Annotated in this window: 62 protein-coding genes and 1 other annotated feature (2 of these 63 running past the window's edge); of the genes, 51 read left to right on the top strand and 11 right to left on the bottom strand. The window is 50.3% G+C overall.

Going from position 1 to position 56,415, the window contains the following annotated elements; translation table 11 throughout:
• Positions 1 to 356: the 5' portion of a hypothetical protein gene (locus tag JG50_RS0101000; protein ID WP_232330886.1), read on the bottom strand. 91 nt of this gene lie to the left of the window's left edge; only the first 356 of its 447 coding nucleotides appear in the window; its start codon is at positions 354 to 356; its stop codon lies off the left edge, out of view.
• Between the two features lie 232 nt (positions 357 to 588).
• On the opposite strand from JG50_RS0101000, the gene hemL reads away from it, so the two are divergent.
• The 7 genes from hemL (at position 589) to JG50_RS0100960 (ending at position 11,912) form a co-directional block, all read left to right on the top strand.
• Positions 589 to 1,881 carry a glutamate-1-semialdehyde 2,1-aminomutase gene (hemL, locus tag JG50_RS0100995; RefSeq protein ID WP_033099234.1) on the top strand — a complete coding sequence of 431 codons (1,293 nt, stop codon included), beginning with the start codon at positions 589 to 591 and terminating at the stop codon, positions 1,879 to 1,881.
• Between the two features lie 228 nt (positions 1,882 to 2,109).
• Positions 2,110 to 3,342, top strand: coding sequence for a LysM peptidoglycan-binding domain-containing protein (locus JG50_RS0100990; RefSeq protein WP_033099233.1), 1,233 nt, complete (start codon positions 2,110 to 2,112; stop codon positions 3,340 to 3,342).
• A 15-nt stretch (positions 3,343 to 3,357) separates the two neighbouring features.
• Positions 3,358 to 4,440: a phosphotransferase gene (locus tag JG50_RS0100985; protein ID WP_033099232.1), complete on the top strand. Its 1,083-nt coding sequence runs from the start codon at positions 3,358 to 3,360 to the stop codon at positions 4,438 to 4,440.
• A gap of 639 nt (positions 4,441 to 5,079) precedes the next feature.
• Positions 5,080 to 5,314 (top strand) — a binding site (T-box leader).
• 45 nt (positions 5,315 to 5,359) lie between these two features.
• The gene (locus JG50_RS0100975; RefSeq protein ID WP_033099230.1) at positions 5,360 to 8,014 is read left to right on the top strand and encodes a valine--tRNA ligase; all 2,655 of its coding nucleotides are present in this window, start codon (positions 5,360 to 5,362) and stop codon (positions 8,012 to 8,014) included.
• A gap of 136 nt (positions 8,015 to 8,150) precedes the next feature.
• Positions 8,151 to 9,476 (top strand): bifunctional folylpolyglutamate synthase/dihydrofolate synthase, encoded by a 1,326-nt coding sequence (locus JG50_RS0100970; protein ID WP_033099229.1) that lies wholly within the window; start codon positions 8,151 to 8,153, stop codon positions 9,474 to 9,476.
• Between the two features lie 42 nt (positions 9,477 to 9,518).
• Positions 9,519 to 10,901: a UDP-N-acetylmuramate--L-alanine ligase gene (murC, locus tag JG50_RS0100965; RefSeq protein WP_033099228.1), complete on the top strand. Its 1,383-nt coding sequence runs from the start codon at positions 9,519 to 9,521 to the stop codon at positions 10,899 to 10,901.
• A 363-nt stretch (positions 10,902 to 11,264) separates the two neighbouring features.
• Positions 11,265 to 11,912 carry an SCO family protein gene (locus JG50_RS0100960; protein ID WP_033099227.1) on the top strand — a complete coding sequence of 216 codons (648 nt, stop codon included), beginning with the start codon at positions 11,265 to 11,267 and terminating at the stop codon, positions 11,910 to 11,912.
• A gap of 159 nt (positions 11,913 to 12,071) precedes the next feature.
• Here the strand turns inward: JG50_RS0100960 and JG50_RS0100955 are convergent, their stop codons facing one another.
• Both JG50_RS0100955 and JG50_RS0100950 read right to left on the bottom strand, forming a co-directional pair.
• Positions 12,072 to 13,304, bottom strand: coding sequence for an ABC transporter permease (locus JG50_RS0100955; protein ID WP_033099226.1), 1,233 nt, complete (start codon positions 13,302 to 13,304; stop codon positions 12,072 to 12,074).
• On the bottom strand, positions 13,301 to 14,029 hold the full coding sequence (locus JG50_RS0100950; protein ID WP_033099225.1) for an ABC transporter ATP-binding protein: 729 nt from the start codon (positions 14,027 to 14,029) through the stop codon (positions 13,301 to 13,303). Before JG50_RS0100950 ends, JG50_RS0100955 begins: the two co-directional genes overlap by 4 nt.
• Before the next feature lie 134 nt (positions 14,030 to 14,163).
• Between JG50_RS0100950 and JG50_RS19630 the strand changes: the two genes are divergently transcribed.
• The 18 genes from JG50_RS19630 (at position 14,164) to obgE (ending at position 28,018) form a co-directional block, all read left to right on the top strand.
• A complete protein-coding gene (locus JG50_RS19630) occupies positions 14,164 to 14,364 on the top strand; it encodes a hypothetical protein (protein WP_152568449.1) in 201 nt (66 codons plus the stop codon).
• Positions 14,351 to 15,196, top strand: a complete 846-nt coding sequence (locus JG50_RS0100945) for a type IV pilus twitching motility protein PilT (protein WP_160173776.1) — start codon at positions 14,351 to 14,353, stop codon at positions 15,194 to 15,196. Before JG50_RS19630 ends, JG50_RS0100945 begins: the two co-directional genes overlap by 14 nt.
• A complete protein-coding gene (locus tag JG50_RS0100940; protein WP_033099224.1) occupies positions 15,189 to 15,857 on the top strand; it encodes a prepilin peptidase in 669 nt (222 codons plus the stop codon). Before JG50_RS0100945 ends, JG50_RS0100940 begins: the two co-directional genes overlap by 8 nt.
• A gap of 102 nt (positions 15,858 to 15,959) precedes the next feature.
• On the top strand, positions 15,960 to 17,249 hold the full coding sequence (locus JG50_RS0100935) for an SPOR domain-containing protein (RefSeq protein WP_033099223.1): 1,290 nt from the start codon (positions 15,960 to 15,962) through the stop codon (positions 17,247 to 17,249).
• A gap of 223 nt (positions 17,250 to 17,472) precedes the next feature.
• Positions 17,473 to 18,060, top strand: coding sequence for a Maf family protein (locus tag JG50_RS0100930; protein ID WP_033099222.1), 588 nt, complete (start codon positions 17,473 to 17,475; stop codon positions 18,058 to 18,060).
• Between the two features lie 109 nt (positions 18,061 to 18,169).
• Positions 18,170 to 18,853 carry a RadC family protein gene (gene radC, locus JG50_RS0100925; protein WP_033099360.1) on the top strand — a complete coding sequence of 228 codons (684 nt, stop codon included), beginning with the start codon at positions 18,170 to 18,172 and terminating at the stop codon, positions 18,851 to 18,853.
• A 52-nt stretch (positions 18,854 to 18,905) separates the two neighbouring features.
• Complete coding sequence (locus JG50_RS0100920; protein ID WP_033099221.1) at positions 18,906 to 19,949, top strand: rod shape-determining protein; 1,044 nt, start codon at positions 18,906 to 18,908, stop codon at positions 19,947 to 19,949.
• A gap of 16 nt (positions 19,950 to 19,965) precedes the next feature.
• On the top strand, positions 19,966 to 20,793 hold the full coding sequence (mreC, locus tag JG50_RS0100915) for a rod shape-determining protein MreC (RefSeq protein ID WP_033099220.1): 828 nt from the start codon (positions 19,966 to 19,968) through the stop codon (positions 20,791 to 20,793).
• Positions 20,794 to 20,820: 27 nt separating this feature from the next.
• Positions 20,821 to 21,351, top strand: coding sequence for a rod shape-determining protein MreD (mreD, locus tag JG50_RS18530; RefSeq protein ID WP_052153863.1), 531 nt, complete (start codon positions 20,821 to 20,823; stop codon positions 21,349 to 21,351).
• Positions 21,352 to 21,439: 88 nt separating this feature from the next.
• Complete coding sequence (locus tag JG50_RS0100905; RefSeq protein WP_033099219.1) at positions 21,440 to 22,117, top strand: septum site-determining protein MinC; 678 nt, start codon at positions 21,440 to 21,442, stop codon at positions 22,115 to 22,117.
• Between the two features lie 50 nt (positions 22,118 to 22,167).
• Positions 22,168 to 22,962: a septum site-determining protein MinD gene (gene minD, locus JG50_RS0100900; RefSeq protein WP_033099218.1), complete on the top strand. Its 795-nt coding sequence runs from the start codon at positions 22,168 to 22,170 to the stop codon at positions 22,960 to 22,962.
• A 139-nt stretch (positions 22,963 to 23,101) separates the two neighbouring features.
• Positions 23,102 to 23,875, top strand: a complete 774-nt coding sequence (locus JG50_RS0100895) for a M23 family metallopeptidase (RefSeq protein ID WP_052153862.1) — start codon at positions 23,102 to 23,104, stop codon at positions 23,873 to 23,875.
• Entirely contained in the window at positions 23,868 to 24,731 is an 864-nt protein-coding gene (locus JG50_RS0100890) for a M50 family metallopeptidase (RefSeq protein WP_052153861.1), read from the top strand. Before JG50_RS0100895 ends, JG50_RS0100890 begins: the two co-directional genes overlap by 8 nt.
• Before the next feature lie 156 nt (positions 24,732 to 24,887).
• The gene (gene rplU / locus JG50_RS0100885; protein ID WP_033099217.1) at positions 24,888 to 25,199 is read left to right on the top strand and encodes a 50S ribosomal protein L21; all 312 of its coding nucleotides are present in this window, start codon (positions 24,888 to 24,890) and stop codon (positions 25,197 to 25,199) included.
• Positions 25,199 to 25,537, top strand: coding sequence for a ribosomal-processing cysteine protease Prp (locus JG50_RS0100880; protein ID WP_033099216.1), 339 nt, complete (start codon positions 25,199 to 25,201; stop codon positions 25,535 to 25,537). Before rplU ends, JG50_RS0100880 begins: the two co-directional genes overlap by 1 nt.
• Before the next feature lie 22 nt (positions 25,538 to 25,559).
• Positions 25,560 to 25,868, top strand: coding sequence for a 50S ribosomal protein L27 (rpmA, locus tag JG50_RS0100875; RefSeq protein ID WP_033099215.1), 309 nt, complete (start codon positions 25,560 to 25,562; stop codon positions 25,866 to 25,868).
• A gap of 107 nt (positions 25,869 to 25,975) precedes the next feature.
• Positions 25,976 to 26,710: a Spo0B domain-containing protein gene (locus JG50_RS0100870; RefSeq protein ID WP_033099214.1), complete on the top strand. Its 735-nt coding sequence runs from the start codon at positions 25,976 to 25,978 to the stop codon at positions 26,708 to 26,710.
• A gap of 15 nt (positions 26,711 to 26,725) precedes the next feature.
• Positions 26,726 to 28,018, top strand: a complete 1,293-nt coding sequence (obgE, locus tag JG50_RS0100865) for a GTPase ObgE (RefSeq protein ID WP_033099213.1) — start codon at positions 26,726 to 26,728, stop codon at positions 28,016 to 28,018.
• Between the two features lie 53 nt (positions 28,019 to 28,071).
• On the opposite strand, the gene JG50_RS0100860 is transcribed toward obgE, so the two are convergent.
• The gene (locus JG50_RS0100860) at positions 28,072 to 28,542 is read right to left on the bottom strand and encodes a low molecular weight protein-tyrosine-phosphatase (RefSeq protein WP_033099212.1); all 471 of its coding nucleotides are present in this window, start codon (positions 28,540 to 28,542) and stop codon (positions 28,072 to 28,074) included.
• A 290-nt stretch (positions 28,543 to 28,832) separates the two neighbouring features.
• Here JG50_RS0100860 and JG50_RS0100855 point away from each other — a divergent pair, with 290 nt between their 5' ends.
• The 5 genes from JG50_RS0100855 (at position 28,833) to ilvE (ending at position 33,426) form a co-directional block, all read left to right on the top strand.
• Positions 28,833 to 29,276, top strand: a complete 444-nt coding sequence (locus JG50_RS0100855) for an ACT domain-containing protein (RefSeq protein WP_033099211.1) — start codon at positions 28,833 to 28,835, stop codon at positions 29,274 to 29,276.
• A 29-nt stretch (positions 29,277 to 29,305) separates the two neighbouring features.
• Positions 29,306 to 30,373 carry a threonine synthase gene (gene thrC / locus JG50_RS0100850; protein WP_033099210.1) on the top strand — a complete coding sequence of 356 codons (1,068 nt, stop codon included), beginning with the start codon at positions 29,306 to 29,308 and terminating at the stop codon, positions 30,371 to 30,373.
• Positions 30,340 to 31,311 (top strand): homoserine kinase, encoded by a 972-nt coding sequence (gene thrB / locus JG50_RS0100845; protein ID WP_081943632.1) that lies wholly within the window; start codon positions 30,340 to 30,342, stop codon positions 31,309 to 31,311. Before thrC ends, thrB begins: the two co-directional genes overlap by 34 nt.
• A gap of 11 nt (positions 31,312 to 31,322) precedes the next feature.
• The gene (pheA, locus tag JG50_RS0100840) at positions 31,323 to 32,192 is read left to right on the top strand and encodes a prephenate dehydratase (protein ID WP_033099209.1); all 870 of its coding nucleotides are present in this window, start codon (positions 31,323 to 31,325) and stop codon (positions 32,190 to 32,192) included.
• A 325-nt stretch (positions 32,193 to 32,517) separates the two neighbouring features.
• Positions 32,518 to 33,426, top strand: a complete 909-nt coding sequence (gene ilvE, locus JG50_RS0100835) for a branched-chain-amino-acid transaminase (protein WP_033099208.1) — start codon at positions 32,518 to 32,520, stop codon at positions 33,424 to 33,426.
• A gap of 57 nt (positions 33,427 to 33,483) precedes the next feature.
• On the opposite strand, the gene JG50_RS0100830 is transcribed toward ilvE, so the two are convergent.
• From JG50_RS0100830 to JG50_RS0100820, 3 genes are read right to left on the bottom strand one after another with little or no spacing between them, the layout of a single operon-like run.
• A complete protein-coding gene (locus JG50_RS0100830) occupies positions 33,484 to 34,467 on the bottom strand; it encodes an ABC transporter permease (protein WP_033099207.1) in 984 nt (327 codons plus the stop codon).
• Positions 34,448 to 35,386, bottom strand: coding sequence for an ABC transporter ATP-binding protein (locus tag JG50_RS0100825; RefSeq protein WP_033099206.1), 939 nt, complete (start codon positions 35,384 to 35,386; stop codon positions 34,448 to 34,450). The genes JG50_RS0100830 and JG50_RS0100825 overlap by 20 nt, the downstream gene beginning before the upstream one ends.
• Positions 35,370 to 36,188, bottom strand: coding sequence for a GDSL-type esterase/lipase family protein (locus JG50_RS0100820; RefSeq protein WP_052153860.1), 819 nt, complete (start codon positions 36,186 to 36,188; stop codon positions 35,370 to 35,372). Before JG50_RS0100820 ends, JG50_RS0100825 begins: the two co-directional genes overlap by 17 nt.
• Positions 36,189 to 36,342: 154 nt before the next feature.
• Between JG50_RS0100820 and JG50_RS0100815 the strand changes: the two genes are divergently transcribed.
• The 8 genes from JG50_RS0100815 (at position 36,343) to JG50_RS19875 (ending at position 42,520) form a co-directional block, all read left to right on the top strand.
• Positions 36,343 to 36,996, top strand: a complete 654-nt coding sequence (locus JG50_RS0100815; protein WP_033099205.1) for a LysM peptidoglycan-binding domain-containing protein — start codon at positions 36,343 to 36,345, stop codon at positions 36,994 to 36,996.
• Positions 36,997 to 37,014: 18 nt separating this feature from the next.
• Entirely contained in the window at positions 37,015 to 37,959 is a 945-nt protein-coding gene (locus JG50_RS0100810) for a phosphotransferase (protein WP_081943631.1), read from the top strand.
• A gap of 70 nt (positions 37,960 to 38,029) precedes the next feature.
• Positions 38,030 to 38,884 carry a nitrilase-related carbon-nitrogen hydrolase gene (locus JG50_RS0100805; protein ID WP_033099203.1) on the top strand — a complete coding sequence of 285 codons (855 nt, stop codon included), beginning with the start codon at positions 38,030 to 38,032 and terminating at the stop codon, positions 38,882 to 38,884.
• A complete protein-coding gene (locus JG50_RS0100800) occupies positions 38,884 to 39,735 on the top strand; it encodes an NAD+ synthase (protein WP_081943630.1) in 852 nt (283 codons plus the stop codon). The genes JG50_RS0100805 and JG50_RS0100800 overlap by 1 nt, the downstream gene beginning before the upstream one ends.
• 24 nt (positions 39,736 to 39,759) lie before the next feature.
• Positions 39,760 to 40,515, top strand: a complete 756-nt coding sequence (locus tag JG50_RS0100795) for a YebC/PmpR family DNA-binding transcriptional regulator (protein WP_033099202.1) — start codon at positions 39,760 to 39,762, stop codon at positions 40,513 to 40,515.
• A 197-nt stretch (positions 40,516 to 40,712) separates the two neighbouring features.
• Positions 40,713 to 41,249, top strand: a complete 537-nt coding sequence (locus JG50_RS0100790; RefSeq protein WP_033099201.1) for a DUF1572 family protein — start codon at positions 40,713 to 40,715, stop codon at positions 41,247 to 41,249.
• Positions 41,250 to 41,506: 257 nt separating this feature from the next.
• On the top strand, positions 41,507 to 42,235 hold the full coding sequence (locus tag JG50_RS0100785) for a sporulation protein (RefSeq protein WP_033099200.1): 729 nt from the start codon (positions 41,507 to 41,509) through the stop codon (positions 42,233 to 42,235).
• A 111-nt stretch (positions 42,236 to 42,346) separates the two neighbouring features.
• Positions 42,347 to 42,520 carry a hypothetical protein gene (locus JG50_RS19875; RefSeq protein ID WP_160173775.1) on the top strand — a complete coding sequence of 58 codons (174 nt, stop codon included), beginning with the start codon at positions 42,347 to 42,349 and terminating at the stop codon, positions 42,518 to 42,520.
• A 44-nt stretch (positions 42,521 to 42,564) separates the two neighbouring features.
• On the opposite strand, the gene JG50_RS0100780 is transcribed toward JG50_RS19875, so the two are convergent.
• On the bottom strand, positions 42,565 to 43,500 hold the full coding sequence (locus tag JG50_RS0100780; RefSeq protein ID WP_033099353.1) for a DMT family transporter: 936 nt from the start codon (positions 43,498 to 43,500) through the stop codon (positions 42,565 to 42,567).
• Between the two features lie 244 nt (positions 43,501 to 43,744).
• Between JG50_RS0100780 and JG50_RS0100775 the strand changes: the two genes are divergently transcribed.
• On the top strand, positions 43,745 to 44,329 hold the full coding sequence (locus tag JG50_RS0100775; protein WP_033099352.1) for a class I SAM-dependent methyltransferase: 585 nt from the start codon (positions 43,745 to 43,747) through the stop codon (positions 44,327 to 44,329).
• 233 nt (positions 44,330 to 44,562) lie between these two features.
• Positions 44,563 to 45,495 (top strand): polysaccharide deacetylase family protein, encoded by a 933-nt coding sequence (locus JG50_RS0100770; protein WP_232336301.1) that lies wholly within the window; start codon positions 44,563 to 44,565, stop codon positions 45,493 to 45,495.
• A 134-nt stretch (positions 45,496 to 45,629) separates the two neighbouring features.
• Here JG50_RS0100770 and JG50_RS20835 read toward each other — a convergent pair whose 3' ends face one another.
• The gene (locus JG50_RS20835) at positions 45,630 to 45,764 is read right to left on the bottom strand and encodes a hypothetical protein (RefSeq protein WP_255517781.1); all 135 of its coding nucleotides are present in this window, start codon (positions 45,762 to 45,764) and stop codon (positions 45,630 to 45,632) included.
• Between the two features lie 73 nt (positions 45,765 to 45,837).
• Here JG50_RS20835 and ruvC point away from each other — a divergent pair, with 73 nt between their 5' ends.
• From ruvC to yajC, 7 genes are all read left to right on the top strand, one after another.
• Positions 45,838 to 46,344 (top strand): crossover junction endodeoxyribonuclease RuvC, encoded by a 507-nt coding sequence (gene ruvC / locus JG50_RS0100765; protein ID WP_033099199.1) that lies wholly within the window; start codon positions 45,838 to 45,840, stop codon positions 46,342 to 46,344.
• Positions 46,341 to 46,955, top strand: a complete 615-nt coding sequence (ruvA, locus tag JG50_RS0100760; protein ID WP_033099198.1) for a Holliday junction branch migration protein RuvA — start codon at positions 46,341 to 46,343, stop codon at positions 46,953 to 46,955. Before ruvC ends, ruvA begins: the two co-directional genes overlap by 4 nt.
• Positions 46,956 to 46,967: 12 nt before the next feature.
• A complete protein-coding gene (gene ruvB / locus JG50_RS0100755) occupies positions 46,968 to 47,966 on the top strand; it encodes a Holliday junction branch migration DNA helicase RuvB (protein ID WP_033099197.1) in 999 nt (332 codons plus the stop codon).
• Positions 47,963 to 48,181: a DUF2905 domain-containing protein gene (locus JG50_RS0100750; RefSeq protein ID WP_033099196.1), complete on the top strand. Its 219-nt coding sequence runs from the start codon at positions 47,963 to 47,965 to the stop codon at positions 48,179 to 48,181. Before ruvB ends, JG50_RS0100750 begins: the two co-directional genes overlap by 4 nt.
• 47 nt (positions 48,182 to 48,228) lie before the next feature.
• Entirely contained in the window at positions 48,229 to 49,263 is a 1,035-nt protein-coding gene (gene queA / locus JG50_RS0100745; RefSeq protein ID WP_033099195.1) for a tRNA preQ1(34) S-adenosylmethionine ribosyltransferase-isomerase QueA, read from the top strand.
• A 99-nt stretch (positions 49,264 to 49,362) separates the two neighbouring features.
• Positions 49,363 to 50,526: a tRNA guanosine(34) transglycosylase Tgt gene (gene tgt / locus JG50_RS0100740; protein WP_081943628.1), complete on the top strand. Its 1,164-nt coding sequence runs from the start codon at positions 49,363 to 49,365 to the stop codon at positions 50,524 to 50,526.
• A gap of 35 nt (positions 50,527 to 50,561) precedes the next feature.
• A complete protein-coding gene (gene yajC / locus JG50_RS0100735) occupies positions 50,562 to 50,879 on the top strand; it encodes a preprotein translocase subunit YajC (RefSeq protein WP_033099193.1) in 318 nt (105 codons plus the stop codon).
• Positions 50,880 to 50,912: 33 nt separating this feature from the next.
• On the opposite strand, the gene JG50_RS0100730 is transcribed toward yajC, so the two are convergent.
• Positions 50,913 to 51,311, bottom strand: a complete 399-nt coding sequence (locus JG50_RS0100730; RefSeq protein ID WP_033099192.1) for a TIGR04086 family membrane protein — start codon at positions 51,309 to 51,311, stop codon at positions 50,913 to 50,915.
• A gap of 196 nt (positions 51,312 to 51,507) precedes the next feature.
• On the opposite strand from JG50_RS0100730, the gene JG50_RS0100725 reads away from it, so the two are divergent.
• Positions 51,508 to 52,194, top strand: a complete 687-nt coding sequence (locus tag JG50_RS0100725) for a DUF421 domain-containing protein (protein WP_033099191.1) — start codon at positions 51,508 to 51,510, stop codon at positions 52,192 to 52,194.
• A 35-nt stretch (positions 52,195 to 52,229) separates the two neighbouring features.
• Here the strand turns inward: JG50_RS0100725 and spoVB are convergent, their stop codons facing one another.
• On the bottom strand, positions 52,230 to 53,831 hold the full coding sequence (spoVB, locus tag JG50_RS0100720; protein ID WP_033099190.1) for a stage V sporulation protein B: 1,602 nt from the start codon (positions 53,829 to 53,831) through the stop codon (positions 52,230 to 52,232).
• Positions 53,832 to 53,988: 157 nt separating this feature from the next.
• Between spoVB and JG50_RS0100715 the strand changes: the two genes are divergently transcribed.
• The 3 genes from JG50_RS0100715 to secF all read left to right on the top strand — a co-directional run.
• Entirely contained in the window at positions 53,989 to 54,276 is a 288-nt protein-coding gene (locus tag JG50_RS0100715) for a post-transcriptional regulator (RefSeq protein ID WP_309485150.1), read from the top strand.
• Between the two features lie 156 nt (positions 54,277 to 54,432).
• Positions 54,433 to 55,659: a protein translocase subunit SecD gene (secD, locus tag JG50_RS20555; protein ID WP_232330884.1), complete on the top strand. Its 1,227-nt coding sequence runs from the start codon at positions 54,433 to 54,435 to the stop codon at positions 55,657 to 55,659.
• A protein-coding gene (gene secF, locus JG50_RS20550; protein ID WP_235281571.1) for a protein translocase subunit SecF crosses the window boundary here: on the top strand, positions 55,649 to 56,415 show its 5' portion. It continues 142 nt past the right edge of the window; the window shows 767 of its 909 coding nt (coding positions 1-767); the start codon lies at positions 55,649 to 55,651; its stop codon lies off the right edge, out of view. The genes secD and secF overlap by 11 nt, the downstream gene beginning before the upstream one ends.

Below are 56,415 nucleotides of genomic sequence, written 5' to 3'. Positions count from 1 at the left end.
AAAATGAACGAAGACGTCAGATCATTAAAAATGGGCCCGACAAAAGGAACCGATCTTGATCCAAAAAATACTTGTCTTCTGCCCGAGTAGTTTACGTCTTCCCACAGAACTAGGGTTAAGCTGCCCGGATTATTCGGGTTGGACATGCGAAAGCTGGACAGGAGATCGTTAAAGGCAAATGCATTCATATTGCGGACCGCGACTCCGCGCCGCCGGAAGCGGATTCGCCTTCCGGAAAAATTGGCATCTTGAAACAGTTCAAGTGAAAGGCGGGCCTGTTGGATGTTCAAAGGTTTTTTCGGAGAAGCCGGCTTTGCGGTTGGTAATTCGCCGGATGGCTTTTTGCTGATCCTCATTCTTTTTGCTCCTTTTCTATAAAAATGTTTTTCTTTGTTAAAATATGAAATAGAATGATCAATTGTATGGTTCATCATAATACTTGATAGAAAACATTTTCCAGAATCAGCTGATTCCATCCGGTATTTGTTAGAAAAAATTTGCTTCCGTTTCATGTGGAAATCAACAGTATGCGTTAAAATAAGGAATGAATGATTCGGTACATATTTTTGAAGAAGGTTGTGATGGTGGATGCAGAAGCGTTTTGACCGTTCCATCGCCGATTATCGCGAAGCGGTGCAGGTCATCCCCGGTGGGGTGAACAGCCCGGTGCGGGCATTTCGGTCGGTGGAGATGAACCCGATTTTTATAGAGCGTGCGTTCGGTTCCCGCATGGTGGACGTGGACGGCAATGAATATATTGATTACATCGCCTCGTGGGGTCCGTTGATTCTGGGACATGCACATCCCAAAGTGATTCAGGCCATCAAGGATACGGCGGAAAAAGGAACCAGTTTCGGTGCGCCGACCGAATTGGAAACGGCGATGGCCAAACTGGTGACAGAGCGGATGCCCTCTGTCGATATCGTGCGCATGGTAAACTCGGGAACAGAGGCAACGATGAGCGCAATCCGCCTGGCTCGTGCCTATACCGGGCGGAATAAAATTCTCAAATTTGAAGGAAGCTATCATGGTCATTCGGACAGCTTATTGATCAAGGCGGGTTCAGGGGTGGCCACGCTCGGCTTGCCTGACAGTCCCGGCGTGCCGGAAAATACGGCGCAACACACCCTGACTGTTCCCTACAACGATTTAAACAGTGTCAAGCTGGCTTTTGAAAAGTTTGGCGAGGAAGTGGCTGCGGTCATAATGGAACCGGTTGCCGGAAATATGGGGGTTGTTCCTCCTCTCCCCGGCTTTTTGGAAGGAGTGCGGGAGATTACCGAGCAATATGGGGCCCTCCTCATTTTCGACGAAGTGATGACCGGTTTTCGCGTCGATTACCATTCGGCACAAGGAAGATTCAACATCCTGCCTGATCTGACCACGATGGGAAAAGTGATCGGCGGAGGATTACCTGTGGGCGCTTACGGCGGAAAAAGGGAGATCATGGAACAAATCGCTCCGACCGGCCCTGTTTATCAAGCGGGAACGCTTTCCGGCAATCCGCTGGCGATGGCGGCCGGCTATGCCACGTTGACAGAGATGACGCCGGATGCTTATCAGGAACTGGAGCGAAAAGGGCGGATTTTGGAAGAAGGGTTGCGCAAAAATGCAGAAGAAGCGGGAATCCCTGCCCATATCAACCGAGTTGGATCGATGGTCTGCCTCTTTTTCACAGGGGAAAAGGTGGTTAACTACGAAACTGCAAAAACGGCTGATACGAAGCGTTTTGCCGAGTATTTCCGCCATATGGTGGATGAAGGGGTGCTGATCCCCCCGTCCCAGTTTGAAGGGATGTTTATCTCGACGGCCCACACCGAAGAGGATTTGAACCGGACACTGGAAGCGAATCGCAATGCCTTGAAAAAGCTGAAAAAGTAAAGAGAAACTTTGGTTCAACAACCCTGGCGGCAAACAGCTGCCGGGGTCTTCTTTATTTCGGAGTTTGCGGCCGGATGCAGTGGATCTTCTGTTTTTTGATCATCTTGTTCTTTTTTTGGCCCTTTAAAAGTGATAACCTTCGTTCCCATGCATATAGTTAAGTAACGTCCAAAACCTATGACTATCCCGAATAGAAAGGGAACAGCTTTTGTTAAGGAGGGATTTGCCGTGGAAAACCGCTTTACCCAACTTCGCTTTGATATCTCCGAAAAAGTGAGATTGCAACCGCAGCAACCGGGAATGAATACCCTCCTGGAACTGGACCTGTACCCTGATGTCGAGATCAAAGATGAGGGCCAACATTTAAAAATTCAAGGGTATCTGCGTCTTAACGGAATGTATATCCCGCAGCAGGAGGGGGAAGTGGAAGGACCTGATCACACCGGGTTACATACAGAAGCGTTTTTGTACGAAGAGGAACATCGCAGTGAACTCGCCTACGTGATTCCTGTTGAGATCACATTGCCGGCGGATCGGGCTGAACAGGCTCACATCTCGGCGGAGGTCGAATCGTTTGATTATCAAGTTCTGTCCCCGTTTGAATTGCAAATTGAAGCTATCCTCATGATAGACGGTTTGCTGCCGGATCCAAATGAGGAGGCAGAAAAAGCCGGTTCCCATGAGGAGCGCGAGATGGATGACACTGTCCCGGAATTTTCCGGCGCTCCCGTACGGCCGATCAGTATCCAAAGTGAGGAAGAAGGGGATGTGGAGCCTGAACCGGAAGTCGTGTCACGAGCCAGGGAGCAGGACGAAGAAAATACTTCCGGAAAGAGGGTGAACAGGGAACAGGGAGAGGAAGCCGAAGAGGAACCCGAAGCCAAAGTCCTTCCGCATGAAGTTCCCGAAACGGAGGAAAAGCGAGCACAACGGGAACCGGAGCCGGCGGGAAAAGAAAGTGGGAAAAAGAAGACAGCGGAAGAGAAAGAAACAGCTTTCCCGAAGGAGACGGTTGGCCGAAAAGAAACGGTTCCCGAACAAAAAGAAGTTTCAACGGAGGAGAAAACGAAGGAAAAACAACGGACGGAACCGGAACGACAGACAATTTTTGCGCAATCGCCGCGGGAATTTTGGGAAGAGCGGCAAAAGGAAAACCAGTTTGAGGAAGTCTTTGAAACGGAAGTCGAAGAAGAGCTGAATTCAGGCGGGGAAGCGCCGGAAACCGATCAGGAAAACAAAAAGCAGACTGATTGGATTCGCTGGTTGGTCGGCAATAAAGAAGAACAATTTGTCGGCCTGAAGATCGTGATCGTGCAAAGAGATGAGACAATTGACCATGTGGCGGCCCGGTATGATGTGGCTGTGAGCCAATTGATGAAACTGAATCAATTGCAGACGGACCGCCTGGAAGAAGGGCAAATCCTCTATGTGCCCGATTATGCGAAAAAACAAACGACTTAAGGAGGAGGACAGGTGATGAACCGGGCACCGCTTGCAAGAGAAAATGCGTTAGCCGAGGTATTAAGCAAGTATGGATGGGAACCCGCCTATGTTCAATATACCGGACGGGTGTGGAAAGTGGTGATGCCCGAGGGGGAGTATGCTTTAAAAAATTCGCGGGCGCCGCGTGAAAAACTGCTGCTTCTCCATCAAATGCTGGAACAGGTGCGGGAAGAGGGATTCCCCCATCTGCTGCCCTGGGTGAAGAACAGGGATAATGAGCCGGTTGTGCAGGTGGGGAACGAAGTTTGGTATGCAACCCCCTGGAAAGATGGAGGAGAAGCCGGACCGCCCTCACCGACAGAAACCGTTCAGGCGTTGGCACAGTTGCACAGCCTGACCGAACCGCTCATCGAACGCTATCCGGAACTGCCGAAGCGGATCAGCCGGGATTTTATCCAAAAATGGAAGGAAAAGAAGAACCAGTTGTCGGAATATCTCGAAACGGTGGAAAAAAGGGAATTTGCTTCTCCGTTTGACCAGTCGTTCCGGAACCTGAAAGAGCGGCTGGACGATACCTTTTCTTTTGCCATTCGCGGCCTGGAGCGGTTTGTGGAGACGGATGACGGCGCTCTGCCCCGCTATGCCCTGTGTCACCGCCGGATGCATGACAGTAACCTGGTTTGGGATGATGAACAGTTTTATTTTATCGATTTTGACCATGCCCAGGTGGAATCGCCGGTACGGGATCTGGCTTTGGCAATCCAGCGCTTTACTTCCGACAGGGATGTGAGCGAAACACCGCATGACCTGCTCCAAGCGTATGAAAATTCCTATTTGTTAAAACCAAAGGAGAAGCGCCTGTTGGCTTTATATTTGTCGTACCCGGAACGGATGATGAAAACACTCAAATTGTATTATGAAACTCTCCGTCTGTCACAAACCGAAGCGCAAACCGTACAGAGACTGGAGGCGGAAGTCAGGCAAATGGAACAGCTCCAGGATCTGGTCAGACAATTGTGGCCGGGGCAAAAGAAGAATGAAGAAAACAAATCGGCAACGGCTGCCGTACCTGTGCGCACCGGCAAAAAGAAAGGAAAAGGAAAACGCAAGTCTTAATCCGGGAACTCCCGGTTTTTTATTTTTTGTAATAGTTTGCGCAATGCTTTTAATGGTAAACTAAGTGCGAGTACCCAGAACAGGACTTCCAACATAAAGACCGCTCCTCACCCGTCAAGTGATCAGAAATGGAATGAACTTGGATTTGCCTGGGATTTTGCCCGGAAGCAGAAGTTGATTATGGAAAAAAGTGTTTCCTTTATGCAAATGTTATGCGCAATAAGTGGCGTTTGCTTGTTTTTTTGGCTTATTTTGAAGAAATACTGGACAGATGTGTACGAAAAGTAGAGAATAAGAATATGCTGAAGGGTAAATATATTGGATACTGACAGGAAGGGGTTTAGTCTCTTGAGTTTGGTTAAAACTGTGGTAAGAAAAGCATACCGGGGAGTAATATTTTTATCATTTCTCAGTATCCTTTTGCTATGCACTGTATTGCTATTGGCGTTTTTGGCTGATCCGGCAGCCATGTATGACTTCATCAAGCATACATTCGGGTTGAAAAATTAACCTCCCTTGGCCGTGCGGGTGCGGTTTCTGACTGGCCTCATCTTTTATTCGGCGACACGTTCGCCGTTTTTTACTTGGGTTTGACTTGGATCAAAAAAACGGTGTAATATAATAAAACAAATCATGCGATTCAAAGCTGTGAAAGGGAAGAGTAGATGGATCTGACCCGTTCAGAGAAAGAAACCCTCCGGCTGAAAGGTTTCTTCGGGAAAACCGTCGAATGTCGCCCTCGAGCTGGCCTTCTGAAGGATTGATCTGTGTAGGAAGGTCCGGAACCGGCCGTTATCCGGTCAAAGTGCACTGTTCAGAGCGAATTTGATCAGTGAACAAAGGTGGTACCGCGAAAATTCCTTTCGTCCTTTGCCGGGCGAAAGGTTTTTTTATTTTACAGAAGAATGGAGGAAATGGTATGAGTGAAACGGTGACCAGTAACTTGCCTTCCGCGTATGATCCGAAACAGACGGAAGCGAAATGGTACGATTACTGGCTGAAGGGAGAGTATTTCAAAGCGGGGAGCGATCAGAGGAAAAAACCCTTTACCATTGTGATTCCCCCGCCAAATGTGACGGGAAACTTGCACATCGGCCATGCGCTCAACAACACTCTCCAGGATATCTTGATCCGTTTTAAGCGCATGCAGGGATTTGATGCCTTGTGGCTGCCGGGCATGGATCATGCCGGAATCGCCACCCAGGCGCGGGTTGAAGCGAAACTGCGCGAACAAGGAATCAGTCGTCACGACTTGGGGCGGGAAAAATTTTTGGATGTGGTTTGGAAATGGAAAGAAGAGTATGCGGACAATATCGCCCGCCAATGGAGAAAAATGGGGATCTCCGTCGATTACAGCCGGGAACGGTTCACGCTTGACGAGGGATTGTCCGTGGCGGTTAAGGAAGTGTTTGTCCGCCTGTATGAAAAGGGCCTGATCTACCGGGGCAAGTACATCATCAACTGGGATCCGGTCGCACGCACGGCTTTGTCGGATATTGAGGTGATCTACAAAGAAGTCAAAGGTGCTTTGTATCATCTCAAATATCCGCTGAAGGACGGTTCCGGCTATATCCGCGTGGCGACCACCCGCCCGGAAACAATGCTCGGTGATACGGCGGTCGCAGTTCACCCCGAGGATGAACGCTATCAACACCTTATCGGAAAAACCGTCCTGCTTCCGATCACCGGCCGCGAAATTCCGATTATCGCCGACGAATATGTTGATCCGGAATTCGGCAGCGGGGCAGTAAAAATTACGCCGGCCCATGACCCGAATGACTTTGAAGTAGGAAACCGGCACAAACTTCCGCAAATTCTCGTCATGGATGAAACAGGCAAAATGAATGAGCTGGCAGGAAAATATCAAGGGATGGACCGCTTTGACTGCCGCAAGCAAATTGTCGAAGATCTCAAACAGTCCGGCCATCTGATCGAGATTGAAGAACATGTGCACTCGGTCGGCCACAGCGAGCGTTCGGGAGCCGTAGTCGAGCCTTACCTCTCGACGCAATGGTTTGTGGCGATGAAGCCGCTTGCCAAACGGGCGATTGAAGTGCAAAAAAGCGGCCGGGGGGTTCGCTTTGTACCGGAGCGTTTTGAAAAAATTTACCTGCACTGGATCGAAAATGTACGCGACTGGTGCATTTCCCGGCAATTGTGGTGGGGACATCGCATTCCGGCCTGGTATTGCGATTCCTGCGGCGAAATGACCGTCGCCCGGGATGAGCCAAAAGCATGTCCCAAGTGCCAGGGCACGAGCCTGAGACAGGATGAGGATGTGCTCGACACCTGGTTCAGCTCCGCCCTGTGGCCGTTTTCCACGCTGGGTTGGCCGCAGGAAACAGAGGATTTGAAACGGTATTACCCGACGGATGTGCTGGTGACCGGGTATGATATTATCTATTTCTGGGTTGCGCGCATGATCTTTTCAGCGTTGGAGTTTACGAACCGGATTCCGTTCCGCGATGTGCTGATAACCGGTTTGGTCCGGGATGCTGAAGGTCGCAAAATGTCCAAATCGCTGGGCAACGGCGTTGATCCGATGGATGTAATTGAAAAGTACGGCGCCGATGCGATGCGCTACATGCTCTCCACCGGCTGCACACCGGGAAATGATCAACGCTTCCGCTGGGAGCGCGTGGAAGCGGCACGTAACTTTGCCAATAAAATTTGGAACGCGTCTCGCTTTGCGCTGATGCATCTGGAAGGAATCAAAGCGGAGGACTTAAAGCTGACGTGTCCTTTCTCCACTGCCGATCAATGGATCATGCACCGCTTGAACGAAACGATCGCTGAAGTGACGCGTTTGTTGGATCGTTACGATTTTGGTGAGGCGGGCCGCGCCCTGTATAATTTCATTTGGGATGAATTCTGCGATTGGTATATTGAATTTGCCAAACTTCCGCTTTACGGAGAGGATGAGGAGGCAAAACGGGTTACCCGTTCGGTGCTGGTTTATGTGCTTGATCAGGCGCTCCGTCTGCTTCATCCGATGATGCCGTTTATTACGGAAGAGATCTGGCAGCATCTGCCGGTCAAAGGTGAAAGCATTACTGTGGCCGATTGGCCGAAAGCGGATGATTCTTATGCCAATGCTGAAGCGGTGAAGGAGATGCAGGTGCTGATCGAAGCGATCCGGGCTGTGCGCAATATTCGCGCGGAGATGGAAGTGGCGCCCAAACACCAAGTGGAGCTGCTGGTGCGCCCCGATGCTGATGTGACGCCCGCTTTTGAACGGAATGAAGCTGCGATCAAGCGCTTGGGCGGAGTAAGCCATTTGACGGTCGATCCGGCTTTGCCCCGACCGGAAAAAACGATGACGGCCGTGATTACCGGTGCGGAATTGTTCCTGCCGCTGGCCGGCTTGGTTGATGTCGGGCAAACCATCGAACGCTTGAATGCCGAGCTGAAGAAATTGAATGCTGAAGTGGAACGGGTGGAGAAAAAATTGGCAAACCCCGGCTTCGTCAATAAAGCGCCGGCTCATGTGGTGGAAGGTGAGCGTAAAAAAGGCGAAGAATACAGGGAAAAACGTGAAAAGGTATTGGCCAGGTTAAGGGAACTCCAAGGATGAGATTCGGCGGGGCAGGCGTTTTCCTGCCCTCGCTTCCTTTGTTTGTTGACGGCAGCCTGATTAATAGGCAAAATGGACACAGTGAGCAGTTTTCTTACATAATCCATCAAAAACCAAAACGAAAGGGGAGAAAAACATGCAGGTAAATGAGGGATTTGTCACAGCAGCCGATGTCTTTGCCTGGATGGACCAACATTGCACCCAGGCGATCCAACCGGGACTCGGGCGGATGGAATGGATGCTCGAACGGCTCGGATCACCGGAAAAACGCTGCAAATTCATTCACATTGCTGGAACGAACGGCAAAGGCTCCGTCGCAGCGATGGTCGATTCGGTTCTGCGGGAAGCAGGTTATCCGGTCGGATTATTTATCTCCCCCTATGTCACATCGTGGAATGAACGGATCCAGTTTAACGGAGAACCGATCCCGGAAGCTTCCTTTGTCCATTGGGCCAACCAACTGAAACCACTTGTTGAAGAAATGGGCAAAACGGGACCCGGTGCGCCATCCCCTTTTGAATTCTGGACTGTGCTGGCGATTTGTTTCTTTGCCAAAGAGGCGTTTCCGTGGTTTATCGTGTGGGAAACCGGACTCGGCGGCCGCCTTGATTCGACCAATGTCGTTTATCCATTGGTTTCCGTCATCACGCGAATCGGAATGGATCACAAGGAATGGCTGGGTGACACTTTGACCGCAATCGCACGGGAAAAAGCAGGAATCATCAAACCGGGGGTTCCCGTCGTCTGCAGTCCTCAGGTTGAAGAAGCTCTCGCCGTGATCCGGGAAGAGGCGAAACGGAAAAAAAGCCGCCTGTATGAATGGGGGCCAGATTACCGGGTGATCCCGGGAAAATGGAGCTCAAGCGAACAATCCTTTGATTTTCAAGGGATTTACCGGACACTTTCCAACTTGTCCATCCCTCTGCTCGGAGAGCATCAGCTTTATAACGCCGCGACGGCATTAATGACGCTGGAAGTGCTCAGACAGGCCTATGCGACGGTGATCGATCCCGAGCATTTTGTGACCGGGTTGCAACGTGTCCGCTGGCCGGGCCGGTTTGAAAAAGTGGCCGATTCGCCCGCTGTCATTCTCGACGGTGCGCATAACCTGGACGGAGTCAAAGCACTGGTGCAGGCGGTAAAAAGACACGAACCTGGCAACGGCCGTTTGTTTTTGCTCCTGGCGATGATGAAGGACAAGCAAGTAACTGAAATGTTGGAAGTTTTGGCAGAGGAAGCGGATGTGGTGGTCGCAACGGAGGTAAAGGGACAGGCGCGGTCGCTCGCTGCCGGTGAATTGGCCGGGCTGCTCAAGAAAGTGAAGCCGGAGCTGACTGTTCATGCAGAGGATGACGCGCTGGCCGGGTTGCGCCTTGTGAAAGAGCAGATGAATGAAAATGATGTTTGTGTGATCACGGGATCGCTCTTTTTGGTCTCCCAATTGCGGCCTCTTCTGAACTGAAATGACACTGAATAAAGATCTAAATAAAGGTTGGTGGTTGACGTGGAAAAAAAGCAGAAGGTGCACTTTGTGGGAATCGGCGGCTATGGCATGAGTGCGATTGCCAGGGTGTTGCTCGATTTGGGATATGAAGTATCCGGTTCGGATGTGGCTGAAAATGCGTTGGTGCAAAAATTGATCGAACGGGGAGCGCGGGTGACGATCGGTCATCATGAGGATTTGGTTGAGGGGGCAGACCTCGTCGTCTATTCATCGAGTATTTCGGAAGATAATGTAGAGCGCATCGCAGCCAAAAAGCGGGGAATTGAAGTGATTCACCGCTCGCAGATGCTGGCGCGCCTTCTGAATGATAAAAAGGGGATCGCGGTTGCGGGGGCTCACGGAAAAACGACCACTTCCTCCATGATCGCCCAAACGTTGGAACTGCTCCAAGTGGACCCGACCTATATCATCGGCGGGGAAATCGTCAGTTTAAAAGGAAATGCCAAGGCGGGGAGAAGCGATTACGTGGTGGCGGAAGCGGATGAAAGCGACGGCTCGTTTCTGGAATATTATCCGCATCTGGCGATCGTCACCAATATCGAACCCGATCATTTGGAAAACTACGGCGGGGATTTTGCCAATCTGAAAAAGGCATACCGCTCGTTTTTAAAGCAAGTCCGTCCGGAAGGCGCGGCGATTTTGTGCTATGATGATCCCCATCTCAGGGAAATGGCGGAAGATGTGGGAGGCCGTTTGCTCAGCTATGCCATCGATCATCCGGCCGACTTCACCGCGCGAAATATTCGGGAAAACTTGCGGGAGATCAGTTTTACGGTAGTCAAAGGGGAAGAAGAGTTAGGGGAAGTCACCTTGCGCATCCCGGGGCGCCACAATGTTTCCAATGCATTGGCCGCCATTATCGCCTGCCTGGAAGCCGGCTGTGAGTTTTCTTCAATTGCTAAAGCGCTTTACCAATTTCAAGGGGCAAAAAGACGTTTCCAAGTAATCGGTGAAGTGGACGATATTTTGGTTGTCGACGATTATGCGCACCATCCGACCGAAATCGAGGCGACATTAAAAGGGGTAAAAGCGCTGGGCCGCCGTGTGATCGCCGTTTTCCAGCCGCAGCGTTACTCCCGGACTCACCTCTTGTTCAATGAGTTCAGCCGTGCCTTTGCTCATGCCGATGAAGTGATCATTAACACCATTTATGCTCCTCCGGGGGAAAAACCGATCCCGGGTGTTTCGGCAGAGAGATTGGCGGCGCTGATTAAACAAAACAGCAATCCCAATACACAGTTTATCGCTACCAAAGAAGAGGTTGTTTCATATCTGCTGCAGCATGCGAAACCCGGAGACCTGGTGATGACGATGGGGGCCGGTGACATTTGGCGTGTTTCGCATGCACTTGTACCGGAACTTGAAAAGCAAAGCGTAAAATAGGGATGAACTTATCGATATTTTATTTCTTTACGGGCGAGAAAACCTCTGGCTTCAGCTGGGGATGGGAGTGAGCGTCAGGCAGGAGGGGTTTTCACCCCTCTCGCAAGCCTGACCATCTCTTGCCCTCACTTTTGCCGCCGATTTCTTGACTTGACTGTTTCGTTAACCGATGAGCAGGCATTTTCATTTCCGGAAAAGTGCGAAGTCTCATGAAGTGGAAAGGCGGGATTTTTCTGCCGCCACCGGTCGAAATACATCGGGGGAAAAGCTTGGTTTAACCCCTTTGTGAACTGAATGGCTGTCCCTTTTATGCGAACTCAAGATTTAGATTTATTAGTGAATTTACGGCTGGAGGCGATTTGGATGGAGAAATGGAAACGGGTTGGCTTTGCGCTCATCGGTTTTCTTGTGCTCACCGTAACCGGTTGCTCGGAAGCTGCTCAGGAACAGCCGGAACCGGAAACATCGGCGCAGGCCTCATCGTCAAATGACGTGTCCGCACTCCATTGGCAAGTTCATGACTTTTCCTTTACTGACCAATCGGGCAAACCATTTGGCTTAAAGGATTTAAAAGGCAAAATCTGGTTGGCTGATTTTGTTTTTACCAACTGCCCCAATGTTTGTCCGCCAATGACAGCCAATATGGCCAAAGTGCAAGACGCGTTTAAAAAGGCCGGCGTTCCGATCGAACTGGTTTCATTCAGTGTTGATCCTGAGCATGATCAGCCAAAAGTGTTGCAAACGTATGCCGAAAAATATGATGCGGATTTAAGCCATTGGCATTTTTTGACCGGCTATTCATTCAGTCAGATCGCGAAAATGGCCAAGGATACATTTAAGGGACCGGTAGCCCGGCAAAAAGGACCTTCGCCGGATATGCCGGTTTTGGTCACCCATCCGACCCAATTTTACCTGATTGATGAATCCGGCACGGTCGTAAGGTATTATAATGGATTGCAGCCTGATCTGCAGCAAATGATCAAGGATGTACAAGCTTTGACAAAGAAATAGGCCGCCGCCGAGAACGCCCCTTTGCCTGTCGCTTGACCGCGGCAGTTTTTTTGTATGAAGCGCACCGCGGCCCGGAGTGTGGGAGGGTAGGGAGTTACACAGCCCTCCCTGGCTCATTTCGGCATTCATTTCCGGGACGGTCCCAAAAGAAAAGAATGTTTATTTTTGCGGCGGCACACTCCGTTTTTTCAGCCCGGCCATGATCATTGACAGAATCAGGCCATAAGCGAGAAACAAAAGGGTTCCGGCGAACGAAAGCCAATGGAAACCGGCAATCACCATGGTTAAAATCAGCGCTTGCATCCCCGAAAGAACGGTGCCGATTCGTGCCAGACTGTTCTTAAAAGCAGCCTTCGGCAAGGGATACAGTTTCAGTGCAGCCGGATAGCTGTTTGCATCTATCAGCGCAGGCAATTGGGAAAAAAGCATCAGGCTCGCTGCCAGGTAGATGCCGAAGATCACCCAGGGATTGGGGAAGAGCGCCATCATGATGATCGCCCAGAGAAGCAGCCGGAAAAAGACAGCGTACAATTCGCTTTTGCGGAAGAAATGACGCCAGTAGAGATAGAGAAGCGGGTTTTTCCGATAATTGGTGAAACGGTCTGCTATCCGCACCCAGATATGGCGGCGCCTGATCGGTTGCTGGACAGCAGGAAGGTCCACAAACCAGCCGGCCCAATGATAATATCTCGCCAATAAACGCTGTTCCTGTTTTTTCAGTTCATCCCAAGGTAAAGGAAACGCTGGGGTGACGGCCACCTGTCCGAGCCAGACCCCGGCCATGATGCAGAAAAGAACAAGCAGCCCGACCCACTGGCGATCCATGGACGCTTCAGTCCATAAAAAATTGAGAAGAAAGCGCAGAAAGGCGATTCCCCTGATTTTACGGCGGCTCCATTTGCACAAAAGGCGCATGCTTTGCCATTCGATGAGCACATTGAGGATTTGTGCTAGGCTCAGCAAAGCAAAAAGGAGCCAGAGCGGTGAGCGATCTTCTGGTGCTCCCGCCGCCAGAAGCGGAGAGAGGAGCAGTAGGGCAAGTGCCAGATGAATGATGTGAACAAGCGAACTGTAGCATAAGCTGGCGCGAAAGTATCCGTTCATCTTTGTTTCTGCCGGAAGCAAAAAAACGGGATCGGCCGGTTTGATCCAAGTGCGGATGCGGCTGGATGTCAAGAGCAGGGAAAGAACCAGTCCGGTGAGCAAACCGGCGGGAAAGGAGGAGGGCATCCATTCCAAAAAACGCTTGTACCCGAAATACAACCCGATGAGGACGACTCCGGCAAACAAGGGGGTTCCTCCTCCCCCTGCCACGAGCCGGATGATGCCGATCGCTTTCAGCCATGACTGCTGCATGCGCTGATAAAACAGTGCTGTGCTGTCCAGATTCATGTGCGTTCTGCCACCTCTATAAACAGATCTGCCAGTGAGGCAGATGGTCTCTGTGTTTGTTTCTGCCATTCGGCAAGGGTTCCGGTAAAGTGAATGCGTCCGTGATGAAGGATGACAAAACGGTCGCATGTTTTTTCTGCGGTCTCCAAAATGTGAGTCGACATCAAGATGCCCATCCCTTCCTTCCTCCCTTGCTGCAAAAGATCGAGCAAGGCATGAATTGCCAATGGGTCGAGACCGATAAACGGCTCATCGACGATCAGATATCGCGGATGGATGAGAAAAGCGCTGAGCAGCATGATTTTTTGCTGCATCCCTTTGGAAAATGTGTTCGGAAACCAGTTTTTCGCTTTCTGCATGCGAAAACGTTCCAGCAATTCTTCAGCGCGTTCCTTGAACAAAGCCCGGTCAAGCTGATAAACCTTCGCCGTCAGTTCCAGGTGCTCCCATAATGTGAGTTCATCGTAAAACTGCGGAGTTTCAGGAATCCAGGCGATTTTCGAGCGGAAAGAGACCGGGTCCTCGTTTAATGTCTTCCCGTCCAAGGTCACTTTTCCCGACACAGGGGTGAGCAAACCCAAAATATGCTTGATCGTCGTACTTTTGCCGGCACCGTTTAAACCGATCAACCCGACAATTTCTCCGGGGGAAACAGAAAAGCTTAGATCGTGAATCACGGGAAAGGATTTGGCGTAGCCTCCGGTTAAATTTTGAATGGATAGCATGTTGAACTCCTTTGTGATCTTTTTACTTGTACTTTACTGTTGTCTTCAGGCGGAATCAAACTATTTTTTGTCCGGCTTTTCATACAGGGAAATTTATCATAAAATAGTGAAAAATGGGAGAAGAGGGGATTGCTTTGTTTATTGCGGAATGGGTTCAACTGGGAATCGACCTGGCTGCATCCGATCTGCACTTTGCCGCCGGGGAGCGGCCTCGCGCCAAAATAAACGGCAGTTGGGAATGGTTGAGCGACAGGGAATGTCCCCCCCGACCAACTGTACGCTTTTGTGCAGGCAACTGCAAATCTGCCCGGGCCGGAATCGTTGGCGGAACATAAGGAATATGACTTTTCCTTTTCCGTCGGAGCCGTCCGGGTGCGCGCCCATTTTTACCAGCAGAGGGGAACGGCGGCATTGGCGCTGCGCCTTTTGCCCGAGAGGATACCGGTACCCGAAGAATTGGGACTTCCCCCTGTTCTGACAGAGCTGATTCATAAAAAGAGGGGGCTTTTGCTGGTTACCGGGCCGACCGGAAGCGGAAAGTCAACGACGATCGCTTCGCTCGTACAGTATCTGAATCAGGAGGAATCGCTCCATATCGTCACCCTGGAGGATCCGATCGAATTTGAGCATCATTCCCTGCGGTCGCTTGTCGTGCAACGGGAGATTGGAGTGGATGTACATACTTTTTCCAGCGGGATGGTTTCTTCCCTGCGGCAAAACCCCGATTTGATCGTCATTGGGGAAATGCGGGAGCGCATGGCGATGGAAGCGGCCCTCCACGCAGCGGAAGCGGGCAGTATGGTGTTTGCTTCCCTCCATGCCGCCGATGCGATTGGTGCCGTGCATCGCCTGGTGAACAGCTTTTCACCGGAGCGTCATTCTCTGATTCGGGTGCAGCTGTCGGCCTGTTTGCCGGCCATTCTCGCCCAGCGGTTAATTCCGGGCCGTGGCTGGCGCGACCATGTGGTTGCCTGTGAACTGTTAATCAATAACCGGGCAGTTGCCCATCTGCTGCGCTCCGGGCAGGAGCACCAGCTTGATTCCGTCATGCAGTCGGGACAAGCCTGTGGAATGCAGACGATGGAGATGGCTTTGACCCACTTGGTGCAAAAGGGATTGACTGAAGCGGAGTGGGTGTTAAACGTGGGACAGATCCCCCATGTTTGATTGGAAAATCGGCGCGATGCTTGTGGTCAGCGCACTCATTTCCATGATTCTCCCTCCGTTGGCCAGCTGGTCGATCAGGCGGAAGCGCGAAGGAGGAACCCTTTTTCGCTATTCCAAAACGGTATGGGGTCTGCAAGCAGGTTTTAGTCTCTTTTTTACGTGGCTGGTGGGAATGCGTGAGGGAACGTCAGCGGAGGGATGGGTCAGCTTGGTGCTGATGTGGTTGTTGATCCTGCTTTCCCTGACCGATTTGCAAGCGATGGTGCTCCCCAATTTGTTCACTTACAGCGGAACCGTTCTCTTTGCCGCGGTTCGGATTTGGGTGCATCCCATGCCCTATGGCAACTATCTTTGTGCCTCAGCTCTCGCCTATCTCTGTTGCCTGATCATCAGCAAATGCACTGGCGGGATGGGGATGGGTGATGCCAAATTGCTGGCGATGTCGGGCTGGGTTGTCGGGTGGCCTGAGATTTTTCTCGCTTTTTGGCTCGCGACGTGGAGCGCGCTTTTTTGCGCCGTTTGCCATGCGCTGCTCTTCAAGCGGAGGAGTTGGGGTGATCCGCTGCCGTTTGCTCCCCACCTGGCCATCGGTGTCATCATTGCCCTGTTGTGGGGCGACGGCTGGATCCATTTTTTGCTCTCCTTCAGGATACTAGAATAGTAGAGCGCACATGAACGGGAAGATTGTTCTTTTTTGACGGTTCTATCCCCTCTATGAACTCATAAGCTATATTAACAGAATAGAAAAAAGGGGCGGATTGATATGGGGACAAGCAAATCTTCCCGCCATGTGCACGGTACGGGAATCAAGGTAAAAGTCCAGGGAAAACCAATTTCACCGGCAAAAAAGGATCATGCCTTGCCGGCACAGCCCAGTGATGAAATCTTGAGCAAATCTGGAAGGGGAGTGGTGCCGCTCTCACCGGCCATCAGGCATGCGGGGAGGTCAGGGGAGACATCACGACCCGGATGGCAGGGCAATTTCACACAAACAGAAAAAGAAACGAAAAAGAGCATATTCCGATTGCACGGAAGAGCCGAAACGGGGCATTCGGAACCCGGTCAGGGGCCGATCCGGCAAAATCAAAAGGAGAAGGCGGATCAGTGGCGTCGCTGGTGGGAAAAGGCCGAAGCGGTTGCCTGGAATAATTGGCTTTTGGAAGGGCATAAACCAGGCAACGTAATTGACTGGGGAGCACCGGGAAAACCTTTTGCGCGCCGACAGACGGGGCAGGGCCGGTTTTCCGCGCATATCGGACAGATTTTGCTTTCCATCGGCGGAGCGGTCTTGATCGGGACGGCCATGGGCATTTCCGTCATGCACCTGTTTTTTTCGGAAAATCCCGTGCATTCAACGCGTTCGATTGATGACCATTTGACGGTGCCGGCAAAACAACAAAGCGAGTCAGGTCAGAAGGAATCGGCAGTCAAGGAAATGACGGCCCTTCCAGGATTGCGGGCGGTCATGCTCCAGGCCGGGAACTACAGCGCGAAAAACGGGGCGATGAAAACCGTTCAAAACTACCGTGCGGAAGGGCTGGCCGCAGTGATGTCGGAGAGTTCGCCCTACCGGATTTTTATGGGGGTGGCCCCCAACCGGGATGATGCTCTGAAGCTTTCCGCCATCTATCAAAAACAGGATGTACCCGTTTATTTAAAAGAGATGAATGTACAGGGGAACATGGAGAAATCAGACACGGCAGAGACGCTTTCAAAGGCGTTAAATAAAGGGAATCGTTTGTTTCAGCAGCTGAACGCGGTCACGATTCGCGATATCCGGGCTGATCCAGGTGCCCAAACACCTGCTATTGCTTTTAACAGCGACTGGATCGACCAGTACCGTCAATTTGTTCTTGAGTGCCAAACGGTGCAAAAGGGATTGCCGCAGCCGGCCCGCGAGTCGCTTGGCAAAATGTTTCAGGCTTTGGATCAAGCCATGCAGAGCGCCGAGCAAGCGGAAAAAAATCCTAATCAAGCTTTGCTGTGGCAGGTTCAGGAAGGTTTGGTCCGCTATATGGTGAACTATGAACAATTGATTAAAGATTTAAATTGAACAAAAATTTTGCCGGGGCAAATAGCCTAAATTTGTGACAAACGCATGTCAATTGCTTGTTGATCGGACCCTCATTTGATAAACTGTAAGTGATCTTCTCATGGTTGGCACCTTAAACCGAAGGTGCTTTTTTCCTTATCAGGAAAGCTCCCCATTGAACGGGGGATTCTCACCCTCCTGATTTTTAATTTCCCTTTTGTTGTTTTAGGTAGGTGGCGAAGAAATGCAACCAGAGTTGGTGCTGGCCTCCGGCTCTCCGCGCAGAAGAGAGCTGCTGGCCTTGTTTGGAGTCGATTTTCGTGTGCAAACAAGCCATGTGGATGAAACAGTTGATCACCGTCTTCCCCCTGGCACAATCGTTGAAGAATTAGCTCTGCGCAAGGCGAGAGCAGTGGCCGCTGAGTGTGATGATGCACTGGTGATCGGCGGAGATACGATTGTCGTTCATAACGGGGAGATCCTGGGCAAACCATGCGATGAAGATGAGGCAAAAAAGATGCTTTCCCGTTTGCAGGGAACCGATCATCAAGTTTATTCGGGGATTGCCCTCGTCCGCGTTCGGGCGGGTGCGCAAGTGGAAGAAAAAACGGCTCACCGTATGACAAGAGTGTGGATGCGGCCGTTATCTCCCGAAAAAATAGCTTGGTATGTAGGCACAAAAGAGCCTTTGGATAAAGCGGGAGCATACGGGATTCAAGGACGGGGAGCCCGCCTTGTCGATAAGATCGAAGGTTGTTATTTCAATGTGGTGGGATTGTCCATCCCCCTGTTGGATCAAATGCTGGAAGAAATGGGTTTTCACTCTGTGTAATTGATGGTCTGATCAGCTGACACCTCTGCCGTTTTGCTACTTTGTCGGATCCGGCCATTCACCAGGGTGAAATAGCAGGCAGAGGAGGAATGGAACGTTAATGGAGAAAATGGAACGTGCCTACGTTTTGCTGAGCGACGTGCCGGAGGAAGAGCGGCCGCGTGAGCGGATGTTGCGTTTGGGGCCTCAGCATTTGTCCAATGCCGAGCTGATCGCGCTGTTGTTGCGGACAGGCAGCACAGGTGAGTCTGTGGTGGCCCTGGTGCACAGGGTATTGGTCAAAACAGACGGTTTGAAAGGGCTTGCGCAAACTTCGCTCCAGGAGTTGATGAAAATCCACGGCATCGGTCTGGCAAAGGCGGTTCAGCTGATGGCAGGCGTAGAGCTTGGCCAGCGCATCTCGCGTTTATCGCCTGATGTCATACGTTCCCCTGAAGATGTTGCGCAATATGTGATGGATGAATTGCGCTTTGCCAAACAAGAGCATTTTGTTTGCCTGTTTTTGGATACAAAACATCAAGTGATATGCAAAAAATGCGTTTTTAAAGGAAGTCTGAACGCCTCGCTTGTTCATCCGCGCGAAATTTTTCTTGAGGCGATTCGCTCCAGCTCCGCAGCTGTCATCTGTATACATAATCATCCGAGCGGGGATCCGACTCCGAGCACGGAGGATATTCATGTGACTGAGCGACTGATCGAGGCGGGGCAGCTTCTGGGAATCGAGGTACTGGATCACGTGATCATCGGAGATCAACGATTTTTCAGTCTGCGTGAACATGGGCTGATTTCCTAGCATATCCTTGTGACGACAATAGAAATGTGACAAATGGGAAGGAGGGCCGGACGTGTTTGGAAGTTTTGTGAAAGATATGGGAATTGACCTTGGGACGGCCAATACGTTGGTATATGTGAAAGGACAGGGAATTGTGGTGAGGGAGCCTTCAGTTGTGGCCATTGAGCTGGGAACTGAAGAGATCAAAGCGGTCGGGAATGCAGCCAAATCGATGATCGGGCGCACCCCGGGAAACATCGTTGCCATCCGTCCCATGAAAGACGGGGTCATTGCCGATTACAATACGACTGCGACGATGCTCGAGTATTTTATCAAACAAGCGATCGACCAAAAGATGATTTTGCCGAGAAAACCCAATGTGATGGTTTGCATTCCATCCGGAGTCACGCCGGTAGAGAAGCGGGCGGTGGAGCAAGCGACGATCCGGGCGGGGGCAAAAGAGGCTTATACGATCGAAGAGCCTTTTGCCGCAGCGATCGGAGCGGGCTTGCCCGTATGGGAACCGACCGGCAGCATGGTCGTGGACATCGGTGGAGGAACGACGGAAGTTGCCGTCATCTCGCTCGGCGGCATTGTCACCAGCCATTCCTTGCGCGTGGCGGGGGATAAGATGGATGAAGCGATCATCCAGTACATCAGGAGAAAACATAATCTGCTGATCGGTGAAAGAACGGCGGAGACGCTGAAAATGGAAATCGGGGCAGCGATTCCGCCGGAGGAAGATCTCACCCGGGAGATCAAGGGCAGGGACCTGATTACGGGCTTGCCGAGAATGATTGAGATTACCTCTCGGGAGATTGCAGAGGCTCTGTCTGAAACGGTTAACGATATTATCAACGCCGTGAAACAAACCCTTGAAGAGACTCCGCCGGAACTGTCCGCCGACATTTTGGACCGGGGGATCATGTTGACCGGAGGCGGAGCATTGTTGCGCCGGCTGGATGAACGGCTGAGACAGGAGACGCACATGCCGGTGACGGTGGCGGAGAATGCCCTGGATTGCGTCGTCATCGGTACGGGAGCGGCATTGGACCATATCGACATGTTTAAACCGAGATCCAATTCATCGTACCGCTCCCGTCGCAGACCGTTCTGATGGAGGCGTTCTCTTCATGAAACGAAATATGACCCAGCGCATATTTATCATCGTGATTTCGGTTGTCCTTTTGTTTATTTCCGCGGGCATGACCAAAGGGGACGGCGATATTCTCGCGGGACCGGAAGGTTGGATCCAAAATGGCGCCGGATGGATTGAAGGGGTATTTTACACTCCGTTCAGCGGGCTGTTCGCCGATGGAAAAGGAACGAAAAGCGCCTCTTCCCCGTCGGTTGAAGAATTGAAGTTAAGGGCGCGTGTCAATGAACTGACGAAGGAAAATCAAGAATTAAAAGAGATGCTGGATTATAAAACTGAGAATCGTCTGGAATCGATCCAGGCCCGTGTCGTTTACCGCAGCCCGGACCGTTTCAGTAACCGGGTGGTGATTAACCGGGGGACTGATGATGGGGTGCGTCCCAAAATGCCGGTGGTCACCCCGCAAGGACTCATCGGCCGGGTTCAAACCGCAACCAGCCACATGGCGAACATTCAGTTGTTGACCGATTCGGGAGACGGGCCGGGCATTGCGGCGGTGGTTCAAACGGATAAAGGAGAAGTTCTGGGGATTATCGAAGGATACGATGAACAAAAACGCCGTCTGATCATGAAGAAAGTACCCGTGACGGCTGCTCCCAAAAAGGGGCAAATCATCGTTACCTCCCGTTTGTCGGACATTTATCCGGGCGGCATTTTGATCGGCACGGTGGATGCAGTGACGATGAATGAGAGCCAGGTGGAACAGGTTGTCTACATCAAACCGTCCGCATCCTTTGAACAATTGGATTATGTTGCGGTTGTAAAAGATCCGGAAAAACTGCAACTCAAATCGATGCAAAAATAAACAATGCATTTTATGGAGGGGAATGCCATGAAAAAGCTGTTCGCCGGTTTCCTCTTCCTCCTTTTCATTTTGGAAGGTTCCGTTTTCCAATGGTTGCTCCCCCAAGCCTGGGGGAGCACTTTTATCGTTATCCCTCAATTGGTTGTCAGTGGGATGATTGCCATTTCTTTGTATTTGCCGCGGCGGTATGTACTGTTGCTCAGCTTTTTTTTCGGGTTGCTTCATGATGTCGTTTACGGGCCCGCACTTGGCATTTCCGCGATAACCCTTCCGCTCGTCGCGTATGGAACCTACAGGATGGCAGCCCATGTGCCTCCTTTTCAGTGGGTTGCCGGGGTGCTGACCGCATGGGGGCAACTCATCTATCTCATCCTGATTTACGGGTGGGATCGCCTCTTCGATTTTACGGATGTGCCTGTTGTGTTGGCGATGTGGAATTACATTATTCCGTCGACACTGTTTAATGTGATCATCGGCTATCCCATATTCAAGGTGATTCACCTGATTTATCAAAAGAAACGCAATCGGTCGATTATATTTGACACCATTCTCCGTTAATCAAGGCAAATCATCTGTGGCAAGCTGGGGGATGAAGGAAAATGAAGGAGAAGAGCGAAATCATATGTGAGGCGGGGTGACGTTGGATATGGGGAAAACGTTAAAACCGGGCGTAACGATCAAAGGAACCAAAGACGGGTTGTTTTTCTTTCTGGATGATTCGCGCCCCTTTTCTGATGTATTGGCAGATCTTAAAGAAAAGCTGGAAAACTCCCATGCCGCACACATTTGGGACGGCCCGGATTTGAATGTGATCATCAAGTTGGGAAAGAGACAGATTACAAAAGCGGAGGAAATTGCTGTCAGGGAACTGTTTTCCGTCCGCAAAAATTTGATCATACAGGAGTTTGAGTCCGACGACATCCCCTATCTCCTTGGTGGTGAGCAGGATCTTGTCATCAAGTCGGGAACGGTTCGATCAGGTCAGGTATTGATACATAAAGGAAATCTTTTGTTTTTGGGCGATGTCAATCCCGGCGGAACCATTCAGTGTACGGGGAGCATCTATGTTTTGGGAGCCTTGCGCGGATTGGCGCACGCGGGGTGCGAAGGGGATACCAATGCAATCATCGTCGCTTCCGTTTTGCGGCCGACCCAGCTCCGCATCGCTGATGTGATCTCGCGCCCGCCGGACAAATGGGATGAGTCCGAGATTGGCATGCGCTTTGCTTATATGATTGATAACCAGATCGTCGTGGAACGGATTCACCATCTGGGGCAATTGAAACCGGAACTTGAATGGAAAGAAGGGCGCCGTCATTTTTAATAAAATTGGTCTGAAGCAGGATTGAATTTTCAGGGGAAGGAGGGGAGAATGTGGGAGAGAGCATCGTGATTACATCCGGAAAAGGAGGCGTCGGGAAATCGACGTCCTCAGCCAATATCGGCACGGCTTTGGCATTGGCCGGGAAAAAAGTTTGTCTGGTGGATGCCGATATCGGGCTGAGAAATTTGGATGTGCTTTTGGGATTGGAAAATCGAATTATTTATGATCTGGTCGATGCCATCGAAAAAAGATGCCGTATCGATCAGGCGTTAATCCGGGATAAACGTTGTGATGAGCTGTATTTGTTGCCGGCGGCGCAAACAAGAGACAAGAGTTCGATCTCCGGCAACCAATTGCGATGGTTGATTGCGGAGTTAAAGGAGAAGTTCGATTATGTGATTATCGATTGTCCTGCAGGGATTGATCTCGGCTTTCAAAACGCGATTGTCGGGGCGGATCAGGCCATTGTGGTCACAACTCCGGAAAATACGGCGATTCGCGATGCCGACCGCGTCATCGGGCTTTTGGAGAAAGAACAGGTGGCCCCTCCCAAGCTCGTGGTCAACCGTCTTCGCAAGCAGATGGTGAAAGACGGCGGAATGATGGATGTGGACGAAGTTGTGTCTGTGCTGGCGATCGACCTGCTGGGAGTCGTGCCGGATGATGAGCAGGTGATTCGCGCGGGGAATACCGGAGAGCCGATCGTCTATGAAAACCGAAATGCGGCAGGCAAAGCTTATCGAGACATTGCCCGTCGCATCCAGGGGGAAATGGTTCCCCTGATGGTATTGGATAAAGAATCGAATGTGATTACAAAAGTAAAGCGATGGCTCGGTTTTGCCTGAGGCCAAACAGGCGGGCCGATTCCTGCCAAGGTAACCTGGTTCCTTCAAAGCCCGAAGGGACCGGGTTTTTTGCTTTTTGCATATCCCCCCCTTGTCCATCATATCTTGATACAAATGTGAACAATAGGGGTTGGGCAGGATGTACGACTGGGCGCAGAAACACAAAAAGCGCAGAGAAGTTAAATGGCAGGCAATCAGACAAGGACGGGCCCCGCGCTCTTGGGCTGCGAAAAGAAAAGAATGGGATCCGGGTCAGGATTTACTTTCCTATGATGCTTCCCCTTGGAATCAAACAAGCGGCAAAGGACAAGCAAGGGGAAAAAAGGGAGGCCGACTGCGTACACAAATGCTGTTAACCGCAGCTCTCTTTATTTTGACATTGCTCGTTTTCCGTTCACAGTCCCCGGTGCTGAAGCCTGCGGAACAATGGATTTCCGGCGTCATGACGCACGATTTTCAGTTTGCGGGAATGGAAAACTGGTTCAAACGATATTTAGGAGGATCTCCGTCCATTCTTCCGGCGTTTTCCCGTTCTGAGACTGATGAGAAGCCCCGGGAACATCGCTGGCATTCTCCCGTCTTTGGAAAAGTGGTGCTCCCGTTTGATGAACAGCGCAAGGGGATCGTGATCCGAACAGTTGCCCATGCGCGGGTTGCGGCTGCGGATGAAGGATGGGTCATATTTGCCGGGGAGAAACCGGGATTGGGCAAAACAGTGATCATTCAGCATGAGGGAGGGAGCGAGACATGGTATGGCCAATTGGCCGGTATCGACGTCAAACCAAAAGACTGGGTGAAAAAAGGGCAGACTATCGGGAGCATAAGTGAAACAAAAGGACAACCGCTCTTGTATTTTGCCGTGAAACAAAATGATCGATTTATTGATCCGGCGAGCGTGATCGTATTTGATTGACCGCATGAGGCAGAAAATTCGCCTGCGCATTCATCCGCTTTTATGGCTCGTCGCTTGTTCGGCTGTTTGGACAGGCTATTTTATTGAATTTTTCACCTTGTTTGTCCTGGTTCTGATCCATGAAATGGGGCATGTCGCGGCAGCAAGGAGTTATGGCTGGCGCATCCGCGCCGTGGAACTTCTTCCTTTTGGCGGTGTGGCGCAGACGGAGGAGTGGGGAACCGTTCCGGCGAAGGAAGAAGTAGTCGTCGCATTGGCCGGGCCCTTTCAGCATGTGGCGATGATTTTAATCAGCCTGCTTTTTTACGGGACGGGCTGGTGGACGAGGGAATGGACTGAATACTTCATCCACGGCAATGTCATGATCGCCTGTTTTAATCTGTTGCCCATTTATCCGCTGGATGGGGGACGGGTGATGCAAGCGGGGCTGAGTTTTTTGTTCCCTTTTCGGATCTGCATCGATCTTACGCTGTGGGTCAGCAGTTTTCTCTCTCTCGTGCTGGCTGCGGCCGCCCTGTTTTGGTTTAAACAAGGAATTCTCATCCATCTTTTCCTGATCGCCCTCTTTTTGTTATACTCCAACTTGCGGGCACTAAAACAGAGACATTACCAATTCCTGCGTTTTTTGCTTTCCCGTACGCGTTCCCGCATTTCCTCAAAACCCGTTAAAAAAATGACTGTCCATGGCAAGGCCGAGTTGAAAGTAGTCGTACAGATGTTATATAAAGAGCGCTATCATATTTTGGAAGTGACGGATCGCACGGGAAAGGTGATCGGGTTTTTGCCCGAGGAGACGCTGCTCAGCCGGTTTTTGCATCCGCGGTTTTACACCTGTACGGTGGAAGAGCTCTTTTAGGATTAAAGGAAATATTTTACTTGCAACTCGCTTTTGACAATCATCGGCGGATGTGCTAAGATAAGGCTTGTTGTCGATACCGCTCGTGACAGGATCTGCAAGAGACTTCAGTCTCTCCTGTTCATGGCGAGTCCTTTAAGAGGAGGATTAAAGTTCATGTACGCTATTATTCAAACAGGCGGCAAACAGTACCGCGTAGAAAAAGACAGCGTTCTTTTCATCGAAAAATTAAACGCACAAGAAGGTGACACAGTTACCTTCGACCAAGTATTGCTCGTAAACAAAGATGATGAAACCAAAGTTGGTGCTCCGGTTGTAGAAGGCGCCAAAGTAATCGGTAAAGTAGTTAAGCACGGAAAAGGCAAAAAAATTACCGTGTTTAAATATAAACCGAAAAAGAATTATAAACGCAAAAAAGGTCATCGTCAGCCATTCACCAAGGTTGTAATCGAAAGCATCGAAGCATAATGATTCGCATTTTGGTGGAGCGAAACGACCGGGAGCAGGTGGAGCGCGTTCTGATCACGGGGCACGCCAATTACAGCGAGCACGGTACGGATATTGTTTGTGCCGCAGTTTCCGGCATTTCCATCGGATTGGTTAATGCCATTGAAAAGATGTTCGGCTGCAAGGTGCATGCCGATGATGACAGGGAAGGAAAGCTGGATTGCCGTTTCCCGGGGGAATTGTCTGATCCTGCAAAGCGGGAACAGGTTCGCCTGCTCATGGAAGCCATGGTCGTTTCCCTGAAAAATGTGGCTGATGAATTTCCTTCCTATGTTAAAATGAAAGAACGGATTCAATAATGAATGGAAAGAGGTGGAAACCATGTTGAAACTCAATCTGCAATATTTCGCATCGAAAAAAGGTGTAGGTTCCACGAAAAACGGCCGTGACAGCATCTCCAAACGCCTGGGCGTTAAACGCGGAGACGGTCAATTCGTCTTGGCTGGAAACATCTTGGTTCGCCAGCGCGGAACCAAAATTTACCCGGGTGTAAATGTTGGTCGTGGAGGAGACGACACCTTGTTTGCAAAAGCAGACGGTATTGTTCGTTTTGAGCGTATGGGACGCAACAAAAAACGCGTAAGCATTTACCCTGTAGCTGCACAAGAAGCTGCAGCAGCACAAGCCTGAGTGAATTAGGCTGAAGAAACCCCGGCCAAACGGCCGGGGTTTTTCTTTTGTGGAAAAATACTGTAAAATAAGGTCTGACATACATACAAAAGATAGGGGAGATCAAGGTGAGGCGGAGCGGTTTTCAATGGGTGTTACCCTTTGTTCCCACGATTGTTTTGCTTGTGGGCTGGCTCGTCCAACCGTTTGGTCGGACAGGCACAATCCTTTTTTTTCTCGGTTCCTTGCTTTCCCTGGGATTCGGCATCGCCTGTGCCCATCTGCTGAGAAACCGGATGGAGTCCGTCGCCGCAGCGGAACGGATCAGACGAATTTCCAGCATCAAGCGGCATGATTGGATGAATCATATCCAAGTTTTAATGGGATATTTGATGATGAAAAAGGAAGACCGCCTCAAAGCGTACATGCAAAAACTGGTGGAACGGGCGGGTCATGAGCGAAACCTGTCTGAGTCCAGGTATGCTCCGCTTTCCGCATCACTTCTCATTCTTGACGACCGGTTTAAAGACTGGGAAATCGAGTGGAATGTGCCCAAGGCTATTCGGTTTTCGGAAGTTGCCGCCGAGAAAAAGTTGTTTCAACTTCTGGAGACGCTGTTTCAGTTCCTCGAAGCAAAAGGGGAAGCGGAAAAAGGATACGGAAAACTTCAGATCTCTCTGGTTCAAAATGACCCTTGGGTCCATGTGAAAATCAACTGGCAGCTTGATGAACTCCCTTTTCGAATTGCGGAAACGGATGAAAAGACCTTAAAGAATAAACTGCAACGGTGGCAAGCGAAAATGGAGACCCTGTCCGGACGAAACGGGATGGAGGTCGCGTGTTGTTTGAGCCGGCAAGAGTAGGAAGGTGACTGGGACATGTTTGTGGATAAAGTAAAAGTTTATGTAAAAGGCGGAGACGGCGGCAACGGGATGGTTGCCTTTCGGCGCGAGAAATACGTGCCGTACGGGGGCCCCGCGGGTGGAGACGGCGGCGCTGGCGGCGATGTCATTTTTGAAGTGGATGAGGGTTTGCGTACCCTGATGGATTTTCGCTTTCAACGTCACTTCAAAGCAAAACGCGGGGAGAACGGGCGTTCCAAATCCCAACACGGTGCATCGGCGGAAGATCTTGTCGTGAAAGTGCCGCCCGGAACGGTTGTAAAAGATGCGGAAACAGGAGAATGGATTGCTGACCTGACGACAGATGGACAAAGAGCGGTGATCGCCAAAGGAGGACGCGGAGGGCGGGGCAATATCCGTTTTGCCACACCGGCCAATCCGGCACCGGAAATCGCGGAAAACGGAGATCCCGGCCAGGAACGCTGGGTTGAGCTTGAACTGAAACTGTTGGCTGATGTCGGGTTGGTGGGTTACCCGAGCGTGGGGAAATCGACGCTGTTATCGGTCGTTTCTGCGGCAAAGCCCAAAATCGGGGCTTATCATTTTACCACATTGGTTCCCAACCTCGGCATGGTTCAGGTGGGAGAGCGCAGTTTTGTCATGGCCGATCTGCCAGGCCTGATTGAAGGGGCACATGAAGGTGTCGGCTTGGGGCATCAATTTTTGCGTCACGTTGAACGAACCAAAGTGATTGTTCGCGTGATTGACATGGCTGGTTCGGAAGGGCGCGACCCTTATGAGGATTATTTGAAAATCAATGAGGAAATCAGACAGTATCGCGCGGACTTGATCAATCGCCCGCAGATTGTCGCTGCCAACAAAATGGATCTCCCGGAGGCGGAGGAGCATCTTGAACGGTTCAGAGAAAAAATCGGCGATGTGCCGGTTTACCCGATCTCGGCTGCGACGGGACAAGGAGTAAAGGAACTGTTGTTTGCCGTCAGCCGGTTGCTGGATCAGGTGGAACAGGAAGAGTCTGCCCGGCCGGTGTCGGAAGCGCCTGTGGAACGAAAAGTGTATCGCAGTACCGAAGAGGAACCCGCCTTCACCATCCGCCGCGAAAATGAAGTTTATGTCGTGGAAGGAGAGTGGGTGGAAAAATTGGTTCAGCGCACCAACTTCCAATACCATGACAGTGTGCTTCGCTTTGCGCGCACGATCCGCAAAATGGGGATTGAAGATGCGTTGAGAGCGCGTGGTGCCAAAGAAGGGGATACGATTCGCATCGGAGAGATGGAATTTGAATTAAGCGATGGTGCGGATTACTGAGCAAGAAAAAAGCAAGCGGCTCCCAAATGAAATTGGAGCTCCGCTTGCTTTTTTTATTCCAGGTGATGTTCACGCTTGATTTTGTCAAGTAAATGGCGGCATCCGGCCGATACCAGCTCATACGTTTCATCGAAATTACCGGTATACCATGGATCGGGCACTTCAGTGTAGGTCGTGTTCGGAATGAAGTCGACAAAACGATACACGTTGTCCCCGGAATTGCCGGAAAGCTTGTGCAAGTTTTCAACGTTGCGGTTATCCATCCCGATGATGTATGTAAAGTTGGAAAAATCCTCTTTTTTCACCTGCCGGGCTCGTATGCCTTCATAGGAAATTCCGTATTGATCCAGTTTTTTTCGCGTCCCGTGATGCGGAGGTTCACCGGTGTGCCAGTCGCCGGTGCCTGCGGAGTCGACGCGAATCTGGTCATCCAGGCCTTCCTCCCGGACGTAATGGCGGAAAACCGCCTCAGCCATCGGTGAACGGCAGATATTTCCCAAACAGACAAAAAGAACGGAAATCACGATACCAACTCCTTATCTCGATGGTGTATGTGTGGCGTTCCGGCCATTTATTATACCATAAGCAAATGCAGACAATCCTTTTTTGTAAAAGAATGGAAGCGGATCGATGAAAATTGCCGGCCCAATCATGAGACAGATATCTGAACAAAATCGGGAGGTCCTTGTGCCACCAGGTTGATCAGCGATCTCGCATAGAAAAAGTTTTACAAAGGGTCTTGCCTAACAGTACCAGTCCACGTTAAAATGTCCGTAATGGGGAAACATATGTATTTTATTGGAGGACACATATAATGCCGCAAGATCCTTATGCTTTGGTTCGAATCGATATGCTGCCTGAGGCGATCCAGAAAACATTGGAAGCGAAAAAGCTGCTGGAGACAGGAAAAGTATCCAAAGTTCAAGAAGCTGTGGAGAAAGCGGGAATCAGCCGCAGCTCATTTTACAAATACAAGGATGGTGTTTTCCCGTTCCATGCGATGGTCAAGGAAAAAATTGTGACCATCTCCATGATCCTGGAGCATCGGGCCGGCATTCTGTCCAGGGTTTTAAGCTTTTTGGCATCAGCAAGTGCCAGTGTGTTAACCATTCACCAAACGATCCCGCTGCAGGGGGAAGCCAATGTTTCGATGTCTGTCGATACGGCACAGGTAGGGATGGAGATCAATGAACTCTTACAGGGGCTCGTTGATTTACCGGGCGTCAGACGGGCTATTGTCGTAGGAACAGGTGAGTGAGAAGAGAGAGTCAGCAAAGGAGAGGAATAATGAGAAGAGGAATCTTGGAACGCTATCGCGCCTATTTGCCCGTAACGGAGCATACGCCGCATCTGACCCTGTTTGAGGGAGAAACACCGCTTTATCATGCACAAAGGCTGTCCGCTGAGATCGGTGTAAACGTCTATCTCAAACACGAAGGAGCCAATCCCACCGGATCGTTTAAAGACCGCGGGATGGTAATGGCCATCGCCAAAGCGAAGGAAGAAGGAAGCACCGCAGTCATCTGTGCTTCGACTGGCAATACATCCGCATCAGCGGCAGCCTATGCGGCCAGGCTCGGTTTGAAGTGTTACGTCGTGGTGCCCCACGGGCGGATCGCGATGGGGAAATTGGCGCAAGCAGTCATCTATGGAGCAGAAGTATTGGCAATTGAAGGGAATTTTGACCAGGCGCTGGCCATGGTGAGGGAAATCGCGGACCGGTATCCGGTTACGCTGGTCAATTCCTTAAACCCCTACCGGATTGAGGGGCAGAAGACGGCCGCCTTCGAGATTTGTGAACAATTGGGCGAAGCACCGGATATCCTGGCGATTCCGGTGGGGAATGCCGGAAACATCACCGCGTACTGGAAAGGGTTTAAGGAGTATGTTCAGGCGGGGAAGGCTCGCAAACTGCCGAAAATGTGGGGATTTGAGGCAGAAGGAGCCGCAGCCATCGTCCGCGGTGAACCAATTAGTGAACCGGAAACGATTGCGACGGCCATTCGCATCGGCAATCCGGCCAGTTGGAAAAAGGCGGAAGCGGCGGCGGATGAGTCAGGAGGATGCATCGACTTTGTCACTGATGAGCAAATTTTGGAGGCTTACCGGAAAATAGCCGAGTGGGAAGGGGTTTTCTGTGAACCCGCTTCAGCCGCTTCGGTAGCCGGTCTGATCAAAATGGCGCAGCTTGGGAAATGCAAACCGGGGAGCAAAGCCGTCTGCGTATTGACGGGAAACGGATTAAAAGATCCGCAAACGGCGCTTCATGCCACCGAAGTGAAACCCAAGGTGATTCCCGGAGAAATGAAGGCGGTTTTGGAATGGATCAATGTGGAAATGGATTCGGCCGTATGAGAGAGTTTGCGCCGTTTGAGGTGGTTGTGCCTTGCAGTACGGCGAATTTGGGCCCCGGTTTTGATTCGATCGGTATGGCATTAAACCGGTATCTGCGCTTGCGTTTTTCACCGGCGAAGGAGTTGAGCCTTTCCGTCAGCGGGCCGTATGGAGCCGGAATTGAACTGGATCAGGATAACCTGATTGTTTCCGTCATGAAGCAGGCTTGCGCTGAAATGGGACTTTCTCTTATTCCATTTCAACTGGAGATCGAAAATGAGATCCCGCTTGCCCGCGGACTGGGCAGCAGCGCGGCCGCCATCGTTGGAGCCTGTATGGCGGTTAACCATTTGTATCAGTTTGGATGGGACCGGGAGGAGATACTTAAGCGGGCTACAAAGTACGAAGGGCATCCGGACAATGTCGGGGCATCGATCTTTGGCGGGGTGGTGATCGGATCGTGGGATGGGCGGAAGGCGCACCTGCTTTCCAGCGAAGCGCCTAATCTGCCGATCGTCGTTGCCATACCCAAACGCCCTCTTTCCACCAAACTGGCCCGGCATGTTTTACCCAGTTTTTATGACAAGGAAACGACCGTTTTATCCAGCAGCAGGGCCAACCTGCTGGTAGCCGCCCTGTTGCAAAAACGGTGGGATTTGCTCCAAGTTGCCATGCAGGATTTATTTCATCAGCCATATCGGGAAACGCTGGTTCCCGGATTGCGGGAAATTCTGAAAAATGCGGTTAAAAACGGTGCGTACGGAGCTGCTTTGAGCGGAGCGGGGCCGACGATCCTTGCGTTTGCCCGGGATGGGGAACGTTTGACAAGATATTTTAAAAGCGTTTTTTCGGAAATGAATATCCCGGCGGACATCACTGACCTGAAAGCGTCACAAACGGGGGCATTTGTCCAGTTGACAGCAGAGCAAAAACGTAGTAGAGTCTTGGGAAAAATATAAGGAGCAGGGTTATGAAAGAAGTCGTAGCCTATTTGGGACCAGCTGGAACCTTTACCCATGCGGCTGCAGAGTGGTTATTTCCGGAGAAACACGCGGTTTTGCAGCCGTATTCCACGATCCCCGACTGTTTGCAAGCAGTTGCGGACAGAGAAGTTCAGTTTGCCGTCGTTCCGGTGGAGAATGCCATCGAAGGATCGGTCAATTCAACATTGGATTGGCTGATTCATTATATTGATGTCCCGATCGTTGCCGAACTGGTTTATCCGATTGCGCAATGCCTGATGGTTCATCCGTCGCAAAAGCACCGTCCGCTGCGGGAATTCAGAAAAATTTTGTCCCATCCCCAAGCGATTGCGCAGTGCCAACGGACGCTTCGGCAAAAAGCGCCCATGGCTGAATTTGTCTTTACCGACAGTACGGCCAAAGCGGCCGGACTCATAAAGGAACAGCCTGATCAACCATGGATGGCCGTCGGTCCGGCCAAAGCGGCGGAATTTAACGGATTGTCGATCCTGATGGAAAATATGCAGGATCATCAAAATAATTTTACGCGTTTCCTCGCAGTCGGGTGGAAAGAGAAGGAAAACCGTCAATCTGCCGATTTTTGCAAAACGAGTTTGCAGATTACGCTTCCCTCAGATTACCCGGGAGCGTTGTATCAGGTTTTGGCCGCTTTTTCATGGCGCAAGATCAATTTGTGCCGGATAGAATCACGGCCGACGAAGACGGGGCTGGGAAATTATTATTTTATCATCGATGCTGAGTTGCCTGTTGACCATCTGTTGATGCAGGGGGCCATTTCTGAAATTGAAGTGTTGGGGTGCCATGTGCGGATACTGGGTTCCTTCCCCTGTTTTTATAAAAAAGTTATGAAAAAATAGCGTCGAAATCAAATTTTGCACAAAATGATTGACAGTTTTATAGCATGGGGATATAATGATTTACAAATTTATTAAGAGGAAATTTTCAGTCTTATCAGAAGGGTACCTAGGGTTCCGTCCATTTGATTCAAGGGAGTCTGGACCAAGCGGTATCGGCACCGGGATATGGTGTACACCGTGGGGATAAAAGCCTCCAGCGGCAGGTTCTGATGCAAGGGATCAAACTGTGCCGTCGGAGGCTTTTTCTAATTTCTGATGTTGGGGAATATCCGCTGCATCGTGTCATTGAGTAAACAAAAATCACCAAAACGAGGAGGAAGGCAACATGACGGCTGACGAGCGCTGGGTATTTATCAATGGGGAGTACAAGAGGAAAGAAGAAGCTGTGGTCTCCGTTTTTGATCATGGCTTCCTTTATGGAGACGGTATTTTTGAAGGAATTCGCGTTTATGACGGAAATATTTTCAGATTGAAGGAACATATCGAGCGTCTGTACGACTCTGCCAAATCGATTTTGCTCCATTTGCCGTATACCCGGGAAGAGATGGAGGATCTGGTCTGCGAGGCGGTTCGCAAAAATGGGTTGCGCGATGCTTACATTCGTCTGGTCGTTTCCCGTGGCCCCGGAGATCTCGGGCTTGATCCCTCCAAGTGTAAGTCGCCGAATGTGATCATCATTGTTGATCAAGTCCGCTTGTTTGCTCGTGAGATGTATGAAAAGGGGATTTCCGTGATCACGGTGCCGACGCGGAGAAATATCCCGGATGCTCTCGATCCAAAAATCAAATCCTTAAATTATCTCAATAATATTCTTGTTCGTATAGAAGCCAACAAGGCCGGTGTTGCCGAAGCGTTGATGCTGGGAATGAACGGGTATGTGGCTGAAGGTTCGGGAGACAACGTTTTTATCGTGAAACGAGGCGTTCTTTATACTCCTCCCTGCTATATCGGTGCGCTGGAGGGAGTGACGCGCAACGCGATCATGGAACTGGCGGAAAAATTGGGGTATGTCGTCAAAGAACAGCCTTTTACCCGCCACGATGTCTATGTGGCTGATGAGGTGTTCCTCACCGGAACGGCAGCGGAAGTGATTCCGGTGGTCGAAGTTGACGGACGTTCCATTGGAACCGGAGTACCGGGGGTTATTGCCAAACAGTTAATGGAGGAATTTGCCAAAGTCGTCAAGGTGGACGGAATTCATGCCTACGGCGGGCATCAGGCTCAAGTGAGATGAGCCAAAAGAGGCTGTATTGCCAATCCGGCGATACAGCCTCTTTTTATTTCAATACCATCAAGCGAGGATGTCGCGGCGGGTAAAGACGACAAAGGCTACCAGAAGGGAAAGAAGCGACCATATGATTAAAACGGCGAGAGAGAAAGGAAGACTCATTCCTTCGACCAGGGTCGGATGCCCTGAGAGATAATCGGTTAAGCCCAGATTGGTAAAGGCAAGGTATTTCAGCGCTTCCCAGGACGGGGCCAACTGGCTGAGCAAGCCTCCCGAGATCACGGCTGCCAGCATGATCCCCATGCTTGAAGCCGTGCTCCTGACCAAAACGGAGACCATAAATGAGATGGTGCCGATCGCGCAGCAGGAAAACCAGGCCAATCCGTAAGCCATTAAGTCATATTTCCATTGCGGCAAAAGATGGACATGGGTGGTGACCAGATTGTTTCCGTTTTGCGAAAAGCCTGTTAAAACCGGCATGGTCCATCCTTCATAGCCGAAAACCGCGCCAGAGATGACATAACCGAGAACGGCCGTCATAAGAATGAGGAAAGAAGTTCCCAGCAACAAGGCGATATATTTGCTGAGCAAGATTTTGAAACGGGGCACGGGCCGGGTTAGCAACAGCTTGATCGTCCCAGCCGAATGTTCGGATGAAACAATATCCGCAGCCAGGATGACGACAAGCAGCGGCAAAAAGAGTTCGACCGCCTGTTCCACAAATTTGCGGATAAAGGTCGGTCCTCCCGGCGCGGTCGGATTGATGTCATGGTCCAAATAGTATTGTTGCTGCTCAATGTTCAATTTCAGATATTTTTTCCATTCATCCGGGATCTGATTGGATGACAGGCGGTTTTGCGCATCAACGATTTGTTGCGTCAGAAGCGCATGCCAATCGGAAGTGCCCAATCGTTCCATGGTCTCTTTTGTCGTCCGGTACTGGGCATATGTAAAAATGGGAATCAAAATAAGCAAAATCAGGGCGATGACCCAGATCCGCTTTTTGCGAATCAGCTTCATCATTTCGTTATAGATCAGATGCTGCACTTTCCACTCCTCCTGTCATTTGCAAAAAGATATCCTCAAGGGTCGGGCGGTGTGTGCGGATCTCATGGACCAGAATCTGCTTATCAACCAAGGAGCGATTGGTTTCCGCTATTTTTTCAGCCGGCATATGAACGAGAATTCGCCCGTCATCCGGCTGTTCCCATCGGGTGACATAAGGCAGGGATTGCAGCACTTTCAGCCCGCGGTCGGCCGGTTCGATTTTCCATTCGACCATGGATTGGTCTCCGACGAGTTCGCCGATGGGGCCGGTTTGAACCAGCTTTCCCTGGTGAATGATGGCCACACGGTCGCACATCAACTGCACCTCATGTAAAATATGGCTGGAGACAAAAACACTGATTCCATCCTTGCGGGCAAGTTTGCGAATGAAGGCGCGCAATTCGCGAATTCCGGCCGGATCCAGGCCGTTAGTCGGTTCATCAAGAATGAGGAGTTTCGGTTTTCCCAACAATGCCTGCGCAATGCCGAGACGTTGTCTCATGCCGAGTGAATAGGTTTTGACAGGATCATCGATGCGTTCCGTCAGTTCGACTTGTTCCACCACCTCACGGATACGGGCATGATCGATGCGGGCCATCCGGGCAAACAATTCCAAATTTTCCCTTCCGGTTAGGTACGGGTATAATTCCGGGTTTTCGACAATACAGCCCACATGGGAAATCGCTTTTAAAAAGTCGGTTTGCAAATCATAGCCGCCGATTTTTACCTTTCCTTTGCTGGGGCGGATCAGTCCGACCAACATGCGGATCGTCGTCGTTTTTCCCGCTCCGTTGGGCCCGAGAAAACCAAAAATCTCCCCTTCGCCTACTTCAAAGGAGATATCCTGAACAATTGTTCTCCTGCGAATCGTTTTGCTTAAACCTTCGACGTACAACACCGGTTTATTTTGTTTGGCCATCAGTCGTTTCCTCCTTCGGCGGGTCTTGGATCACTTGCCACAAGCGTTCCACCATGCGCTCATAGCCCAGATGGTTCGGATGGAAATGGTCACTGTACAAATATTTCCCCGGATCCATGGCGAACAGGTCAAACGTGGGGATGACGATCACGCGATCAAATTGCACCGCTGTTTGCGAAATTGTGTTGTTCCAGGCAGTCACGAGACGCGAAGCGAGGTTTGCTTCCGGCAAGTCGCCGAATGGATTGTAGATGTCAAACAGATAGACCGTTGCCTTGGGATTGCATGTTCGTATTTCCGTCAGGATATCGGTCAGGTTTTGCTGATATTGAAGCCGGCTTTTCTCGGCGGCAGCCACATCGATCTTTTTCAGACTGCCGCTGCTTTGAAACAAATCATTGCTTCCGATGGTCATGACAATCCACTTCGCGTTTTTGAGCAGATTTTGTATGTGCGGCTGTTTGATCTGCCGGCGCAACTCATCGGACGTCAGCCCGCTGACAGCCAGGTTTACGCTGCTCATCGGTTCCTTTTCCCTTAAGGTTAATTGCGTTTTGACAATGCCAAAATACCCCTGCCCGCCGGGGTCGCCAATTCCCCGCGTCAGTGAATCGCCCAGCCCGAGCAGCAATCCGCCGGCCGGGACGGGAAGAGTTTCATTTGGCTTTGATGAGGCCTTCACGCTTTCGGAACCGGACGGCTGAAGAATATCCCGGATGCCCCAGGCACATCCCAGCGCCAAAAACAGAAAGGAACAGACAGACAGGAAATAGATTGTGTTCCAGAGCGATTTTTTTACCATAAGCGATCCTTCTTTCCGTCGAGTTGATCTGAGCAGGATTTTTTGAGTACCTTCTTATTTTAAAGCAATTTTTAAACAAAAATTTCTGTAAGGAAAAAAATGCTTAATTGTGCATAGGATGATAATGATCAGCATTTGTTAAGGGGGTTGTTTCATGAAGATTCATATTGTAAGACCCGGGGATACGCTTTGGGTACTCGCTCAAAAGTATAACACACCGATTGAACGGCTGCGCGAAGTGAATCCGGAATTGACTGAAGGAAATGAATTGGAACCGGGCATGAAAATACGGGTGCCGACAGGGAAATTTCTCCTCTCTTCTTCGAAAAATAAGGAAATGGAGACGAAGATCGGGGATGTCCCCGCTGAGGAAGAAAAACGGAAAACAATAAAAGCGGAAAAGGATCGTAAGCAACAGATGGATTTTTTGCCAAAACCTCCGCATATTCCGGAAATGCCGTTTTATTATCAGGGATTTTCTTCATCGTTTGATTCACCGGAATCTTCGTTTTTTGATGAAGGGGGTTACCGCAAGACCCCGGTTCCGCCAGTGAGCCCTTATCCTTATCATATATCCCATTTTTGGCCGCAGCCAGTATACGGGCCGACACCGTTTGTTTCCGCTTTTCCCTATCCCTATGGGTCAGGATATGGTTATCATGTTCCCTATTTTCCGTCTGTGTCAAACTACAGTCCCGAGGCTTATCAGCCAGATCCCTACGGTGGGCAAGAGCAGGCAACTCCGGCATTCAGCAGTCCGGTTTCAGCAAACTGGCCAGTAAAAGAAAGCTCTTCAAGCGAAGGGTAACACGGGAAGGGGAAGAAAATGAAACGACCCCGGCGGGAGTTATTGGAGCGGATATTACATACTGAGGTACGTAATATTACTCCTTATCGAAGGAATTGGTATATAGAAACGGCGCAGATGCACTGGATTGCCAAGCGTATGCACACAGGCCGCCTCCAGTGGTGGTGCAGGGTGGACAATGAATTGAGGCAACGGGGATTTCAGGCCATGTTGCCAATTTGCTCTGATGGGCAAAATTGGCTGCTCACTCCTTTTATTAAGGGAAAGTCAGGGAAATATTCACGGCTTGAAGATGTAAAAAGCATGGTTAAAATACTCGCCGCTTTCCATCAGACAGGACGGGAACTATGGACGCCTCCCCGAAAAGAGGCGGCTTTTCTTCTTTATCAGCGCGTGGCAGAACGCCTCGCGCGTTTTTATCAGGTGCTGAGGCGCGTCAACAAGGTGGAGGGGGATCTGGGAAAACTGCTGGTGAAAGTCGGAAAAGATTTCTATCTGGAAGGATTGCGTTGCTGGGAAAAGTTGGAGCGGCTACCGTTAAAAGAATTTTGCTATCAGGAATATGAAAGAAGATGTCTGGCTCATCGTGATCTGGCAAGCCATAACTGGTTAATCGGAGAAGACCGGACCATCTGGCTCATTGATTTTGAGACGGCAGATTATGATTGCCAAGCCGGTGATGTCTGGCAAATGGCCTCCCGGATGTTAACGGAAAACGACTGGAATGAAGATTGCGGCGAGATGTTTTTGAATGCATACGAATCCGTGCGTCCTCTCTCATGGCTTGAGAAAAAAATCATTGCAACTCTGTTTCAATTTCCGAATGATTTCTTTCGGGAAGTAGTGGGCTTGGCTGAAAAAAAACGTAATTTTTATACTCAACATTCCCTCCCTTATTTGGTTAAAATAATAGAACACCGGGATAAGTGGAAAGAGTTTTGCAAAGGAATCGTCTATTGGTAGTCCGTATGGGCTTATGGTATGATTTAGATTGGTTTTATTAAGCCTTGTTCTTGCCTGAGGAGGCCAAAGCATGAGAGTAGGACTTGCACAAATCAGACCACACTTGGGCCGAGTGGATATCAATGTGGAATTGCACAGGGAAATGATCCACCGGGCCCGTGAAGAACAAGTGGATCTTCTTATTTTTCCCGAGCTCAGTTTAACGGGATATAACTTGTTGGATTTGACGTATGAGATGGCGATGGATCCGTTTAGCCCGGAAATCCAAAGGCTGGCCCAGGAAGCAGGCGAAATGGATCTCGTCATCGGTTTCATCGAACACAGCCCTGAGCATATTCTTTATAATTCGGCGGCCTATCTTACCGCCGGGAATCTTCATTATTTGCATAGGAAGGTATATCTGCCTACATATGGAATGTTTGACGAAGGGCGTTACGTTGGACAAGGCCAGGTGATCCGCAGTTTCCCGACGCGGTTTGGCCAGTTTGGCATGCTGATTTGCGAGGATTTCTGGCATCTGTCCGCTCCTTATCTCCTGGCACAGGATGGAGCCCATCTGATCATCGTTCCGTCAAACTCACCCGGACAGGATCTGACCGGGCCGGAATTGAGAGCGCAGGAATCATGGTATTCCCTGCTGAAAAATTATGCCTTGCTCAGCGGCACTTACCTGTTGTTTGCCAACCGTGTCGGGACAGAAGATGGCATTACCTTCTATGGCGGATCAGCCGTCGTCGACCCGTTCGGCAAAATCGAGAAGAAGGCAGGCTTGTTCAAAGAAGCATTGCTTGTGGTTGACATCGACATGGAAAAAGTGAAAAAGGCCCGATTCCAAATGCCGCTGCTGCGGGATGAAAATTTGGATCTCACCATTCGCGAATTGAATCGGATCAAGCGTAAACGGACAGGGGAGGGAACATGGTAATGCAGATGATCGAAGAAATGCTGGAACAAGCGCCGTATTTGCGGCTGAATGAAGAACTGGCCACGACCCTCCTGACGACCGCTTTGCGCGAAGAGGTGAACAAAGCCGGTTTTAACAAGGTGATTATCGGATTGTCCGGCGGGATTGATTCAGCTCTGTCTCTGTATCTGGCTGTGAAGGCGTTCGGGCCGGAAAATGTCGTGGCGGTGCGGATGCCGTACAAAACGAGCAGCCCGGCCAGCCTCGAAGATGCTCAGGCGGCGATTGATGGAACCGGGGTGGAGTCGATCACGATTGATATCACGCCGCAAATCGATGCCTATTTTGAGCAGTTTCCCGAAGCGACACCGTTGAGACGCGGAAACAAGATGGCACGTGAACGCATGACCATTCTGTATGATTTGTCGGCGGCGTACGATGCCCTGGTTGTTGGGACGAGCAACCGCACGGAGATTTTGCTCGGCTACGGAACACAATACGGGGATACTGCTTCTGCGATCAACCCGATCGGCGATTTGTATAAAACGCAGGTACGTCAACTGTCGGCGTATCTGAACGTGCCCGAGCAAATTATTACCAAAGCCCCGAGCGCTGACCTGTGGGAGGCCCAAACTGACGAAAGCGAACTGGGATTCAGCTATTTCGATGTCGACCGGTTGCTCTATTTCATGATTGATCAGCGTTATACGCTTGATCAGCTGCGTGCGCTCGGTTTTGAAGATGATTTTATTGAACGGGTGAGCAAACGGATCATCCGCAATCAATACAAACGGACCATGCCGATCATTTTGAAAACAGGTACGCGGACCGTGGGAATGGATTTCCGCTATTTGCGCGATTGGGGCTTATGACAGAAGGGAGAGTCGTTTGGTAAAATGGCAGGTCATTCCAAGTGGAAAAATATCCAGCACCGAAAAGGGCGTCAGGATGCGCTTCGTGGAAAGATTTTCGCCAAATTGTCACGGGAAATTTATGTTGCTGCTCGCGCCGGGGATAAAGATCCCGCGAACAATCATCAGTTGCGTTTGGCCATTGCCAAGGCGAGGGCACAAAACATGCCGAGCGACAACATTGAACGGGCCATCAAAAAAGCTGCGGGTGCAGGAGAAGGCCGGGACTTTGAAGCAATCACTTACGAGGGCTACGGCCCCGGCGGTACTGCGATTATGGTCGAAGCGTTGACGGACAATCGCAACCGCACGGCCGCCGACATCCGCCATATTTTTTCCAAACGCGGCGGAAATATGGGAGAATCGGGCTGTGTTGCCTGGATGTTTGAACGGAAGGGGATATTGGTCATCGAACGCGACTCGACGGATCTGGATGAAGAAGAGATCATGATGTTGGCAATCGAGAGCGGGGCAGATGATTTTGAAGCGAATCCGCAAACTTATGAAATTATCACTTCCCCGGAATCCTTTGAAGAGGTAAAACAGGCTCTGGAAGCTGAAAATCTCACCTTCTCCACCGCTGAAGTCACATTCGTCCCCTCCAATAAGGTGGAGCTTCACGGCGAAGTGATCAAAGATGTGATCGGCTTGATCGAAGCGCTGGAAGACCATGACGATGTGCAAAACGTTTATGCCAACATCGAAGTGGATGAAGACGAGTTGGCCAAGTATGCGGACTAAAAAAAGCGGACAGAGGAAGATCTCCCTCAGATCTTGCGGGTTTGAGGGAGGTTTTTTAGTATGAAAGCATGCTGTTGACCGGATTGAGTCTGAGATAAGAAAAGAATATTTGTCAGATACAGGAGGAAGAGATTGTTTTTTCTGAATGATATGATATCATTTTGCGTAGTGGCAACCCGATGGCGAGGAGGAAGCACATGGGATTGGCAACCGAATACCTTGCAGTTGTGATCAAGCAATTTCGCATAATGAAGCAAACCGGTGAAAGTGCGATGGCGCAATGCAGTTTCGCTGATCTCCAAAAAAAGATCGGGTTGGAAAGCAACAGCATTGCCGTCATCGTGAAGCATTTACATGGAAATATGCTGTCGCGCTGGACGGATTTTTTAAGAACGGATGGGGAAAAACCATGGCGCAACCGCGATGAGGAATTCACGGATGGATATCAAAGCTTGGAAGCGATGATGGCTGATTGGGACAAAGGCTGGGAAACCGTCTTTGACGCACTCACTTCGCTGACGGAAGAAGATCTGGCAAAAACGGTGACCATTCGTGGTGAAAAACACAGTGTGATCCAGGCGATCGAGCGTCAGATGTACCACTATTCCTATCATATCGGGCAAATCGTTTTTATCGCCAAAGCCCTGAAAGATCGGGATTGGGCCAGCTTGACGATTCCCAAGGGAAAATCAGAGGAATTTAACCGGCAAAAACAAAAAGAGGCGCGGGATTGATGCGCCGTCCGTTTGAAAACAAAGGATTGTTGGAGGACGCGCATATCATTTGCGGTTCGGGCTGCGCAACGCCGATTTTCAGCGGTCAACATCTGTAAAAACATTCCTGTTTTCATTTTTGCATATCCTTGTTCCTTTTGCCCCCATTCTGTAATAGGGGTGGGTTGAAGGCTTGCTGATGCAAACCGGCTGCCCCTGCTTTTCCCGATTACTGCGTTTCATCACATTGATTCATGACATGCCAGGAGAGTGAACCAATGTTTAAAGAGATATTAGCCAGCATGAAAATCGGCTCGGCCAAAGTAAATGCCGTTCTGGACAAAACCACCTTTCGCCAGGAGGAGGAGATTGAAGGCCTGATCGAGATCGAAGGGGGCGATGTCGAACAAGAGATCAAGGAGATCAATCTGCAGCTGTTGGTCGATATTGTGGGTGACCAGCATTTTCCTTTCATCTGGCAGGAGCAAAAAATCAATCCGATCGGCGTGATTGCCCCATATGAAAAAAGATCCATCCCGTTTGCTTTTGCACTGGCCGAAAATGTGCCAATCACTACGCCAAACTACAAAATTTTATTGCGTACCGAATTGGCCATCGATTATGCCATCGACCCGAAAGATCGCGATGTTATCGCAGTGGAAGCGCATCCCTTTTTGAATTTGGCCATCGAATCGCTGAAGCGCCTCGATCTGGATCTGAGCTATGTCGGACATACGACTGAATTTGCCGGCGACAAAGTGCGCGGCTGTCCCTTCCATCAGGAGTTTGTCTTTTCGCTGCCGTCGCAATATGATTACCTGTCCGATGTGCGGCTGGTCAACTTTGGAGGAGGCATAATGGCATTGGAATTACATAAGCAAAAAGATGAAGAAAATCATGCGGTCGATGATCGTAGAAGGGTTAACTTCACCGTGGATGAAGAGGATTTGCAGGATAACGGAGCCCGATTGACTGCGTTCTTCCAAAAACAGTTGGAGCAAAAATAAGGCGGCGTGAGGGGAAGAATGTCCTTCTCCTGCTTTTTTAATCCCGTCATGTTCCCATGCGCTGGCGCATATGATCCTGAATAGGTGTAACAGGAACAGGAGAGACGGGTTATGGGCAGGTTGATCAAAAACTTTCAGTTGGAAAAAGCCCTGCAGGAGGTATTGGAGATCCAGGAAGGAAAAGGGGACTGGGAAGAGTGGGAGAAACGATGGTCCGATGAGGTTAGAGAGAAAGCGGAAAAAGAGATGAAAATCTTTGCCCTGCTCGGTTGGTTAAAACGCTGATCCTGGGTCTTCACTTGTGAAGCGGGTGACCTTACATTTGGAGGTCACCCGTTTTTTTTGAGATTCTTCCCCGCTTTTCTTTTTAAAAAACTGAATGACGAGGCAGGAAGTTCGGACAAAATCATCCCGGCCAAAATAAACAGACACCCGAGGAAGGAGCGTCCGGTCAATGCGATTCCGTTCCAGAAGTAATCTCCCAACGCCGCAAAGACGGGTTCCAGGGAGAAGATGAGCGCTACTTTTGTCGGACTCGTTTGTTTTTGTACATGAGTTTGGGCGATAAAGGCGAGTGAAGTGCAAAACAAAGAGGTAACCACAAGCGCAATGATCACCCCTGGCGTGAACAGGTGCCCGAGCCCTGCGAAAATGGTCCGCCGCTCAGTGAACAGTGCGCAAATTCCGCTTAGCACGGCCACCGTGGCCAGTTGGATCGTGACCAGGTGCATCATCGAAGTGGAATTTGTATATTTCCCGGTATAAATAATTTGCAAAGCGAAAAAAATAGCACAGAGAAAGGCGAGCACATCTCCGTAGTTAACAGAACTGAAATCAGTAAAGGCGAGGAGATACAAGCCGCAAAGAGCAAGCAATGCTCCAATGGCGGACGAAAATTTCATTTTTTCTCTCAGAATGAAAAGGGCAAAAACCGGAACCAGAGCCACGGAAGTGCCAGTGAGAAATCCCGATTTGCCTGAAGTGGTATAGAGCAGGCTGAAGGTTTGCAAGGCGTAGCCCAAAAACAGAAACAAGCCCAACAGGGCTCCGGCAGTCCAATTTCGTTTACGGTCGCTTTTTGATAAATTTTCCGGTTTTCGACAAAGCAGGTAGATGAAAAGAAAAAAGGCCGCCAAGGCAAAGCGGATCATCAAGAAATGAAACGGAGGAAGGGTGGCAATTGCATCTTGCACCAGCACAAAGGTAATTCCCCAGACAAAGGCAATCCCTGTCAACGTTAAATCGGCAACCCAGCGTTTTTGCATGGTTTTCTCTCCTTTCGATTCCATTTTCCCGGAAAGATCCGCTTCATTCAAGAAACTTTTTCCGGGATTTTGCCCTGTGTTGGGGATGAATGGAATTTCCTTTTTGAGGAAAACATTTAAAAAAAGGCTTTTTTGGACAGATTTAAGGGTTTTAAGGATATTTTTTAACAATTATTCGTGTTATTATATACTCATAAATCCAATAAAAATACTATGATTTATGGTGGCCGGAAAGGTGTTTTTCATGTTGCAGCTCATGGATCATGCGATTGCAGATCGCCTTCGTTTTTTCTATTCATTTCTCCGTTCTCCAAGAACAGTTGGAAGCGTCACTCCCAGTTCCCGATTTTTGGCCCGGGCGATGTTAAAGGAAGTCGATTGGGCCCGCACGGAGATAGTGGTGGAATTGGGAGCGGGAACAGGGGTTTTTACTGAAGGCATAAAAAAATTGGCCCGATCAGGCGCCAAAAAGATGATTTTTGAAAAAGATCTCCATTTGCGTGAACGATTAATCCGTCGTTTTCCGGATTTTATCATTGGTGACAACGCCTGTGAACTGATTCCGTCGTTGGCGGATAACGGGATTGAACCCGGGCAGGTGGACGTAATTCTGTCGGGATTGCCTTTTGCTGTTTTGCCGCAGCCATTGCGGGACCAGATTTTGACGGGTGTGTACCGGGCCTTAAAACCGGATGGCATCTTTATCACATTCCAATATTCGTTGCAGATGAGAAAACAATTGCTGGATCGTTTCCATACGGTGGATCTGTCCTTTGTCCCCTTCAATCTTCCGCCAGCCTTTGTCTACCATTGCCGGAAAAAGGGTTGACAACAGGTTTATCCTGAGGCTTTCGACCAAAAAGAAAGCCTTTTTTATTTGTTGTTAAAAGAATGCTGCAACAGACCGGATCATTAGGAAATAAAAATAGTGCTGTCGAAAAGAAACGGATGTGTTAGAATAAACCCGTATATGAAAGGAATTTGTTATCATAGAAGGGATTTTGTCTCTTTTAAAGTGCGTGACTAGCCGCACTTTCTTTTTCTTTGGGAGTGGTTTACAACATGACCGGTTTTAAGAGAGTGGCAGGGGTAACGGGGGCTATGCTCGCCATGGTTTTGTTTGTGTCGGCTTGTGCCAAGAAGGAGAGTTCCCTGCCGAAAGACCGCGGACCATCTGAAGTTTCGCGGAAGTCTTCGCAAGAGGCGGGTCAGATGGCAGAGGAAAGCCGGCAAAATCAAGCGAAGGGATTTCCGCCGCCCGAACATCAGGTAAGTGAGGCACAACCGGCCGTCGCCAAACCCGAGGAGGCGATGACCAAAGATCAGATGGCGGAATTGGATCGGATCAAAGAAAAGACCATGGTTTTTAAAGGCCCGAAATTCAAAAAACAGATTGCCCTGACTTTTGATGACGGACCGGATCGGGAATTTACACCGCAAATCTTGAAGATTCTTAAACAGAAGCAGGTTCCGGCCACATTTTTTGTCGTCGGGAATATGGTGAAGAAATATCCGGATATGTTGAGGGAAATCGATCGCGACGGGCACACGATCGGGAATCATTCTTTTAATCATCCCCAATTGACGAAGTTAAAACACCCGGAAACCGACAGGCAAATCGGCCAAACCAATCAGTTGATTTATCAAACGATCCATAAATCGCCATTATTGTTGCGCCCGCCTTACGGAGCCATTAATGATCAGCTGGAACAGCACTTCGGGCAGAAAAACTTTAAAATTATCCAGTGGAGTGTTGATACGCGCGATTGGGCCGGACAGTCTCCGGAGCAAATCATGGCCACCGTGAAACGGGAAGCGGACCCTGGCGGAATCATCCTGCAGCATTGCGCCGGGGGCAAGCAGCTGCAATCCACGGTTCAGGTGCTTCCCGGTTTGATCGATTACTTTCGGGGGCAGGGATATGAATTTGTGACAGTGGACAAATTGTTGAATATCCCTGCTTATGAAGAGTATACGAACAAGGTGAGTCAATGAGAACGACAAGTGAACATAAGAGAAATGGTTTGGTTCGCCAAAAGAGCGCCTGCCATTTCGAAGCGAATGATCGGAACATACCGGGCAGATGCGGACGGCAGGAGAGTGATCTTCTGCCGTCCGCTTTTTTTCCGTCAAAGCGCGTTGCTGGCCGGCTTTTGATCTGCCAAGGTTCTTAAGTCGGCCAGTGGTGGCCGGTCGAAATCAATAAACGATCGGGTCCGATCTTCAGTCCGGCCGATGCTTTGCCCGGCTTTATTCCATTTCATCCCCCGGCGCTCCCTGTTTTATGGTATAATCGTCCGAAGAGAATGAGTGTTCGCTTCAGGAGAGGGGAGAAACATGCGTATAATGGGGATCGACCCGGGGATTGCCATCGTCGGCTTCGGTATTCTCGATCAGAAGGGAAATCAGTTAAAACCGGTCGAATACGGAAGCATTCAAACAGAGGCGGGTTTAAGCACTGCCACACGGCTGAAGCAGATTTACGACGCCTGTACGAAGTTGTTTGCGGAGCATCGTCCTGACGTGGTGGCCATTGAAAAGCTGTTTTTCAACCGGAATGTCACCACCGCTTTTACAGTCGGCCAGGCGCGCGGGGTGATGATGCTGGCCGCGGAAGAAGCGAACATCCCGATTACCGAGTACACGCCGCTTCAGGTGAAAATGGCTGTCGTTGGCTACGGCCAGGCCGAGAAAAAGCAAGTGCAGGAAATGGTGAAGGTGCTGCTTGGACTTCCAAGAGTGCCGAAACCGGATGATGTGGCGGATGCATTGGCCATTGCCATCTGCGAAGCCCATTCGTCGTCTGTTATACATAAATGGAGCAAATGGGGAGCGAAACGATGATTGAGTTTGTCAAAGGAACGGTCGAATACCGGGAATCGGATTATGTCGCTATCAACGTGAACGGCCTGGGTTATCAGGTGTTTGTGCCCAACCCTTTCCGGTTTGAGGAAGGGGAGGAGGTTTATTTGTCGACGCATTTTGTCGTGCGTGAAGATGCCCAGTTGCTATACGGTTTTCCAACGCGAAGCGAGCGGGATTTGTTCCGGCTGTTGCTGGAAGTGTCAGGCGTGGGCCCCAAGGCTGCGCTGGCGATGTTATCGGGGATGACACCGAAACAATTGATCAGCGCCATTCAACTGGAGGATCTTAAAACATTGACGAAGCTGCCCGGTGTCGGCAAAAAAACGGCGCAACGCCTGATATTGGACCTGAAGGATAAACTGAAAAAGCTGGCTTGGGGGTATTCCGAAAGTACACTGCCCCTGCAAGAAAACAGTGAACCACCAAGTGACTTCAGCGCCCGTCGCGATGTGATTGCCGCCTTGTTGGCTCTCGGCTATAATGAGGAAGAAGCGGATTGGGCAGCGCAAGAAGCAGAAAAATCAGCGGAGTCAAGCCTGAGCACCGAAGAGTGGATTAAAAAAGCACTGCAGTTGATGATGAAAAAATGAGGAGGGTGAGACATGGAGGAACGGATCATCTCCGCGAAGATGACGGGTGAAGATGAGATGGTCGAATACAGCCTGCGCCCTCGTTATTTCAGCGAATACATAGGACAGTCCCGGGTGAAGGAAAATTTGAAGATCTATATTGAAGCAGCGAAAATGCGCGGGGAAGCCCTCGATCATGTGCTTTTATACGGCCCGCCCGGACTGGGGAAGACCACGTTGTCCAATATTATCGCCAATGAATTGGGCGTGTCCATTCGCATCACCTCGGGGCCCGCAATTGAACGGCCGGGGGATTTGGCGGCGATCCTGACCAATTTGGGTCCCCATGATCTGTTGTTTATCGATGAAATCCACCGGTTAAACCGGTCCGTGGAGGAAGTGTTATATGCGGCCATGGAGGATTTTGCCCTGGATATCATGATCGGCAAGGGACCGAGTGCACGCTCCGTCCGTCTGGATTTGCCGCCGTTTACGCTCGTCGGGGCGACCACGCGCGCCGGTTCGCTATCTTCTCCGTTGCGAGACCGGTTTGGAGTCGTCGCCCGATTGGAATACTATACGATAGATGAGCTGACGCTGATTGTGGAACGGGCAGCAGATCTGTTACAAGTAAAGATCATGGAAGACGGAGCGGTGGAAATCGCTTCCCGGGCTAGGGGGACACCGCGCATTGCCAACCGGCTGCTCAAGCGGGTGCGCGATTTTGTGCAGGTGGCCGGTGACGGAGTCATTACCGGTGACAGCGCCCGTGATGCTCTTGACCGGATTCAGGTTGACCGGATGGGGCTTGACCATGTGGACCATCGCCTGTTGATGTCCATCATTGAAAAGTTTCGCGGCGGCCCTGTCGGTCTGGATACGTTGGCGGCGACCATCGGAGAAGAAGCGCACACGATTGAAGATGTGTACGAGCCTTATCTGATGCAGATCGGCTTTTTGCAGCGAACGCCGCGCGGGCGGATGGTAACAGAGCGTTGCCTGAAGCATTTTGGAATGGAGTGGCCAAAATGAATTCGGTGGCAAAAATGTTGATGCTGGCCGGCGTTATTTTGTTTTTGCTCGGTCTTCTCTGGCAGACCGGAGGCAAATTTTTTCCGTTGGGCCGCTTGCCAGGCGATATTGTGATTGAAAAGGAAAATGTGAAATTTTACTTTCCGATTGTCACTTGTATCGTCATCAGTGTGATCTTAACGTTGATCAGCTATTTTTTTCGCCTGTTTCGCTAAGCAAACGGGCGATTTCTTTTTGAGGCTCGGAAGGATGGGGATTTGACATGGATGTATCAATGTATGACTTTAAACTGCCGAAAGAAATGATTGCCCAAAAGCCTGCTCCCGAACGCACCGGCTCCCGCCTGATGGTAGTCAACCGGGCGACGGGAACATGGACGCATGCCCGTTTTCCCGATATCATCAACTATTTGCATCCTGGCGATGTTTTGGTGTTAAACGACAGCCGGGTGCGTCCCTCCCGCCTGATCGGGGAAAAAGAGGAGACCGGAGCCAAAATCGAATTGCTTCTTTTAAAACCGTTGGGGAATGACCGGTGGGAAGCATTGGTTCGGCCGAGCAAACGGGTGAAAGAAGGGACCCGGATCCGTTTTGGAAACGGCCGGTTGCAGGCCATCGCCGAAGAACAGACGGAAGTGGCAGGCGGCCGCATTTTCCGGTTGCAATATGAGGCGGAAGATGTGGAAAAATTGTTTGAGGAATTGGGGCAAATGCCGTTGCCTCCCTATATCCACGAGCAGTTGGATGACCCGGAACGCTACCAAACGGTGTTTTCAAAAGTGGTCGGTTCAGCCGCCGCGCCGACAGCCGGGCTTCATTTTACCGAAAGCTTGTTGGATGAAATTCGTGCCATGGGGGTCAAGGTGGTCTTTATCACTCTGCACGTCGGCCTGGGAACATTCCGCCCGGTTACGGTGGAGCGCATCGAGGATCACTACATGCACGCCGAGTATTATGAGATCAGCGAGGAAGCAGCCGGGGTGATCCGGGAAGCGAAGCAGCGGGGAAACAAAGTGGTGGCGGTCGGAACCACTTCCGTCCGCACGCTCGAAACGGTGGCGCGACGATTTGACGGAGAAGTGCGTGCTGACAGCGGCTGGACGGATATTTTTATTTATCCGGGATTTACATACAAAGTTGTGGATGCGCTGTTGACCAACTTTCACCTGCCCCAGTCCACTTTGTTGATGCTTGTCAGCGCTTTTGCTTCACGCGAACTGATTCTGGCCGCTTACGAGGAGGCCGTGAAGGAGCGTTATCGTTTCTTCAGTTTTGGGGATGCCATGTTGATCATTTAGCCTGCATTCCGGGTTGAAGCAATTTTTAAAGAAGCGAACTTGTTATTTGGGATCAGTCTTTTCTATAATGGGTAGCAGGAGAATGTGAATTAAGTTAGAATGGGATTTGTAACAGGAGGAAGCATCTTGGCCGTTCGATATGAATTAATCAAAGAATGTAAGCAGTCCGGTGCCCGGCTGGGACGTTTACATACTCCGCACGGGGTGATTGATACCCCGATTTTTATGCCGGTGGGAACGTTGGCGACGGTGAAGACAATGAGCCCGGAAGAATTGAAAGAGATGGGAGCGGGCATTATTTTGAGCAATACCTATCATCTCTTTTTGCGGCCGGGGCACGAGATCGTGAAAGAAGCAGGCGGGCTGCACTCGTTTATGAACTGGGATCGTGCCATTTTGACCGACAGCGGCGGTTTCCAAGTGTTCAGCCTGAGCAAATTGCGCGATATCACCGAAGAAGGCGTCACGTTCCGATCACACTTAAACGGCGAGAAACTGTTTATCGGGCCGGAAAAAGCAATGGAGATTCAAAATGCATTGGGTGCCGATATCATTATGGCATTTGACGAGTGTCCGCCTTATCCGGCCGACAGGGAGTACGTGAAAGCTTCGACCGAGCGGACTTACCGCTGGTTGAAACGCTGCATCAAGGCCCATCGCCGACCGGAGGAGCAAGCGCTGTTCGGGATCATCCAAGGGGGAATGCATCAGGATTTGCGCAAAGAGAGCGCACAGCAGCTGGCCGAACTCGATTTGCCCGGTTACGCGGTCGGTGGTCTTAGCGTAGGGGAGTCCAAGGAATTAATGTATGAAGTGCTGTCTTATACCACGCCGCTCATGCCAAAGGATAAACCGCGTTACCTGATGGGAGTCGGTTCTCCTGACGCGCTGATTCAGGGAGCTGTTTATGGAATTGACATGTTCGACTGCGTTTTGCCAACGCGAATTGCCCGCAACGGGACGGCGATGACCAGTCAGGGACGAGTCGTTGTGCGCAATGCCAAATATGCTCGCGATTTTACCCCGCTTGATCCCGAATGCGATTGCTATACCTGCCGCAACTACTCGCGCGCGTATCTACGGCATTTGATTAAAGCGGATGAGACGTTTGGACTGAGGCTTACCACCTATCACAACTTGTATTTCCTCCTGAGGCTGATGGAGAAAGTGCGACAGGCCATCAGGGAAGACCGGCTTCTCGATTTCCGTGATTCGTTTATGATGAAATATTATGGTTCACTCACTCCGGAGAGAGCCTTTTGATTCCAGCAAATGATTTGATGGAAGGAGTTTTGTAAATGAATATGCTCACTCAATTGGCCCCGCTCGTTTTGTTTCTGCTCATTTTCTATTTCCTGATCATCCGTCCCAACAACCGCCAGCGAAAAGCGAAGATGGAAATGCTGAACAATTTGCGCAAAGGGGACAAGGTGATCACGGCAGGCGGCATTCACGGCACCGTCGTGGATCTGAACGAAGAGAAAGTCACATTGAAAGTGAGCGACAATACACGCATTACCTTTGAACGTCACGCGATCGACCGTGTCACCAATGTCGAGGAGAAGCAGGAAACAAAGAAAGCGGAGGCAAAACCGCAAGAAGTGAAAGAAAGTTAAGCGTGAAAGAAAAAGCTCCGGCCCAAAACTGGGTCAGGAGCTTTTGCTGTTATTTACCCCCAAAATTCCCCCGAGCGAACTGAGGCCGATTGCGAAGGCGCTGAACATAAAAGGATGAAACGTTGTCAGGGAATCAAAGGCGAGAAATCCGATCAACAAAAGGATGGCTACATAGATGATGCCTTGGGCAGCGCCATAGTACAGCCCTCTTTTTCCCGACTTTTTGCCGGCGACAAAACCTCCGGCAAATAAGGCCAGCCCGTTTAATATGTAAGAGAGTATGGGGATGTCAGCGGATTCGAGCGAAGAGTAGCGCAAAAAGATGGCGACGATAAAGGAACCGATAAAGATGATGCCCCAAATGAACAATTGTCCGATAATCCACGGGGATTGCCACCCTTTTTTGGCGGAATCGAACCAGGCTTCTTTCATACAAGTTCACCTGCCGTCACTGTGGGTCCGGCCCTTTTGTGCCGAGAATTCCACGCAGCAGGCTGCACCTCCTTTTCCGCGAAAAGATCTTCCGCACTGGTACATGTTATGAAGGCTTGGATTAAAATATCACCTTTTGCGTCATTCATAAAACGGTTTTCGTTGGTGAAACCTATGGGGGAAAGGAGGTGCCGGGGTGATTGGTTCTATATTGCTGAGAACGGTTTTTATCTATCTGTTTCTTCTCATTATCATGCGTTTAATGGGGAAACGGGAAATCGGAAAATTAACCATTATCGATTTGATTGTTTCCTTCATGATTGCCGATATTTCAGCCATGGCGATTGAGCGATCCCATGAACCGCTGATCAATGGCATGATTGCCATCGTCACCTTGGCCGCTTTGCAAATCGTTCTTTCCTATTTGTCGCTCAAGAGCAGGAAAGTGAGACAGCTCGTTGACGGGAAGCCGCTCGTCCTGGTGAAAAACGGGAAAATCCTGGATGCCGAGATGGCCAAAGCCCGTTATAACATTGATGATTTGTTATTGCAGTTGCGTGAAAAGAATATCGCGGATGTTTCAGATGTAGAGTTTGCAATATTGGAAACTACAGGAAGATTAAGCGTTTTCCCCCGGGAGGAAAAGCGGCCGGTGATGAAGGAAGATGTTCTTCCGTTACTGCGGCCGTTTCAAATGCCGATCACATTGATTTTGGACGGAAAAGTGCAGGAACAGGGGCTCAGACAGATCGGGAAAACGCGGTTTTGGCTGAAAAACGAGATTCAAAAACAAGGGTACAGGGATTTTAAAGAAATCTATTATGCCAGCATCAACTATGAAGGGAAATTATTCATTGATGGAAAAGATAATCAAACCAGATAAAAAACGGGCGGTCATGAAAAACCGGCCCGTTTTGCTTATTGTGGCAGCAGGAACGCCATCCATTTTCCGATGACGGGAATCCGAAGCACATCTTCTTTGCGAATGAGGGATAAAAAGATTAAGCAGCAGAGGTAAACTCCCATGCTCATAGCCATGATGAGCAAAGTGCTTGAAAGCAAGGACATTTGCTTGGTTAATGCCATTCCCTGATAGGCGGCGAAACCCGTCACCACGACGGCCAGAATGAGTTTTCCGTACTCTTTGACGCGGATGCTGAAAGGGATGAGCCGGACGATATCAATAAAATGAAGAGAAGTCACAATCACGATGCCGCAGTTGATCGCCAGTGCCACTCCGTCGATCCCGAGTTCAGGTCTGGAAGCCAGCAATAAGATGAGAACGGTTTTGATCAAGGCCCCGATAATCGAGTTTCGCATGGGTAAGTTCGCCCGGTCCAATCCTTGCAGAACGGAGGCGAACGGGCCTTGCAAGGCGTGAATGATGGTAAAGGGGGCCATGATTTGAATCAGACGGGCGACATCGGCTTGACGAAAGAGTAAAACAGATAAGGGTTCGGCCAAGAGAAACAAGAGAAGGGCGCAGGGAGCCGTCACAATTAAGGAGAGCCGGATCGCCTGTTGCAGCCGGTGTTCCACCAGACGTTGATTGTTTTGCGCCTCTGCTTCACTGATCGCCGGAACGAGTGAAACGGACAAGGCATAAGTGATAAACGCCGGAAAAAAGGTAATCGGAATGGCCATTCCTTCCAGTTGTCCATAGAGAGCAGTCGCCGTGGCGGTTACATATCCGGCCAAAGCCAAACTCTGGGAGACGACAATCGGCTCAATGGCATAAGAAAACGAACCAACAAGGCGGCTGGCCGTGACGGGAATGGCCAAGCGCAAGAGAGCGCGAACAGTCCGGCCAAAAGCACTGAGATAAGAGCCCTTTTTCCCACGTGTGCTGACCGAAGGCTGTCTGGAAAAGATCAGGCGCAACCGGGGGCGCGTCGGATCTTTCTTAAACGAGTAAAGAAGATAAACCATACCGGTAAACTCTCCGATCACCATCCCGATCATCGCACCGGCTGCGGCGAATTCGATTCCGTAGGGAAGCAGATATTTTGCCAGCAGGAGCACAGTGAAAATCCGAACCGATTGCTCCACGATGGTGGAAAAAGCATAAGGGCTCATATTTTGCCTGCCCTGAAAATACCCGCGAAATATGGACGAGACGGCGATGATCGGGATAATCGGCGCGATGCCCAGGAGCGCATAGATGGCCCGCTCATCCGTGAGCAATGTTTTGGCGATCCATGGGGCGCCCAGCAGGACAGAAGCGGTGATCACGGTACTGGTGATGATCACAATAAAGACCGATACGATTAAAATGGAGCGAATCCGTTCTTCTTCCCCTTTGGCTTCCGCTTCGGAAACCAGTTTAGAAATGGCCACGGGCAATCCTGCGGTGGTGACGACGATGGTAAAGACCAGAATCGGAAAGGCCATTTGAAACAGTCCCATTCCTTCGTCACCGATGATCCGGGAAAGAGCGATCCGGTAGACGAACCCGAGAACTTTGGTTATCAGACCTGCTCCGACGAGAATGAGTGTACCGCGTAGGAAACCCTTGTTCACCCTTCTGGCCCCTCCTTCACAAAAGGTTACTAAAATCTATGACTTGTCCGGGCCGCTCATACCTAAAAAATCAGGTAGAATGGAAAGTAGGATTTTTAATAGTCCAAAACGAAAACGATGTAAGAAAGAGAAGTCATAACAGGTGAGGAGGAACGCTATGGCCAAATATGGTGCACTAAAACCGGTAAGCCACCAAAAAACCCACTCGGTCGAGCTTCTGAGCGAAAAGGAACTGATGAGATGTATTGAAGATCTTTGTAACATCAAAGCGGAAGAGTTTCGAATGTACGGGTATGAAAATGTGACGGGTGAGCAAATCTGGGCCTGTGTGTCGGAAAACTACCGCAGGGGTTGGCCGCGCTTAAACCGTTTGGTTAACGATATCATGTCATTGAAAGCAAATCGGTTTATGAACTGGTTAATGCTCTCCGTATATAAAGACTGATCCGACTTGAATAAAGCGGCGCCCTATGGTTCGTTAGGGGAGCCGCTTCTTTTGATTTGAAATGGAATTAAGTCATCTCGGTCTTCTAAATTGACATTGCCCAGGCTAGAAAGGATAATTAGAATTATGGTGTTTTACATAAAGGAGGAGCTTTAAATGAGTGTGCGAAAGGGAAAATTGACCATTTTCATCCTCCTAGTGGTTGCGATTCTCGCTCTGGTCGCAACAACCACTAGCTACATATGGAACCATATTACCAAAGGGCTGGATCTGCAAGGCGGGTTTGAGGTGCTTTATCAAACTGAACAGAAAAACCCGGGCACGGAAGCGCTTAAAGATACTGCCGCTGCGCTTAACAATCGGGTAAACGTCCTGGGTGTGTCCGAGCCGGATATCACGGTTGAACCTCCGAACCGGATTCGGGTGCAACTGGCCGGGGTGAAAGACCAGGCCAAAGCGCGGGAGCTTCTGGGCAGACAAGCCAAACTGACATTCCGTTCTCCCGATGGGAAAGTGCTCTTGTCCGGCACCGATATCAAGCCGGGCAGCGCCAAATTGGAGTATGACCAGGCGGGTGCCCCCGTCGTCTCCATTCGATTCAAAAATCCGAGCAAGTTTGAGAATGTGACGCGCACTTACCTTGGGCAACCGGTCGGGATCTATCTGGATGACCAGAAGATCAGCGATCCGGTCGTGCAACAGGTGATCACCGCCGGAGAAGCGCAGATTACCGGCCAGAAGACGGTGAAAGAGGCGCAAACACTGGCCGACCTTTTGAATGCCGGTGCGATTCCGCTCAAACTGAAGGAAATTTCCAGTTATGCGGTCGACGCCAGTCTGGGTGCCGATTCGCTGAAGCAGAGTTTAATTGCCGGATTGTTGGCTGTGCTGGCGATCTTCATCTTCGTAATCGGTTTTTACCGTTTACCGGGGTTCATCGCGGTTATTACGCTCATCGCTTACAGCTACCTCGTTCTGCTGGCATTCATGCTGCTCCATGTTACATTGACACTGCCGGGAATTGCCGCGTTTATCCTGGGAATCGGGATGGCCGTCGATGCCAACATCATCATGAATGAACGGATTCGCGAAGAACTCCGTGCGGGCAAGAGCATCGCGGCTTCGGTTCGCTCCGGATCAAAGCGTTCGTTCCTCACCATTTTCGACTCCAACATCACGACGGTGATTGCCGGCGCCGTTTTGTTTATCTACGGTACGGCAGGGGTCAAAGGTTTTTCCGTTTCGCTCATCACCGGCATTGTGGTCAGCTTTATCACGGCCGTTGCCTTGTCCCGGATCTTGATTAACCTGCTCGTCCGTTCCAATGTGCTGAAAAGCCCGGGCCTGTTCAGGGTAAGAGAGGATGAGATCAGTGACCTATAAGTTGGATATCGTGAAACACCGGAACAAGTATTTCATCGTTACGATTGCGATCGTGCTGGTGTCGGTGCTATCTCTTCTCGTGCAAGGGTTAAACCTCGGGGTTGATTTTAAGAGCGGTACGCGGATTGATATTACCATCGCACCAAATGTCAGTTTGGAAAAATCGCGGACCGTTCTTGAAGATTTAGGGTATCAAAAGCCCAATATCCGCGTGGGCGGACCGCAAAAAGAGATTTTGATCTTCCGCACGGATAAGGTTTTGTCACCGGATGAAGTGAAAAAAATCCGCGATAATTTCAGTAAGGCCTTTAACAAAAATGTCAGCGTCCAGGAGCAAAAAGTCGATCCGATCATCGGATTGGAGACGGCCCGCAATGCGATGATTGCCGTTTTGATCGCTGCGGTTTGCATCATCATTTATGTTTCTTTACGATTTGAATATCGCTTTGCCGTGGCGGCCGTATTGTCCCTGTTATACGATGCACTCTTTATCATTGGGATGTTTTCACTGTTCCGCATCGAAGTGGATCTCGTCTTCGTGGCGGCCGTGTTGACCATCGTCGGTTATTCGATTAACGATACCATCGTAATTTTCGACCGTATCCGCGAAAACATGGATTTACACAAACCCAAAACGTGGGACGAGCTGGCGGAAGTGGTCAATACCAGTATCAATCAGACACTGGTGCGCTCGATCAACACCGTTTTGACTGTCGTCTTCGCCGCATTTGCACTCTGGCTCCTCGGTGGGGAAAG

It is taken from the genome of Thermoactinomyces daqus, assembly GCF_000763315.1.
In the GTDB taxonomy this organism is placed as follows: Bacteria; Bacillota; Bacilli; order Thermoactinomycetales; family Thermoactinomycetaceae; genus Thermoactinomyces_A; species Thermoactinomyces_A daqus.
Note: the sequence above shows the minus strand (reverse complement) of the source record. Positions and strands in the feature narration are given on the sequence as shown.

Coding starts and splice junctions, on each gene's coding strand:
- hemL (WP_033099234.1), top strand. CDS start 589: ATGCAGAAGCGTTTTGACCGTTCCATCGCCGATTATCGCGAAGCGGTG.
- JG50_RS0100985 (WP_033099232.1), top strand. CDS start 3,358: ATGAACCGGGCACCGCTTGCAAGAGAAAATGCGTTAGCCGAGGTATTA.
- JG50_RS0100975 (WP_033099230.1), top strand. CDS start 5,360: ATGAGTGAAACGGTGACCAGTAACTTGCCTTCCGCGTATGATCCGAAA.
- JG50_RS0100970 (WP_033099229.1), top strand. CDS start 8,151: ATGCAGGTAAATGAGGGATTTGTCACAGCAGCCGATGTCTTTGCCTGG.
- JG50_RS0100960 (WP_033099227.1), top strand. CDS start 11,265: ATGGAGAAATGGAAACGGGTTGGCTTTGCGCTCATCGGTTTTCTTGTG.
- JG50_RS0100955 (WP_033099226.1), bottom strand. CDS start 13,304: ATGAATCTGGACAGCACAGCACTGTTTTATCAGCGCATGCAGCAGTCA.
- JG50_RS0100950 (WP_033099225.1), bottom strand. CDS start 14,029: ATGCTATCCATTCAAAATTTAACCGGAGGCTACGCCAAATCCTTTCCC.
- JG50_RS0100940 (WP_033099224.1), top strand. CDS start 15,189: ATGTTTGATTGGAAAATCGGCGCGATGCTTGTGGTCAGCGCACTCATT.
- JG50_RS0100935 (WP_033099223.1), top strand. CDS start 15,960: ATGGGGACAAGCAAATCTTCCCGCCATGTGCACGGTACGGGAATCAAG.
- JG50_RS0100930 (WP_033099222.1), top strand. CDS start 17,473: ATGCAACCAGAGTTGGTGCTGGCCTCCGGCTCTCCGCGCAGAAGAGAG.
- radC (WP_033099360.1), top strand. CDS start 18,170: ATGGAACGTGCCTACGTTTTGCTGAGCGACGTGCCGGAGGAAGAGCGG.
- mreC (WP_033099220.1), top strand. CDS start 19,966: ATGAAACGAAATATGACCCAGCGCATATTTATCATCGTGATTTCGGTT.
- mreD (WP_052153863.1), top strand. CDS start 20,821: ATGAAAAAGCTGTTCGCCGGTTTCCTCTTCCTCCTTTTCATTTTGGAA.
- JG50_RS0100905 (WP_033099219.1), top strand. CDS start 21,440: ATGGGGAAAACGTTAAAACCGGGCGTAACGATCAAAGGAACCAAAGAC.
- JG50_RS0100895 (WP_052153862.1), top strand. CDS start 23,102: ATGTACGACTGGGCGCAGAAACACAAAAAGCGCAGAGAAGTTAAATGG.
- rplU (WP_033099217.1), top strand. CDS start 24,888: ATGTACGCTATTATTCAAACAGGCGGCAAACAGTACCGCGTAGAAAAA.
- JG50_RS0100880 (WP_033099216.1), top strand. CDS start 25,199: ATGATTCGCATTTTGGTGGAGCGAAACGACCGGGAGCAGGTGGAGCGC.
- rpmA (WP_033099215.1), top strand. CDS start 25,560: ATGTTGAAACTCAATCTGCAATATTTCGCATCGAAAAAAGGTGTAGGT.
- obgE (WP_033099213.1), top strand. CDS start 26,726: ATGTTTGTGGATAAAGTAAAAGTTTATGTAAAAGGCGGAGACGGCGGC.
- JG50_RS0100855 (WP_033099211.1), top strand. CDS start 28,833: ATGCCGCAAGATCCTTATGCTTTGGTTCGAATCGATATGCTGCCTGAG.
- thrC (WP_033099210.1), top strand. CDS start 29,306: ATGAGAAGAGGAATCTTGGAACGCTATCGCGCCTATTTGCCCGTAACG.
- thrB (WP_081943632.1), top strand. CDS start 30,340: ATGGATCAATGTGGAAATGGATTCGGCCGTATGAGAGAGTTTGCGCCG.
- pheA (WP_033099209.1), top strand. CDS start 31,323: ATGAAAGAAGTCGTAGCCTATTTGGGACCAGCTGGAACCTTTACCCAT.
- ilvE (WP_033099208.1), top strand. CDS start 32,518: ATGACGGCTGACGAGCGCTGGGTATTTATCAATGGGGAGTACAAGAGG.
- JG50_RS0100825 (WP_033099206.1), bottom strand. CDS start 35,386: ATGGCCAAACAAAATAAACCGGTGTTGTACGTCGAAGGTTTAAGCAAA.
- JG50_RS0100820 (WP_052153860.1), bottom strand. CDS start 36,188: ATGGTAAAAAAATCGCTCTGGAACACAATCTATTTCCTGTCTGTCTGT.
- JG50_RS0100815 (WP_033099205.1), top strand. CDS start 36,343: ATGAAGATTCATATTGTAAGACCCGGGGATACGCTTTGGGTACTCGCT.
- JG50_RS0100810 (WP_081943631.1), top strand. CDS start 37,015: ATGAAACGACCCCGGCGGGAGTTATTGGAGCGGATATTACATACTGAG.
- JG50_RS0100805 (WP_033099203.1), top strand. CDS start 38,030: ATGAGAGTAGGACTTGCACAAATCAGACCACACTTGGGCCGAGTGGAT.
- JG50_RS0100800 (WP_081943630.1), top strand. CDS start 38,884: ATGCAGATGATCGAAGAAATGCTGGAACAAGCGCCGTATTTGCGGCTG.
- JG50_RS0100795 (WP_033099202.1), top strand. CDS start 39,760: ATGGCAGGTCATTCCAAGTGGAAAAATATCCAGCACCGAAAAGGGCGT.
- JG50_RS0100790 (WP_033099201.1), top strand. CDS start 40,713: ATGGGATTGGCAACCGAATACCTTGCAGTTGTGATCAAGCAATTTCGC.
- JG50_RS0100785 (WP_033099200.1), top strand. CDS start 41,507: ATGTTTAAAGAGATATTAGCCAGCATGAAAATCGGCTCGGCCAAAGTA.
- JG50_RS19875 (WP_160173775.1), top strand. CDS start 42,347: ATGGGCAGGTTGATCAAAAACTTTCAGTTGGAAAAAGCCCTGCAGGAG.
- JG50_RS0100780 (WP_033099353.1), bottom strand. CDS start 43,500: ATGCAAAAACGCTGGGTTGCCGATTTAACGTTGACAGGGATTGCCTTT.
- JG50_RS0100775 (WP_033099352.1), top strand. CDS start 43,745: ATGTTGCAGCTCATGGATCATGCGATTGCAGATCGCCTTCGTTTTTTC.
- JG50_RS0100770 (WP_232336301.1), top strand. CDS start 44,563: ATGACCGGTTTTAAGAGAGTGGCAGGGGTAACGGGGGCTATGCTCGCC.
- JG50_RS20835 (WP_255517781.1), bottom strand. CDS start 45,764: ATGAAATGGAATAAAGCCGGGCAAAGCATCGGCCGGACTGAAGATCGG.
- ruvC (WP_033099199.1), top strand. CDS start 45,838: ATGCGTATAATGGGGATCGACCCGGGGATTGCCATCGTCGGCTTCGGT.
- ruvA (WP_033099198.1), top strand. CDS start 46,341: ATGATTGAGTTTGTCAAAGGAACGGTCGAATACCGGGAATCGGATTAT.
- ruvB (WP_033099197.1), top strand. CDS start 46,968: ATGGAGGAACGGATCATCTCCGCGAAGATGACGGGTGAAGATGAGATG.
- JG50_RS0100750 (WP_033099196.1), top strand. CDS start 47,963: ATGAATTCGGTGGCAAAAATGTTGATGCTGGCCGGCGTTATTTTGTTT.
- queA (WP_033099195.1), top strand. CDS start 48,229: ATGGATGTATCAATGTATGACTTTAAACTGCCGAAAGAAATGATTGCC.
- tgt (WP_081943628.1), top strand. CDS start 49,363: ATGGGATTTGTAACAGGAGGAAGCATCTTGGCCGTTCGATATGAATTA.
- yajC (WP_033099193.1), top strand. CDS start 50,562: ATGAATATGCTCACTCAATTGGCCCCGCTCGTTTTGTTTCTGCTCATT.
- JG50_RS0100730 (WP_033099192.1), bottom strand. CDS start 51,311: ATGAAAGAAGCCTGGTTCGATTCCGCCAAAAAAGGGTGGCAATCCCCG.
- JG50_RS0100715 (WP_309485150.1), top strand. CDS start 53,989: ATGGCCAAATATGGTGCACTAAAACCGGTAAGCCACCAAAAAACCCAC.
- secD (WP_232330884.1), top strand. CDS start 54,433: ATGAGTGTGCGAAAGGGAAAATTGACCATTTTCATCCTCCTAGTGGTT.